This window comes from Pseudomonas sp. C9D1 (genome assembly GCF_056491235.1).
Genome location: NZ_JBSZIE010000002.1, coordinates 2,592,150 through 2,648,456, shown reverse-complemented (window position 1 = coordinate 2,648,456; position 56,307 = coordinate 2,592,150). Strand labels below are relative to the sequence as shown.

The 56,307-nt window shown below is 64.6% G+C and carries 50 protein-coding genes and 1 other RNA gene (1 of these 51 cut by a window edge); 16 read left to right on the top strand and 35 right to left on the bottom strand.

Annotation, left to right across the window (positions count from 1 at the left end):
- From urtB to ACXI0U_RS20345, 17 genes are all read right to left on the bottom strand, one after another.
- A protein-coding gene (urtB, locus tag ACXI0U_RS20425; RefSeq protein ID WP_431482766.1) for an urea ABC transporter permease subunit UrtB crosses the window boundary here: on the bottom strand, positions 1-65 show its 5' end (the start). Its footprint begins 1,504 nt before the window's first position; only the first 65 of its 1,569 coding nucleotides appear in the window; the start codon lies at positions 63-65; the stop codon falls past the left edge of the window.
- 105 nt (positions 66-170) lie between these two features.
- Positions 171-1,436 carry an urea ABC transporter substrate-binding protein gene (gene urtA, locus ACXI0U_RS20420; protein ID WP_431482765.1) on the bottom strand — a complete coding sequence of 422 codons (1,266 nt, stop codon included), beginning with the start codon at positions 1,434-1,436 and terminating at the stop codon, positions 171-173.
- A 234-nt stretch (positions 1,437-1,670) separates the two neighbouring features.
- Positions 1,671-2,267 carry a MarC family protein gene (locus ACXI0U_RS20415; RefSeq protein ID WP_021222388.1) on the bottom strand — a complete coding sequence of 199 codons (597 nt, stop codon included), beginning with the start codon at positions 2,265-2,267 and terminating at the stop codon, positions 1,671-1,673.
- Between the two features lie 414 nt (positions 2,268-2,681).
- Entirely contained in the window at positions 2,682-5,471 is a 2,790-nt protein-coding gene (locus tag ACXI0U_RS20410; protein ID WP_431482764.1) for a response regulator, read from the bottom strand.
- Between the two features lie 114 nt (positions 5,472-5,585).
- Entirely contained in the window at positions 5,586-6,875 is a 1,290-nt protein-coding gene (gene purD / locus ACXI0U_RS20405) for a phosphoribosylamine--glycine ligase (protein ID WP_374979075.1), read from the bottom strand.
- A 90-nt stretch (positions 6,876-6,965) separates the two neighbouring features.
- Complete coding sequence (gene purH, locus ACXI0U_RS20400) at positions 6,966-8,573, bottom strand: bifunctional phosphoribosylaminoimidazolecarboxamide formyltransferase/IMP cyclohydrolase (RefSeq protein WP_431482763.1); 1,608 nt, start codon at positions 8,571-8,573, stop codon at positions 6,966-6,968.
- Between the two features lie 88 nt (positions 8,574-8,661).
- The gene (gene fis / locus ACXI0U_RS20395) at positions 8,662-8,982 is read right to left on the bottom strand and encodes a DNA-binding transcriptional regulator Fis (protein ID WP_031288889.1); all 321 of its coding nucleotides are present in this window, start codon (positions 8,980-8,982) and stop codon (positions 8,662-8,664) included.
- On the bottom strand, positions 8,979-9,974 hold the full coding sequence (gene dusB / locus ACXI0U_RS20390) for a tRNA dihydrouridine synthase DusB (RefSeq protein WP_031288887.1): 996 nt from the start codon (positions 9,972-9,974) through the stop codon (positions 8,979-8,981). Before dusB ends, fis begins: the two co-directional genes overlap by 4 nt.
- Before the next feature lie 168 nt (positions 9,975-10,142).
- Entirely contained in the window at positions 10,143-11,564 is a 1,422-nt protein-coding gene (locus ACXI0U_RS20385) for a DUF3426 domain-containing protein (protein ID WP_374979072.1), read from the bottom strand.
- Positions 11,565-11,642: 78 nt separating this feature from the next.
- Positions 11,643-12,521, bottom strand: a complete 879-nt coding sequence (gene prmA, locus ACXI0U_RS20380) for a 50S ribosomal protein L11 methyltransferase (protein WP_316924588.1) — start codon at positions 12,519-12,521, stop codon at positions 11,643-11,645.
- A 90-nt stretch (positions 12,522-12,611) separates the two neighbouring features.
- The gene (locus tag ACXI0U_RS20375; protein ID WP_021222380.1) at positions 12,612-13,469 is read right to left on the bottom strand and encodes an EI24 domain-containing protein; all 858 of its coding nucleotides are present in this window, start codon (positions 13,467-13,469) and stop codon (positions 12,612-12,614) included.
- A 62-nt stretch (positions 13,470-13,531) separates the two neighbouring features.
- Positions 13,532-14,875 carry an acetyl-CoA carboxylase biotin carboxylase subunit gene (gene accC, locus ACXI0U_RS20370; RefSeq protein ID WP_021222379.1) on the bottom strand — a complete coding sequence of 448 codons (1,344 nt, stop codon included), beginning with the start codon at positions 14,873-14,875 and terminating at the stop codon, positions 13,532-13,534.
- A gap of 17 nt (positions 14,876-14,892) precedes the next feature.
- On the bottom strand, positions 14,893-15,357 hold the full coding sequence (gene accB, locus ACXI0U_RS20365) for an acetyl-CoA carboxylase biotin carboxyl carrier protein (protein WP_021222378.1): 465 nt from the start codon (positions 15,355-15,357) through the stop codon (positions 14,893-14,895).
- 25 nt (positions 15,358-15,382) lie between these two features.
- Positions 15,383-15,826, bottom strand: a complete 444-nt coding sequence (gene aroQ, locus ACXI0U_RS20360; RefSeq protein ID WP_021222377.1) for a type II 3-dehydroquinate dehydratase — start codon at positions 15,824-15,826, stop codon at positions 15,383-15,385.
- Positions 15,827-15,945: 119 nt separating this feature from the next.
- Positions 15,946-17,709 carry a protein-disulfide reductase DsbD gene (locus ACXI0U_RS20355; RefSeq protein WP_431482762.1) on the bottom strand — a complete coding sequence of 588 codons (1,764 nt, stop codon included), beginning with the start codon at positions 17,707-17,709 and terminating at the stop codon, positions 15,946-15,948.
- A 173-nt stretch (positions 17,710-17,882) separates the two neighbouring features.
- Complete coding sequence (locus ACXI0U_RS20350; RefSeq protein WP_371877111.1) at positions 17,883-18,470, bottom strand: methyl-accepting chemotaxis protein; 588 nt, start codon at positions 18,468-18,470, stop codon at positions 17,883-17,885.
- 1,487 nt (positions 18,471-19,957) lie between these two features.
- Positions 19,958-21,571 carry a response regulator gene (locus ACXI0U_RS20345; RefSeq protein ID WP_265169851.1) on the bottom strand — a complete coding sequence of 538 codons (1,614 nt, stop codon included), beginning with the start codon at positions 21,569-21,571 and terminating at the stop codon, positions 19,958-19,960.
- A 300-nt stretch (positions 21,572-21,871) separates the two neighbouring features.
- On the opposite strand from ACXI0U_RS20345, the gene ACXI0U_RS20340 reads away from it, so the two are divergent.
- From ACXI0U_RS20340 to speA, 4 genes are all read left to right on the top strand, one after another.
- Positions 21,872-22,939 (top strand): DUF2333 family protein, encoded by a 1,068-nt coding sequence (locus ACXI0U_RS20340; protein ID WP_374979069.1) that lies wholly within the window; start codon positions 21,872-21,874, stop codon positions 22,937-22,939.
- Positions 22,939-23,460 (top strand): NUDIX domain-containing protein, encoded by a 522-nt coding sequence (locus tag ACXI0U_RS20335; RefSeq protein WP_271659134.1) that lies wholly within the window; start codon positions 22,939-22,941, stop codon positions 23,458-23,460. The genes ACXI0U_RS20340 and ACXI0U_RS20335 overlap by 1 nt, the downstream gene beginning before the upstream one ends.
- Before the next feature lie 413 nt (positions 23,461-23,873).
- Positions 23,874-24,245 (top strand): translation initiation factor Sui1, encoded by a 372-nt coding sequence (locus ACXI0U_RS20330; protein ID WP_021222371.1) that lies wholly within the window; start codon positions 23,874-23,876, stop codon positions 24,243-24,245.
- A gap of 131 nt (positions 24,246-24,376) precedes the next feature.
- Positions 24,377-26,290, top strand: coding sequence for an arginine decarboxylase (gene speA, locus ACXI0U_RS20325; protein ID WP_021222370.1), 1,914 nt, complete (start codon positions 24,377-24,379; stop codon positions 26,288-26,290).
- 124 nt (positions 26,291-26,414) lie between these two features.
- On the opposite strand, the gene ACXI0U_RS20320 is transcribed toward speA, so the two are convergent.
- Entirely contained in the window at positions 26,415-26,909 is a 495-nt protein-coding gene (locus ACXI0U_RS20320) for an LEA/WHy family protein (protein WP_043245959.1), read from the bottom strand.
- 269 nt (positions 26,910-27,178) lie between these two features.
- On the opposite strand from ACXI0U_RS20320, the gene ACXI0U_RS20315 reads away from it, so the two are divergent.
- Positions 27,179-28,081, top strand: a complete 903-nt coding sequence (locus ACXI0U_RS20315; RefSeq protein WP_043245960.1) for a YihY/virulence factor BrkB family protein — start codon at positions 27,179-27,181, stop codon at positions 28,079-28,081.
- 12 nt (positions 28,082-28,093) lie between these two features.
- On the opposite strand, the gene ACXI0U_RS20310 is transcribed toward ACXI0U_RS20315, so the two are convergent.
- On the bottom strand, positions 28,094-28,930 hold the full coding sequence (locus ACXI0U_RS20310; RefSeq protein WP_479550753.1) for an arylamine N-acetyltransferase family protein: 837 nt from the start codon (positions 28,928-28,930) through the stop codon (positions 28,094-28,096).
- Positions 28,931-29,329: 399 nt separating this feature from the next.
- Here ACXI0U_RS20310 and ACXI0U_RS20305 point away from each other — a divergent pair, with 399 nt between their 5' ends.
- Together ACXI0U_RS20305 and ACXI0U_RS20300 are read left to right on the top strand one after the other, a co-directional pair.
- Positions 29,330-30,781: a high affinity choline transporter 1 gene (locus tag ACXI0U_RS20305; RefSeq protein ID WP_431482760.1), complete on the top strand. Its 1,452-nt coding sequence runs from the start codon at positions 29,330-29,332 to the stop codon at positions 30,779-30,781.
- Between the two features lie 574 nt (positions 30,782-31,355).
- Complete coding sequence (locus ACXI0U_RS20300; protein ID WP_479550752.1) at positions 31,356-32,093, top strand: DNA/RNA non-specific endonuclease; 738 nt, start codon at positions 31,356-31,358, stop codon at positions 32,091-32,093.
- A 240-nt stretch (positions 32,094-32,333) separates the two neighbouring features.
- Here the strand turns inward: ACXI0U_RS20300 and ACXI0U_RS20295 are convergent, their stop codons facing one another.
- The 5 genes from ACXI0U_RS20295 to ACXI0U_RS20275 all read right to left on the bottom strand — a co-directional run bounded on the left by ACXI0U_RS20295 (position 32,334) and on the right by ACXI0U_RS20275 (position 40,030).
- Entirely contained in the window at positions 32,334-32,957 is a 624-nt protein-coding gene (locus ACXI0U_RS20295) for a TetR/AcrR family transcriptional regulator (protein WP_043247406.1), read from the bottom strand.
- Positions 32,958-33,073: 116 nt separating this feature from the next.
- Positions 33,074-33,889 carry an outer membrane protein OmpK gene (locus ACXI0U_RS20290; RefSeq protein ID WP_271659890.1) on the bottom strand — a complete coding sequence of 272 codons (816 nt, stop codon included), beginning with the start codon at positions 33,887-33,889 and terminating at the stop codon, positions 33,074-33,076.
- A gap of 394 nt (positions 33,890-34,283) precedes the next feature.
- Positions 34,284-35,741, bottom strand: a complete 1,458-nt coding sequence (locus ACXI0U_RS20285; RefSeq protein WP_374979067.1) for an AdeC/AdeK/OprM family multidrug efflux complex outer membrane factor — start codon at positions 35,739-35,741, stop codon at positions 34,284-34,286.
- Positions 35,738-38,875, bottom strand: coding sequence for an efflux RND transporter permease subunit (locus ACXI0U_RS20280; protein WP_265170405.1), 3,138 nt, complete (start codon positions 38,873-38,875; stop codon positions 35,738-35,740). Before ACXI0U_RS20280 ends, ACXI0U_RS20285 begins: the two co-directional genes overlap by 4 nt.
- 12 nt (positions 38,876-38,887) lie before the next feature.
- Entirely contained in the window at positions 38,888-40,030 is a 1,143-nt protein-coding gene (locus tag ACXI0U_RS20275) for an efflux RND transporter periplasmic adaptor subunit (RefSeq protein ID WP_031288879.1), read from the bottom strand.
- 196 nt (positions 40,031-40,226) lie between these two features.
- Between ACXI0U_RS20275 and ACXI0U_RS20270 the strand changes: the two genes are divergently transcribed.
- On the top strand, positions 40,227-40,859 hold the full coding sequence (locus ACXI0U_RS20270) for a TetR family transcriptional regulator (protein ID WP_021222359.1): 633 nt from the start codon (positions 40,227-40,229) through the stop codon (positions 40,857-40,859).
- A gap of 74 nt (positions 40,860-40,933) precedes the next feature.
- Here ACXI0U_RS20270 and ACXI0U_RS20265 read toward each other — a convergent pair whose 3' ends face one another.
- The 3 genes from ACXI0U_RS20265 to ACXI0U_RS20255 all read right to left on the bottom strand — a co-directional run bounded on the left by ACXI0U_RS20265 (position 40,934) and on the right by ACXI0U_RS20255 (position 43,367).
- Complete coding sequence (locus ACXI0U_RS20265) at positions 40,934-41,830, bottom strand: LysR family transcriptional regulator (RefSeq protein ID WP_479550751.1); 897 nt, start codon at positions 41,828-41,830, stop codon at positions 40,934-40,936.
- A 236-nt stretch (positions 41,831-42,066) separates the two neighbouring features.
- The gene (locus tag ACXI0U_RS20260; RefSeq protein ID WP_479550750.1) at positions 42,067-42,567 is read right to left on the bottom strand and encodes a hypothetical protein; all 501 of its coding nucleotides are present in this window, start codon (positions 42,565-42,567) and stop codon (positions 42,067-42,069) included.
- A complete protein-coding gene (locus ACXI0U_RS20255) occupies positions 42,564-43,367 on the bottom strand; it encodes a winged helix-turn-helix domain-containing protein (RefSeq protein WP_479550749.1) in 804 nt (267 codons plus the stop codon). Before ACXI0U_RS20255 ends, ACXI0U_RS20260 begins: the two co-directional genes overlap by 4 nt.
- Positions 43,368-43,662: 295 nt before the next feature.
- On the opposite strand from ACXI0U_RS20255, the gene ACXI0U_RS20250 reads away from it, so the two are divergent.
- Together ACXI0U_RS20250 and ycaC are read left to right on the top strand one after the other, a co-directional pair.
- Positions 43,663-44,622, top strand: a complete 960-nt coding sequence (locus ACXI0U_RS20250; protein ID WP_479550748.1) for a quinone oxidoreductase family protein — start codon at positions 43,663-43,665, stop codon at positions 44,620-44,622.
- 223 nt (positions 44,623-44,845) lie between these two features.
- Complete coding sequence (gene ycaC, locus ACXI0U_RS20245) at positions 44,846-45,475, top strand: isochorismate family cysteine hydrolase YcaC (RefSeq protein ID WP_265168064.1); 630 nt, start codon at positions 44,846-44,848, stop codon at positions 45,473-45,475.
- 121 nt (positions 45,476-45,596) lie between these two features.
- Here the strand turns inward: ycaC and ACXI0U_RS20240 are convergent, their stop codons facing one another.
- Entirely contained in the window at positions 45,597-47,027 is a 1,431-nt protein-coding gene (locus ACXI0U_RS20240; protein ID WP_431482756.1) for a hypothetical protein, read from the bottom strand.
- Positions 47,028-47,215: 188 nt separating this feature from the next.
- On the opposite strand from ACXI0U_RS20240, the gene ACXI0U_RS20235 reads away from it, so the two are divergent.
- A complete protein-coding gene (locus tag ACXI0U_RS20235) occupies positions 47,216-47,638 on the top strand; it encodes a hypothetical protein (RefSeq protein ID WP_431482755.1) in 423 nt (140 codons plus the stop codon).
- Here ACXI0U_RS20235 and ACXI0U_RS20230 read toward each other — a convergent pair.
- The 4 genes from ACXI0U_RS20230 to ACXI0U_RS20215 form a co-directional block, all read right to left on the bottom strand.
- Positions 47,621-48,031 (bottom strand): ankyrin repeat domain-containing protein, encoded by a 411-nt coding sequence (locus ACXI0U_RS20230; RefSeq protein ID WP_431482754.1) that lies wholly within the window; start codon positions 48,029-48,031, stop codon positions 47,621-47,623. The two genes, ACXI0U_RS20235 and ACXI0U_RS20230, sit on opposite strands and share 18 nt — an antisense overlap.
- Positions 48,028-48,309: a helix-turn-helix domain-containing protein gene (locus tag ACXI0U_RS20225; protein ID WP_431482753.1), complete on the bottom strand. Its 282-nt coding sequence runs from the start codon at positions 48,307-48,309 to the stop codon at positions 48,028-48,030. The genes ACXI0U_RS20230 and ACXI0U_RS20225 overlap by 4 nt, the downstream gene beginning before the upstream one ends.
- A 155-nt stretch (positions 48,310-48,464) precedes the next feature.
- Complete coding sequence (locus ACXI0U_RS20220; protein ID WP_431482752.1) at positions 48,465-49,163, bottom strand: hypothetical protein; 699 nt, start codon at positions 49,161-49,163, stop codon at positions 48,465-48,467.
- A 47-nt stretch (positions 49,164-49,210) separates the two neighbouring features.
- Entirely contained in the window at positions 49,211-49,480 is a 270-nt protein-coding gene (locus ACXI0U_RS20215; RefSeq protein ID WP_431482751.1) for an XRE family transcriptional regulator, read from the bottom strand.
- Positions 49,481-49,965: 485 nt separating this feature from the next.
- On the opposite strand from ACXI0U_RS20215, the gene ACXI0U_RS20210 reads away from it, so the two are divergent.
- The 4 genes from ACXI0U_RS20210 to ACXI0U_RS20195 all read left to right on the top strand — a co-directional run bounded on the left by ACXI0U_RS20210 (position 49,966) and on the right by ACXI0U_RS20195 (position 51,740).
- Entirely contained in the window at positions 49,966-50,184 is a 219-nt protein-coding gene (locus ACXI0U_RS20210; protein WP_431483524.1) for a DNA-binding protein, read from the top strand.
- Between the two features lie 197 nt (positions 50,185-50,381).
- Complete coding sequence (locus tag ACXI0U_RS20205; RefSeq protein WP_021222349.1) at positions 50,382-50,645, top strand: hypothetical protein; 264 nt, start codon at positions 50,382-50,384, stop codon at positions 50,643-50,645.
- A gap of 192 nt (positions 50,646-50,837) precedes the next feature.
- On the top strand, positions 50,838-51,044 hold the full coding sequence (locus tag ACXI0U_RS20200; protein WP_021222348.1) for a carbon storage regulator: 207 nt from the start codon (positions 50,838-50,840) through the stop codon (positions 51,042-51,044).
- Positions 51,045-51,464: 420 nt separating this feature from the next.
- Positions 51,465-51,740 carry a helix-turn-helix domain-containing protein gene (locus ACXI0U_RS20195; protein WP_431482750.1) on the top strand — a complete coding sequence of 92 codons (276 nt, stop codon included), beginning with the start codon at positions 51,465-51,467 and terminating at the stop codon, positions 51,738-51,740.
- Between the two features lie 77 nt (positions 51,741-51,817).
- On the opposite strand, the gene ssrA is transcribed toward ACXI0U_RS20195, so the two are convergent.
- Positions 51,818-52,192, bottom strand: a transfer-messenger RNA (tmRNA) gene (gene ssrA, locus ACXI0U_RS20190).
- A 144-nt stretch (positions 52,193-52,336) separates the two neighbouring features.
- Between ssrA and ACXI0U_RS20185 the strand changes: the two genes are divergently transcribed.
- The gene (locus ACXI0U_RS20185; protein WP_431482749.1) at positions 52,337-55,255 is read left to right on the top strand and encodes an ATP-binding protein; all 2,919 of its coding nucleotides are present in this window, start codon (positions 52,337-52,339) and stop codon (positions 55,253-55,255) included.
- A gap of 190 nt (positions 55,256-55,445) precedes the next feature.
- On the opposite strand, the gene ACXI0U_RS20180 is transcribed toward ACXI0U_RS20185, so the two are convergent.
- Together ACXI0U_RS20180 and ACXI0U_RS20175 are read right to left on the bottom strand one after the other, a co-directional pair.
- Positions 55,446-55,691 carry a hypothetical protein gene (locus tag ACXI0U_RS20180; RefSeq protein ID WP_021222345.1) on the bottom strand — a complete coding sequence of 82 codons (246 nt, stop codon included), beginning with the start codon at positions 55,689-55,691 and terminating at the stop codon, positions 55,446-55,448.
- Between the two features lie 103 nt (positions 55,692-55,794).
- Positions 55,795-56,073: a hypothetical protein gene (locus ACXI0U_RS20175; RefSeq protein WP_021222344.1), complete on the bottom strand. Its 279-nt coding sequence runs from the start codon at positions 56,071-56,073 to the stop codon at positions 55,795-55,797.
- Between the last annotated feature and the right edge of the window lie 234 nt (positions 56,074-56,307).

Genomic DNA, 56,307 nt, shown 5'->3' with positions numbered 1-56,307 from the left:
GCCTGGGCCGCCAGGGGCAGCAACAGGGCCAGGGACAGGAAAATTCGGAAAAGGCAGGTGGGCATGGAGGGGAGGCTCCGTTATCGGCGGGGACCGGAAGCTGGAAGCTAGAAGCTGGAAGTGAGGTACTTCCGGCTTCCGGCTTCCGGCTCTCGGCTAAGACTTCCGGCTTAGTTCTTCACCGCATAGTCCGGCTTCTTGTCGTTGCCGGGGATGAAGGGGCTCCACGGCTGGGCGCGCAGCGGGCCTTCGGTCTGCCAGACCACGGAGAACTGACCGTCCTCCTGGACCTCGCCGATCATCACCGGCTTGTGCAGGTGGTGGTTGGTCTTGTCCATGGTCAGGGTGTAGCCGGAGGGCGCGGCGAAGGTCTGGCCGCCCATGGCTTCACGGACCTTGTCGACGTCGGTGGTGCCGGCCTTCTCGACCGCCTGGGCCCACATGTGGATGCCGACGTAGGTGGCTTCCATGGGGTCGTTGGTGACGGCGGTCTGGTAGTTGGGCAGGTTCTTGGCCTTGGCGTAGGCCTTCCAGTCGGTGACGAACTTGCTGTTCACCGGGTTATCCACGGACTCGAAGTAGTTCCAGGCGGCCAGCTGGCCCACCAGCGGCTTGGTGTCGATGCCGCGCAGTTCTTCCTCGCCCACGGAGAAGGCCACCACCGGGATGTCGGTCGCCTCGATGCCCTGGTTGGCCAGCTCCTTGTAGAAGGGCACGTTGGAGTCGCCGTTGACGGTGGAGATCACCGCGGTCTTGCCGCCGGCGGAGAACTTCTTGATGTTGGCGACGATGGTCTGGTAATCGCTGTGGCCGAAGGGGGTGTAGACCTCTTCGATGTCCTTGTCCGCCACGCCCTTGCTGTGCAGGAAGCTGCGCAGGATCTTGTTGGTGGTGCGTGGGTAGACGTAGTCGGTGCCCAGCAGGAAGTAGCGCTTGGCGGCGCCGCCGTCTTCGCTCATCAGGTATTCCACCGCCGGGATGGCCTGCTGGTTCGGCGCCGCGCCGGTGTAGAAGACGTTGGGCGAGAGCTCTTCACCCTCGTACTGCACGGGGTAGAACAGCAGGCCGTTGAGCTCCTCGAATACCGGCAGCACGGACTTGCGCGACACCGAGGTCCAGCAGCCGAAGACCACGTCCACCTTGTCCTTGGTCAGCAGTTGGCGGGCCTTCTCGGCGAACAGCGGCCAGTTGGAGGCGGGGTCGACCACCACGGGTTCCAGCTTCTTGCCGTTGATGCCGCCCTTGGCGTTGATCTCGTCGATGGTCATGAGCGCCATGTCCTTGAGCGAGGTCTCGGAGATGGCCATGGTGCCGGACAGCGAATGCAGGATGCCGACCTTGATGGTCTCGGCGGCCTGCAGGGTGAAGGGGAACAGGCCGGTCAGTACCAGGGCGCTGGCGGCGAGGGTCGATTTCAGGAAGGGACGGCGTTTCATGTAAAGCCTCCTTGGCTGTCCATGCAATGACAGTGGGATGGGACCGAAATGGGGTCATCAGTACGGTCATCTGTACTGCTGTCAGTGCATTGGCAGCATCCGTGCCAACGGCGCTAAAGGCTTGATTCAGAGGGCTTTGCGGGATTTTTAGCAGGATTTCGGGAAAATCGCCGCGCTCCATTGCGGTGCGCGGCGACAAGCTGAACGGTCGGTCAGGTCACGGGTTGCACGCTTTCAGGGCGCCAGGTAGTTCTTCACCCCGGTGAAGATGATCTGGGCCGCGAGGGCGCAGACGAACAGGCCCATCAGGCGGCTGACGATCTGCAGTCCCTGCTCGCCGAGGATGCGTTCGATGCGGTTGGAGAGGTAGAGCACCACGCCGACGGTGACACTGGCGAGGGCGATGGCGGCCAGGGCGGTGAGCTTGTCGTTCCAGTGGTGGTGCCCGGCGCCCATCACCAGCATGGCGCCGATGGTGCCGGGGCCGACGGTGAGGGGGATGGTCAGCGGCACGATGGTGACGTCCTGCTGCACGTTGTCCGACTGCACCGCCGGCTTGCCCTGGGCCATGCCGAGGGCGGAGATGAACAGCACGCTGCCGGCGCCGATGCGGAAGGCGTCGATGGTGATGCCGAAGACGTTGAAGATGCTCTGGCCGAACAGGTACAGCAGCACGCTGGCCACCAGGGTGCCGAGGGCGACCTTCCAGGCCAGGCGCTTGCGCTCCTTGACCGTGTAGCCGCGGGTCAGGCCGATGAAGCAGGAAAGGACGAAGAAGGGGCTGTAGAGCACCAGCATCTTCAGGTACAGGCTGAACATCGTGGAGAGCATCGGACGGGCTCGTGATGGAGTGTTGTGAGTGTAGGAGCAGCCGAGGGTTGCGCCCGTTGATCCGGGTCGCCCTGGCGAGGGGCAATCATACGCCGGCACGCCGCCGGATGTGGGGGCGCGTCGTATCAGTGCGGAGCGGGCACAGGGCACAGTCCATGGCGTGGCAGACGCAGGGTGGGCGTGGGCTTCAGCCCACCGCTCTCCCGGAGCCAGGTACATTGGCATGCCAGGCCCGACCCCGCTTGGTGGATGAAAAGAGCGTCATCCACCCTACATTGCGGTCATGTCCGCGCGCGGGCGTGAGGCCTTCGTAGGGGCGACTTCAGTCGCCAAGCGGTGCGCAGCGCCGCCGCTCTAGTAGGAGCGAATTCATTCGCGATGGGAATCCCGGGCTGAAGCCCGGGCTACGTGGGATCAGGAATGCAGGGCGTCGTCGGGTTCGTGCTGGCGGCGCATTTCCTTTTCGGCGACCCAGTGCTCGATCAGCTCGCGCAGCTGGGAGAGCTCGACGGGCTTGGCCATGTGGCCGTCCATGCCGGCCTGGCGGGCGCGTTCCTTGTGCTCGGTGAGGATGTGCGCGGTGAGGGCCACCACCGGGGTGCGCGGGCGCTGCTCTTCGCTTTCCCAGTTGCGCAGCATCTCGGTGGCGGAGAAGCCGTCGAGCACCGGCATTTCGCAGTCCATCAGCACCAGGTCGTACTGCTGGTTCTTCATCGCACTGAGGGCTTCCTCGCCGTTGCTGGCGGTGTCCGGCTGCAGGTTGAGCTTGCTGAGCATGCCGCGGATGACCTTGGTGGAGATGCTGTTGTCCTCGGCCACCAGGATGCGGAAGTCGTTGGGCACGTTGAGCGGGGTGCTGACCTGGGAGCCGGGCAGGGCCGCCGCGCCGCCGGCGGCGCGCTGGTTGAGCTCGTCGGCGAGGGTGGTCTTGAGGGTGTAGCCGGCCACCGGCTTGGCGAGGATGCGCTTGATGCCGGCGTTGCGGGCGATGATCTTGCTCGGCGCGTTGCTGATGCCGGTGAGCATGATGATCAGGATGTCGTGGTTGAGGCTCGGGTCTTCCTTGATCTTGGCGGCCAGCTGCATGCCGGTCATGCCGGGCATGTCCTGGTCCAGCAGCACCACGTCGAAGTATTCGCGCAGGTGCGCCTTGGTGCGCAGCAGGGCCAGGGCCTCCTTGCCGGAGGGCACGGCGCTGACCTGCAGGCCCCAGGCGCTGCACTGCTGCATCAGCACCTTGCGGCAGGTGTCGTTGTCGTCCACCACCAGCAGGCGCGCGCCCTGCAGGGGGCCGTCGAAGTCGGAGGCGGGTTGCTCCAGGCGTTCGCTTTCCAGGGGCAGGGTCAGCCACAGGGTGCTGCCCTGGTTGCCGCCGGTCTGCACGCCGAACTCGCCGTCCATCAGGCGCACCAGCTGGCGGGCGATGATCAGGCCCAGGCGGCCACCGAGCTTGGTGGCGGAGAGGAAGTCCTTGCTGTGCAGCTCGGCGTTGAGCAGGGCGTCCCGCTCGGCGGCTTCCAGGGGGCGGCCGCTGTCTTGCACGGCGATGCGCAGGCGCGGTTCGTTGCCGCTGGTGTCCAGGGCCACCACCAGCAGGATCTCGCCTTCGTCGGTCTGCTTGAAGGCGTTGTCCAGCAGGCTCAGCAGGGCCTGGCGCAGGCGCGTCGGGTCGCCGCTGATGACGCGCGGCACCTGGGGCTGCATGAAGCTGATGAGCTCGACCTTCTGCTGCTCGGCCTTGGCGCGGAAGATGTCCAGGCAGTCGTCGATCAGGGCGTTGAGGTCGAACTGCACGTCATCCAGCTCGATCTGCCCGGATTCCAGCTTGGAGATGTCGAGGATTTCGTTGATCAGGGTGAGCAGCTCGTTGCCGGAGCTGTGGATGGTCTGCACGTAGTCGCGCTGCTTGGCCGACAGCGGGGTGCCGAGCAGCAACTCGGTCATGCCCAGCACGCCGTTCATTGGGGTGCGGATCTCGTGGCTGATCTTGGCCAGGAACTCGCCCTTGGCCTTGAGCTCGGCGGAGCTGGCCGCCGCTTCACGGCTGACGCTGAAGTCGTCGAGGAGGATGCGCCGCTGGCGTTCGCTCATGGCGATGCTCATCAGCACGCCGCTGATGGCGGTCACCGCCAGCAGGCCGAAGGCCAGCCAGTCGGACTGCACCGACCAGTAGCCGAACAGCGCCGGCAGGGCGCTGATGAAGGCGACGCTGTAGACCAGCAGTGCCAGGGTGAACATGCGCGCCGGGCGGTAGCCGCGCCGCCAGTGGTGCAGCGAGACGAAGAGGATGCTCACGCCGGTGAGCGCCGCCATGGCGTAGACCAGCTGGTTGAACATCAGGTCGGTGGCGATCATCAGCAGCATGCCGATGACGCCGATGAGCACGATCTCGCCGACGAGCACGCCATTGAGCGGGGTGCTGGGGCAGACCTTGCGGAAGAAGCTGGCGGTGAAGAACAGCGCGCAGAGCATGGCCAGCAGCATCGACAGGTTGGCGATCTGCGGTTGCGCGCTCTGCCAGCTGTGCAGCCAGGGCGCGCTGATGCCCAGCAGGCTGAGGGCGGTGCCCACCAGGCACAGCTGGGTGGCGGCCAGCCACAGGCCGCTGGTGGCGCGGGCGTAGCCGAAACGCAGGAGGTTGTGCACCACCAGCATCAGCAGGCTGCCGATGAGCACGCCGAAGAGCAGCGGGCGGCTGTCGTCGGCGGCCATGCTCACGGCCGATTGCAGGGATACGGTGGGGCGCAGGGCGTGTTCGGAGGAGAGCCGCAGGTAGAGGTCCAGCGGCTCGCTGCGCATCGGCAGCGGCAGGAGGAAGTCCCGGCTGGGCAGCGGGCGGTCGCTGAAGGGCAGGCGGCTGCCGGTGCGGGTGTGGTCGATGAGCTCATCGCCACGGATCACATAGAGGTCGAGGAACGACAGGTAGGGCGCGAAGACCCGCAGCAGCTGTTCGTGATCGCCGGGGGGCAGCTCGTAGTGCAGCCAGAGGGCGCTGTTGCCACCGGGGGTGTAGAGGCGTTGGAGGTCGACGGGGGTGAATTGCGAGGCGGACTGCTGGGCGCGGATGTCTTCGAGCTGCAGGCTGGCGGTGGGATCGAGCAGCATGCTCCAGTGCGCGCTATCCCTGGCTTGCGCCGATGGCAGGCAGAGCAGGGTCAGCAGCAGGCTGACGCTAAGACCGATGGCAATCCTGAGCCGGCGCACGGGCGAAGTCCCTTCGTGAGTGAGTGGCCGGATTATAGCCAAGCACCGGCCGGTGGAATATGACAAAGGCGGCCATATGGCCGCCTCTTCTGCAGGTTTACCGGTTTTTTACCTTCAACCTTCGCCGCGTTCGCGGGCGATGGCGCGGTAACCGATATCGGTGCGGTAGAAGCAGCCGTTCCAGCTGATCTTCTTCGCCAGGCGGTAGGCCTGCTGCTGGGCTTCGTGGACGCTCGGGCCGATGGCCGTGGCGCAGAGCACGCGGCCGCCGGCGGTGACCACCTGGCCATCCTTCAGCGCGGTGCCGGCGTGGAACACCTTGCCGTCCAGTTCGGCGGCGTCGGCCAGGCCGGAGATCACGTCCCCCTTGGCGTAGTCGCCCGGGTAGCCGCCTGCGGCCAGTACCACGCCCACGGTGGGACGCGGGTCCCAGGTGGCTTCGACCTTGTCCAGGGCCTTGGCCAGGGCGGCCTCCACCAGCAGGACCAGGGACGACTCCAGGCGCACCATGATGGGCTGGGTTTCCGGGTCGCCGAAGCGGCAGTTGAACTCGATGACCTTGGGCTTGCCGGCCTTGTCGATCATCAGGCCGGCATAGAGGAAGCCGGTGTAGACGTTGCCTTCCTCGGCCATGCCGCGGACGGTGGGGTAGATCACCTCGTCCATCACGCGCTGGTGCACGTCGGCGGTGACCACCGGCGCCGGGGAGTAGGCGCCCATGCCGCCGGTGTTGGGGCCGCTGTCGGCATCACCAACGCGCTTGTGGTCCTGGCTGGTGGCCATGGGCAGTACGTTCTTGCCGTCGACCATGACGATGAAGCTGGCTTCCTCTCCGTCGAGGAACTCCTCGATCACCACGCGGGCACCGGCGTCGCCGAAGGCGTTGCCGGAGAGCATGTCGCGCACGGCGTCCTCGGCTTCGGCCAGGGTCATGGCGACGATCACGCCCTTGCCGGCGGCCAGGCCGTCGGCCTTGACCACGATCGGTGCGCCTTTCTCGCGCAGGTAGGCCAGGGCCGGCTCGACTTCGGTGAAGTTCTGGTAGTCGGCGGTGGGGATCTTGTGGCGCGCCAGGAAGTCCTTGGTGAAGGCCTTGGAGCCTTCCAGCTGCGCGGCGCCGGCGGTGGGGCCGAAGATGTCCAGGCCGCGGGAGCGGAACAGGTCCACCACGCCCTTCACCAAGGGGGCCTCGGGGCCGACGATGGTCAGCTGCACATTCTGGGCGGCGAAGTCGGCCAGTTGTTCGATGGCCAGTACGTCGATGGCGACGTTCTCGCACTTGGCTTCGGTGGCGGTGCCGGCGTTGCCCGGGGCCACGAAGACCTTGGCGACGCGGGAATCCTGGGCCACTTTCCAGGCCAGGGCGTGTTCACGACCGCCGCTGCCGATGATCAATACGTTCATATTCGATGCTCTCATCTGAAGAGCTGGAAGCTGGAAGCTGGAAGCTGGAAGCGCGCGGGCTTCAGGCTTCCAGCTTCGGGCTTCGAGCTATTAGTGCCTGAAATGACGCATGCCGGTGAAGACCATCGCAATACCCGCCTCGTCGGCGGCGGCGATGACTTCGTTGTCACGCATGGAACCACCCGGCTGGATCACCGCGGTGATGCCGGCCTTGGCGGCGTTGTCGATGCCGTCGCGGAAGGGGAAGAAGGCGTCCGAGGCCATGACCGCGCCTTTGACTTCCAGGCCCGCGTGCTCGGCCTTGATGGCGGCGATGCGGGCGGAGTTGACGCGGCTCATCTGGCCGGCGCCGACGCCGACGGTCTGGCGGTTCTTGGCGTAGACGATGGCGTTGGACTTGACGAACTTGGCCACTTTCCAGGCGAAGATCAGGTCGTGCACTTCCTGCTCGGTGGGTGCGCGCTGGGTGACGATCTTCAGGTCGTCGGCGGAGATCATGCCGATGTCACGGCTCTGCACCAGCAGACCGCCGTTGACGCGCTTGAAGTCCCAGCCCGGGGCGCGGTCCTTCGGCCACTCGCCGCATTCCAGCAGGCGCACGTTGGCTTTGGCGGCGACCACGGCGCGGGCTTCGGCGGAGACCTTGGGCGCGATGATCACTTCGACGAACTGGCGCTCGACGATGGCCTTGGCGGTTTCGGCATCCAGCTCGCGGTTGAAGGCGATGATGCCGCCGAAGGCGGATTCGGTGTCGGTGGCGTAGGCCAGGTCGTAGGCCTTGCGGATGCCGCCTTCGGCGTCCGGTACCACGGCTACGCCGCAGGGGTTGGCGTGCTTGACGATGACGCAGGCCGGCTTGACGAAGCTCTTCACGCATTCCAGCGCGGCGTCGGTGTCGGCCACGTTGTTGAACGACAGTTCCTTGCCCTGCAGCTGCACGGCGGTGGAGATGCTCGCCTCGCCCTTCTTCGCTTCGACGTAGAAGGCCGCGCTCTGGTGCGGGTTCTCGCCGTAGCGCATTTCCTGCGCCTTGACGAACTGGCTGTTGAAGGTACGCGGGAAGGCGCTGCGCGCTTCGGTGGACAGGCTGTCGCGGGCCTGGTCGATGGTGCCCAGGTAGTTGGCGATCATGCCGTCGTAGGCACTGGTGTGCTCGAAGGCCTTGAGGGCCAGGTCAAAGCGCTGGGCGTAGGTCAGGCCGCCGGCCTTGAGGCCTTCGAGGACGCTGGCGTAGTCGCCGGCGTTGACCACGATGGCGACGTCCTTGTGGTTCTTGGCGGCGCTGCGGACCATGGTCGGGCCGCCGATGTCGATGTTCTCGATGGCGTCGGCCAGGTCGCAATCAGGCTTGGCGACGGTGGCTTCGAAGGGGTACAGGTTGACCGCGACCAGATCGATCGGCTGGATCCCGTGCTGCTCCATGACCGCGCCGTCGAGCGCGCGACGGCCGAGGATGCCGCCGTGGATCTTCGGATGCAGGGTCTTCACCCGGCCGTCCATCATTTCCGGGAAGCCGGTGTAGTCGGCGACTTCCACCGCGGCGATGCCGTTGTCCCGCAGCAGCTTGTAGGTGCCGCCGGTGGAGAGGATCTCGACGTTGAGGGCGACGAGTTCGCGGGCGAATTCGAGGATGCCGGTCTTGTCGGAGACGCTGATCAGTGCACGGCGAACGGGGAGGCGGGTGGTCTGGTCGGTCATTTCGATGTCCATCGGAGCAGGGAAATCAGTAAAAAAGGGCGGCCTTTGATGTTCTCGGGGGCCGCCCTTTCTTTATCGAATACGTGCTTTACAGGAGGTCGTACTGCTTGAGCTTCTTGCGCAAGGTGCCGCGGTTCAGGCCGAGCATCTCGGAAGCCTTGGTCTGGTTGCCCTTGACGTAGTTCATCACGGACTCCAGCAGCGGTGCCTCGACTTCGGAGAGCACCAGGTTGTAGACGTCCGTGACCGCGGCGCCCTCGAGATGGGCGAAGTAATTGTGCAAGGCCTTCTCGACACTGCCGCGCAAGGTCTGGCCTTCCGCGGTCGGTGTGGTCAGGTGCTGTTTAAGGTTGGCGTTGTCGCTCACGGGTGTTGCCCCATCAAAAAAATTCTCGGTCATCGTCGTCATGCGGCCTGTTCTCCGTCGTTGTGACGTTCGATGAAAAACTCTCGAACGTTGGCGCACTGCGCGTCCGTGGACTCCAAACGATTGAACTGGGCGCGAAACTCCCTGGCGCCCGGCAGGGTTGCGAGATACCAGCCGACATGCTTGCGGGCGATGCGTACGCCCATCAGGTCGCCGTAGAAGGCGTGCAATGCGGCCAGGTGCTCCAGCAGGATCTGTTCAATTTCCTTCAAACCCGGGGCCGGCAGGAGTTCGCCGGTTTCCAGGTAGTGCGCGATCTCGCGGAATATCCAGGGTCTCCCCTGGGCCGCTCGACCGATCAGCAGGGCATCGGCGCCGGTGGCGTCGAGGACCTCTCTGGCCTTCTGTGGCGAGGTGATGTCGCCATTGGCGAAGACCGGGATCGACACCGACTGCTTGATCGCAGCGATGGTGTCGTACTCGGCTTCACCGGTGTACAGGTCGGCACGGGTGCGGCCATGCACGGCCAGCGCCTGTATTCCCGACTGTTCGGCGATCCTTGCCACGGCGATGCCGTTCTTGTTGTCCCGGTCCCAGCCGGTGCGGATCTTCAGGGTCACCGGCACGTCCACGGCGCCGACCACCGCTTCGAGGATCGCAGCCACCAGGGCCTCGTCCTTCATCAGCGCGGAGCCGGCGGCCTTGTTGCAGACCTTCTTCGCCGGGCAACCCATGTTGATGTCGATGATCTGCGCGCCGAGCGCCACATTGGCGACGGCGGCCTCGGCCAGCATCTGCGGATCGCCCCCGGCGATCTGCACCGAGCGCGGCTCCGGGTCGCCCTCGTGGAGCAGGCGCAGTTTCGACTTGCGGCTGTTCCACAGGCGCACGTCGCTGGTGACCATTTCGGAGACTACCAAGCCGGCGCCGAGGCGACGGCAAAGCAGACGAAACGGACGATCGGTCACTCCCGCCATGGGGGCGAGTATCACTTGATTGGGTAGTGCGTATGGGCCGATGCGTACCGCCGACATGGGTCTTCCCTGCCTGTGGGGCCGGATCTTGGTCTTCGAAAAAGGGTGGGCATGATACCCGCTCTCGATGACCGGATAAAGGTTGTTTTGAACAAATTCTGAACAGCGATGAGCTTATCGCCGAAGGTTCTGGCGAGGCCCTCCAGCGGCGAAAAGCCGCCGCTGGCGCTACTCGGGGGAGTGGAAGCTGAGACTGTAGTTCACAGCCTTGGTGCCTGGGTCGAGGATATCCAGGGAGATGTGGATGGGCGTCTGCGGCGGCATTTCCGACTGCCCGGCAAGCTCGCCGGCGAGGTATTCGCCCGGCTTGAACCGACGACTGGCCAGAAGCTGGCCGTTGATGTCGGCGAAGCGCAGCTCCAGCAGCGGGAAGGGCTGGGAGAAGGATGCGCGGTTGTAGAGGATGGCGTCCACCACCAGTGCGCCGGTGAAGTCCGGGTGGCTGCGCACCACCAGGTTGCTGCTCTTGATCAGGGCGATCTCGACCTTGGACGGCAGCTGGCAGCCGAGTTCCGGGCACAGCTGTTCGAACCAGGGGCGGTACTGGTCGGTGCGTGCCAGCTCGTCGAAGTGGTACCAGACGTATTGCCCGGCCAGGGCGATGGCGCCCAGCAGGTTCAGCGCCCCCCAGCCGATCCAGCGGCCCCAGGGTTTTTTCGGCTGTTGCCAGTCGAGTTGCAACGGCTCGTCGTCGATATCCAGCAGGTTGCCGCCACGCAGGCCCGGTTCGTTGCGCGGTGGCGTACGTGCCGGGGCGACCGGGGGCTCGTCGATCTCGTCGTCTTCTTCTTCGTCCGACGCGCCGATTCGAGCGCGCGCGGGCTCGTCCGTCGGCTCGTCATCGCGATCGGCGGCGGGGCCGAAGGCCGGGGCCGGGTCATCGTCCAGGTCGTCGTCGAGGGACAGCGCCGGCTCCTTGCGTTGTGGCGCATGGGGCTCAATGGCGGTGGGGCGCTCGGCCACGGCGGGCGGTGTCGGGCGTGGTGCGCTCGGCGTGACGCGCGGCGCGTCCTCGCGCAACAGGGCCTCGGCCCAGCGCTCGTCATGCTTGTCGGTGGATTCCACGTGCTGGCCGTATGACTGCTCGCCCGGTTTGGGCGCGGCCTGCAGGGCGAGGAATTCCTGGGAGAGCTTGAGTTCTTCCTGTTCCAGCTTGGCCAGTTCCTCGTCCAGGTCGAGGCTGTCGAGGTCCAGGTCGTCGTGGATCCACAGGGTGTTCTTGTCGGCCGTCTTGCCTGGCGGCACGGCGGGCGGCACCGGCGCGGGTGGCGGCACGGGGGCCGAGGCCAGGGGCGACTTGAGCAGGGTGGCGACGCTGGGGGCCGGGCTGGCCGGCTGTGCCGGGGCCGCTGGCGCGACCGGGGCAGCGGGTTTCGGCGCTGCCGGCGCAGCAGGGCGCGGCGCCTGGGGCGCGGGCGTGGACGGCTTCGGCTCGCCGGCCGACATGGCTCCCAGCAACTGCTTGGCTGCGTTGAACACGTGCAGGCAGGCCCCACAGCGCACGGCGCCTTGGGCAGCGCCCAACTGCGCGCGGCTTACGCGGAAGCTGGTCTGGCAATGGGGGCACTGGGTGACGAAGCTTTCGGTCATGCGGCGGTCCGTGTGAAACAAGGCGCCAGTCTACCAACTCGGTAGCACGCTGGCGCGGGTCTGCTCATGGGGCGTGGCTCAGCGACGTACACCGCTGATGCGCACCCAGCCGTCCTTGTCGGCGGTGGGGTCGAGCACGAAGGCGTCGGCATAGGCGGCGCGGACTTCCTCGGCCTGCTCGGCGAGGATGCCGGACAGCGCCAGGCGGCCGCCGGCCTTGACCAGTGCAGTGATCTGCGGTGCCAGGGACACCAGCGGTCCGGCGAGGATGTTGGCCACCACCACGTCCGCCTGCTGTTGCGGCATGTCGGCGGGCAGGTAGACGGGGAACAGGGCCGGGTCGATGCCATTGCGCGAGGCGTTGTCGCGGGAGGCTTCCAGGGCTTGCGGGTCGATGTCGGTGCCCACCGCCTGGCGCGCGCCGAGCAGCAGGCCGGCGATGGCGAGGATGCCCGAGCCGCAGCCGAAGTCGATCAGCTCGCAGCCGTCCAGTTCCTGGCCGTCCAGCCATTCCAGGCACAGCGCGGTGGTCGGGTGGGTGCCGGTGCCGAAGGCCAGGCCCGGGTCCAGCAGCAGGTTCACCGCGTCCGGCTCCGGGGCTTGGTGCCAGCTGGGCACGATCCACAGGCGGCGGCCGAAGCGCATGGGCTGGAAGTTGTCCATCCAGCTGCGTTCCCAGTCCTGGTCCTCGATGCGCTCGATCTGGTGCTCGGGCAGCGCGCCGCCGGTGAGCAGTTCCAGGTGGGCGACCAGGTTGGTTTCGTCGGTGTCGGCTTCGAACAGCGCCAGCAGATGGGTGTGGGACCAGAGCGGGGTGGTGCCGAGGTCGGGCTCGAAGATCGGCTGGTCTTCGGCGTCCATGAAGGTCACGGAGACGGCACCGACTTCCAGCAGTGCATCTTCATAGGTTTCCGCCTGATCCGGGGTGATGGCGAGACGGACTTGTAACCAGGGCATGGCGGAACCTCGATGCGACGTGAAAATGTGGCCCTTATGGGCACCTTGAAAACCTGTGCGATGGCAACGCAGGTAGTTTTTGGGATGCCTTCATGGGGCGGGCAAGCTTACTTGAGGCTCTGATGCCACGCCAGCCGGGCGTTCCGGGCGGTCCAGGCCGCGATAGGCGAGGTGGCAGGCGCCGCCGCCGAGCAGGGCGGGCAGCAGCAGGTTGAGCACCGGCACCAGCGCCAGCAGCAGGATCAGCAGGCCGAAGGCGATCATGGCGCCGCGCTGGCGGCGCACCGCTTGCATCTGCTCGGCGCCGCTGGCCAGACCAGACAGGGCGGCGGGCACCAGGAAGCGCACGTTGAGGTAGCCCAGCAGGATGATCAGCAGCACGCCGTTTATCAACGGTATCGCCAGGCACAACAGTGGGCCCAGGCCGATGCCCAGCCAGGGCCCCAGGTGGTAGCGCCCGGCGCGCAGCAGGTCGCTGGCCGCCGGGCTGCGCGAGGCCAGGCCCGGATAGGGCTTGAGGGCGCGCTCGCGCAGGCTGCCCATCAACACCCAGCGCAGGGCCAGGCGGATGCTGATGACGATGGCCGCGACGAACAGCACGCCGACCATGGCCAGTGCCAGGAGGGCGGAATACACCAGCATCAGCCCCACTGCCGGGGCGATGCCGGCCATGCCGCTGACGGTGGCCGGGCCGCCAGTGAGGCTGGGAATCAGACCGAACATGGCGGCGCCGGAGACGACGAAGAACGACAGCAGTCCGGCGGCCTTGAGGATGATTTCGGCATGGGCGTAGAAGACCCAGCTCCAGAACACCAGCGTCAGCAGGCAGAGCCCGGAGGAGCGCAGCAGGATGCCGGGGCGCAGGCTGGAGCGCAGGGCCAGGCCGAGGCAGATGAAGGCTTCGCCAAAGGCCGGGCCGATGGCAAGGATGCGGGACTTCAGGGACATGGCGATCCTTCGCGTGAAATGCAGAAGGGCCGCATTATGCGGCCCTTCCAGGGTTGCCGGGCTTACTTCTTGCCCAGTTTGTGCTCGAGGTAGTGAATGTTCACGCCCCCCTTGCGGAAACCCTTGTCGCGGGTCAGGTCACGGTGCAGCGGGATGTTGGTCTTGATGCCGTCCACCACCAGCTCATCGAGGGCGTTGCGCATGCGCGCCATGGCCTCGTCGCGGTCCTTGCCGTAGGTGATCAGCTTGCCGATCAGCGAGTCGTAGTTCGGCGGAACCGAATAGCCGCTGTACAGGTGCGAATCGACCCGCACGCCGTTGCCGCCGGGCGCATGGTAGTACTGCACCTTGCCGGGGCTGGGCATGAAGTTGTCCGGGTCTTCGGCGTTGATCCGGCATTCCAGGGCGTGACCACGGATGACCACGTCCTCCTGCTTGATCGACAGCTTGTTACCCGCGGCGATGCTGAGCATCTCCTTGACGATGTCGATGCCGGTGACCATCTCGGTGACCGGGTGCTCGACCTGGACGCGGGTGTTCATCTCGATGAAGTAGAAGTGGCCGTTCTCGTAGAGGAACTCGAAGGTACCGGCACCGCGGTAGCCGATCTCGACGCAGGCCTGGACGCAGCGGGCCAGCACTTCGGCGCGGGCCTTCTCGTCGATGCCGGGGGCTGGGGCTTCTTCCAGCACCTTCTGGTGGCGGCGCTGCAGGGAGCAGTCGCGGTCGCCGAGGTGGATGGCATTGCCCTGGCCGTCGGAGAGCACCTGCACTTCCACGTGACGCGGGTTGGTGAGGAACTTCTCCAGGTAGACCATGGAGTTGCCGAACGCAGCACCGGCTTCGGTACGGGTCAGCTTGGCCGACTTGATCAGCTCGTCGGCGCTGTGCACCACGCGCATGCCGCGACCACCACCGCCACCGGCGGCCTTGATGATCACTGGGTAACCCACTTCCTCGGCGATGGCCAGGGCGGTGGCTTCGTCTTCCGGCAGCGGGCCGTCGGAGCCCGGAACGGTCGGTACGCCGGATTTCTTCATGGCGTCCTTGGCGGACACCTTGTCACCCATCAGGCGGATGGTGTCGGCCTTGGGGCCGATGAAGGCGAAACCGGAGTTCTCCACCTGTTCGGCGAAGTCGGCGTTCTCGGCGAGGAAGCCGTAACCCGGGTGGATCGCCGTGGCGCCGGTGACTTCGGCGGCACTGATGATCGCCGGGATGTTCAGGTAGGACAGGGCAGCCGGGGCCGGACCGATGCATACGGTCTCGTCGGCCAGGGACAGGTGCATCAGCTCGCGGTCAGCCGTCGAGTGCACCGCCACCGTCTTGATGCCCAGCTCCTTGCAGGCGCGCAGGATGCGCAGGGCGATCTCGCCACGGTTGGCGATCAGGACTTTTTCCAGCATCACAGGCTCTCCGCGGTTCAGACGATGGTGAACAGCGGTTGGTCGTACTCAACCGGCTGGCCGTTCTCCACGAGGATGGATTCGATCACGCCGCTGGCTTCGGCCTCGATGTGGTTCATCATCTTCATCGCTTCGACGATGCACAGGATGTCGCCCTTCTTAACGGTCTGGCCGACTTCGGCGAAGTTTGCCGAGGTGGGCGAGGCGGCGCGGTAGAAGGTGCCGACCATCGGCGAGCGCACCACGGTGCCGTTGAGTTTCTTGGCGGCCGGGGCGGCGTCTGCTGCCGGGGCGACCGGGGCTGCTGCGACCGGAGCCGGTGCCGGGGCGGCCATCGGTGCGGCGTAGATCGGCTGGGCCATGGCGGCCTGCTTGCTGTGGCGGCTGATGCGCACGGACTCTTCGCCCTCGCGGATCTCCAGCTCGTCGATACCGGATTCTTCCAGCAGCTCGATCAGTTTTTTGACTTTACGGATATCCATTAATTATCAACTCCCAAGGGTGAGGTCAGGGGCGTTCAAGGTGTTCTAGCGCCGCGTCCAGGGCCAGGCGGTAGCCGGTGGCACCCAGACCGCAAATCACTCCCACCGCAACGTCGGAGAAGTAGGAGTGATGGCGGAAAGGTTCTCGCTTGTGCACGTTGGAGAGGTGCACTTCGATGAATGGGATGCTCACTGCGAGCAACGCGTCACGTAGGGCGACACTTGTATGCGTGAAAGCGGCGGGATTGATCAGGATGAAGTCCACGCCTTCGTTGCGTGCGGCATGGATGCGATCGATCAGTTCGTACTCGGCATTGCTCTGCAGATAAAGCAGGTGATGCCCCGCCTCGCGGGCTCTGCGCTCCAGGTCCTGGTTGATTTCGGCCAGGGTGGTGGCGCCGTACTTGTCGGGTTCGCGGGTGCCCAGCAGGTTGAGGTTGGGGCCGTGCAGGACGAGCAGGGTGGCCATGCGATGTCTTCCTTATTGGGGGCCAGGCGGGACTATGCAGGAAAGCCCGAGAGGCTGTCCATATGCCGGTAGTAGTCGACACGATGCCCGTAGTTTGCGGCAGATTTGTGAAAATCGGCTCAAAGCCGCTGGGCAGCGCCTTGCAGCTTGGCGGCGAAGTCCGTCGCGGTGATCTCACCTACGACACGCGATTCCGACCATTCGTCACCATTGGGGGCGAAGAACAGGATGGCGGGCGGGCCGAACAGCTTGTAGCGGTCCAGCAGCGCGCGCTGTTCGGGCGTGCTCGCGGTCATGTCGAAGCGCACCAGGTGGTAGGCGTTCAGTTGGCTGGCCACCTCGGGGGCGGTCAGCACTTCGCGCTCGATCACCTTGCAGCTGATGCACCAGTCGGCGTACCAGTCCAGCAGCAGCGGCTTGCCGGCGGCCTTGGCTTCGGCCTGGGCAGCGGCCAGCTCGGTCGGGGTGGTGATGGTCTGCCAGGCACCGGCCGTGCTGGCGGTGACGGCTGCAGCACCCGGGCGGCCCAGGGGGCGCAGCGGGTCCGACTCGCCCTTGAGGCCGCCGGTCCAGGCGGCCACCGCGTAGACCAGCAGCACCAGCCCGGCCAGTTGCGCCAGGCGCTGGCGGGCGGTTTTCGGGGTGAACTCCAGGGCGCCGAGGAACAGCGCCACGCCGCCGGCCAGCAGGCCCCACAGGGCCAGGGACAGCGGGCCGGGCAGCACGCGCTCCAGCAGCCACACCGAGACGGCCAGCAGTAGCACGCCGAAGGCATTGCGCACCGCGACCATCCAGTTGCCGGACTTCGGCAGCAGCGTGCCGCCGCCCACGGCGAACAGCACCAGGGGTGCGCCCATGCCGAGGCCGAGGACGAACAGCTTGAGCCCGCCGCCCAGGGCGTCGCCGCTGGCGCTTATATAGAGGAGGGCGCCGGCCAGGGGCGCCGACACGCAGGGTGAGACCAGCAGGCTGGAGAACACCCCCAGCGCCGCCGCGCCCCAGATCGAGCCGCCCCGGGTGTTGCCGGCCAGGCGATCCAGCGGGCCGCTGATGAACTGCGGCAGGCGCAGTTCGTAGAGGCCGAACATGGCCAGGGCGAAGACCGCGAAGAAGGCGGCGAAGGGCACCAGCACCCAGGCCGATTGCAGGCGTGCCTGCAGGTTGAGTTCGGCGCCGAACACGCCCATCAGCGCGCCGAGCACCGCGAAGCAGGCGGCCATGGGCAGCACATAGGCCAGCGACAGCACCAGGCCGCGGCTGCCGCCCACCTGGCCGCGCAGCACCACGCCGGACAGGATCGGCAGCATGGGCAGCACACAGGGGGTGAAGGTCAGGCCGAGCCCGGCGAGGAAGAACAGCGCCAGCTCGTGCCAGCTCCAGCCCTTGCCCTCGGACGGGATCGCACCGTCCAGCGCCGCCGGGGCGTCGCCGATCTGCAGGGTTTCGGTCTCCGGCGGGTAGCACAGGCCCTTGTCGGCGCAGCCCTGGTAGGTCACCAGCAGCTTGAAGGGACGATTGGACGGGTTGTTCAGCGGCAGGTCGACGTCGAGGACTTCGTAGTACACCTCCACGTCGCCGAAATATTCGTCGGTCTTGTGCTTGCCGGCCGGCAGCTGCGCGTCGCCCAGGGCTATGTCCGCCGGCTCGGTGCGGAACTGGAAACGGTGCTTGTAGAGGTAGTAGCCCTCGGCGTTGGCGAAACGCAGCTTGATCGAGGTCGGCGAGCTGTCCACCAGGCTGAGGCGGAAGGCCTCGCGCACGGGGAGGAAGTCCTTGCTGTTGTTCAGCGCGGCTCCGAGGGTGGAGCTGGGGCGGTTATCCAGCAGCCCGGCGCTGGCGGGCAGGGCGACCAGCAGCAGGATCAGGGTCAGCAGACGGCGCATGGAAGTCTCGGCAGGCGAAGGTGCCGGGCATGATAGCGGAGCCGGCCGCCGCCATGCAGCGCTGATCCTGTAAGCGGTTTTCTCGGCTGCCCGGGTGGTCGTGGCGCAGCGACCGTGCCCGCCCTGCGGCGACGCGCTTCGCTGTTGCGGGGCGCGACACGTCGCCGCAGGGGTCAGACGCGGAAGGCTTGCACCGCGCGGGTCAGGTCGCCGCCCAGCTGCAGCAGCTGTTCGGCCTGGTCGCGGCTGCGGCCGATGCGCTGCAGGTTGTCGTCGCCGAGCTGGTGGATCTCCTCGCTGTAGCCACGGATCTCGGTCACCGCACCGCTCTGATTGGCGGTGGCTTCGGCGATCTGCCCGGCGGTGTCGGCGATGGTGCGGATGGCCGCGACTATCTCGTCCAGTGCGCCATCGGCGGCGGCGGCGCGGGCGGCGGTCGCCTCGGCGTGCTCCACCTGGGCGCGCATGCCCTGTACCGACTGATGGGCGGCGGTCTGCAGGCGGCCGATCAGCTCCTGGATTTCGCCGGTGGCGCCGGCGGTGCGTTGCGCCAGGGTGCGCACTTCGTCGGCGACCACGGCGAAGCCCCGGCCCTGCTCGCCGGCACGGGCGGCCTCGATGGCGGCGTTGAGCGCCAGCAGATTGGTCTGTTCGGCGATGCCGCGGATCACCACCAGCACGCTTTCGATGGTGGCGGACTCCTGGGCCAGGCGCTCGATGGCGATGGCGTTGCCCTGCACCTCGCCGACCAGGCTGTGCATGCCCTCCAGGCTCTGGCCAATGATGCGCTGGCCTTGCTCAACGGCGCGCCCGGCGTCGTGGCTGGCAGAGGCGGCCTGGCTGGCATCGCCCGCCACCTGCTGGATGGTCGCCTCCAGTTCGCCCAGGGCGTCGCGGATCTGCGCGGTGCCGCCGGCCTGGCGTTCGGCCCCGGCGTGCAGGCCACCGTTGAGGTCGGCCAGGGTGTGGCTGCTGCCGGCCACCTGCTCGGCATGGTGGCGGATGGTGCCCACCAGCTCGCCGAGGTAGGCGCGCAGGCGGCCCAGGGACTGTTCGATGCCGCGCAGGTCGTCGATCTTCGAATCCAGGGCGATGGGCTTGCTGAAGTCGCCGGAGGCCCAGGCGGAGAGGGACTGCACCAGGCGCCCGAGCACGCGGGTGAGGTTGCGCTGGATGCGGTCCACGGCCAGGGCGATGAGCAGGATCAGGCCTATCATCAGCCCTTGGATCACCCGTACCTCGCCCTGGATGCGGCCATGCTCGGAGCGCACCAGCGGCTCCAGCGCGGCCAGGGCCTGGCGCAGGGCGTCGAGGCGGGCGCGGGTGGTGCCGGCCAGTTCGGCGCGGCTGGTGATCAGTTGGCGGGTGCGCTGCAGTTCGGCCGGGTAGCGCTTGAGCAGGCTGGCCAGGTCGCGCTTGAGGGCTATGCCGCGATCCTCGGCCTGTTTCGTCTCGGTCGCGGCTTCGGTGGCGGCCAGGCCCATCATCGCGGCGAAATCATCGGAGGCGGAGCTGGAGGCGTCGGCCAGGCCCAGCAGCGGCAGGGCGTCGAGGCGCGCGGATTCCATGCTCAGGGCGGCCAGCTCGCGCTCGACGTCGGCGGCCAGTTCGTCGCGGCCGCTCTCCACCAGCTTGACCCGGGCGTGGGCCAGGCGGGTCAGGTGCTGGGCGGCAGCCAGCAGGGGCTTGCGGTATTCGGCGGCCTGGCTGGGGTCGCCTTCGTCGGCGTAGCGGGCCAGCTGTTCCAGGGCGCCGTCGATCTCGCGTTCGGCCTGTAGCAGCAGGCCCTGCGGGTCGCCGGCCAGTTTGCCGGCGGCCAGCAGTTGGTCGCGGCTGAAGGCGCGCAGGTCATCGATGCTGGCGCGCAGGGTGGTGGCCAGTTGCGGCGGCAGCTGCGTCATGCGCTGGTCGAGTTCGTCCAGGCTCTGGGTGGCGGCGCTGTGGCGCAGGGCGTCGCCGCTGCCGAGGTAGGCTTCGATGTTGGCGCTGACGTCGCGCTGGAAGCGCTGGGCCAGGTCCATGTACTGCTCCATCACCTGGTAGGGGCGTTCCAGGGCGCGCTGCGACCACCAGAGGGTGACGCCCAGGGCCAGGCAGACGGTTACAAGAAGCAGGGTGTTGAGATTGGTGAGCTGTTTCAGGCGCATCGGGGCCTCGACCGACTACAGAACGGACAGGCCCTGAAAGATATTGCGGTTCGGTTTCAACCTGATGACAGCGTGAACTGCGTCACGCCCGCCGGTCGGCCTCAGGTGAACAGTTCGACGCGGTTGCGACCGCCGTGCTTGGCGCGATAGAGCGCTTCGTCGGCCTGCTTGGAGAGGGCGTTGCTGTCGAGGTCGTCGCGCAGCTCGGCGATGCCGGCGCTGAAGGTGCAGGACAGGTCATGGGGCTGCGCCGGGTAGTGGATCTCGGCGAAGCGCCGGCGGATTTCGTCCAGTACGCGGTGCGCCGCCTCCAGGTCGGTATCGGGCAGGACGATGGCGAACTCCTCGCCGCCGTAGCGCCCGATATGGTCGGTCTTGCGCAGGCGTTGCTTGAGGAACAGCGCCAGGCTCTTGATCACCCGGTCGCCCATGGGGTGGCCGTAGGTGTCGTTGACCTTCTTGAAGTGGTCGATGTCGATCATGGCGAAGGTCAGCGGGCGACCGTCGCGACGCGCTCGGGAGCGGGCATCTTCCAGCAGTTGCAGGGTGTGGGTGTGGTTGAACAGCCCGGTGAGGCTGTCACGCACCATCCGCGCCTTGAGGCTGCGGGCGCGCTTGGCGCGGTTGCGTACCGTGGCGATCAGGTGGCGCGGCTTGATCGGCTTGGTGAGGAAGTCGTCGCCGCCCTCGCTCATCGCATCCAGCTGCTTGTCCAGGTCGTCCTCGGCGGAGAGGTAGATGATCGGCACGCTGACGTAGCGCTCGTGCTGGCGGATCACCTTGGCCAGTTCGGTGCCCAGGCACTCGGGCATGTACATGTCGAGGATGATCAGGTCCGGCTGGAACTCGGCCAGCGCACCCATGGCCAGGGCCGGCTCGGTGATGGCCTGGGTGACGATGCCGGCGCTGTTGAGCACCATTTCGGTGTGCATCGCCTGGGCCTTGGAGTCGTCGACGATCAGCACCCGGTACGGCTCGTAGTGGGCGGTGCGGGTCAGGGTCTCGATCTTCTCCAGCAGGCTGGAGGCATCCAGGGCACCGGTGAAGTACTCCTGGCCCCCGGCGCGCACGGCGGCCAGGCGGGTCGGCGTATCGGTTTCCTCATGGCTGAAGAACAGCACCGGCAGCTTGTGCTCCAGGCCTTTCTGCGCCTCCAGGGCCAGCTCCAGTCCCGTGCCGCGACCGGCGAAATCCACTTCCATGACGATGGCGGCCGGATGGCGCTCGGCCATGGCGGCGCGGAAGGCATTGGCGCTGTCGCAGGTCTGTACGTAGAGGCCGAAGAAGTCCATCTGCTGGGCCAGGCGCTGGGCCCGCTCCTGATCCTGCAGGGCCAGGTATACCGGCTTGCGCAGGGGCGGCAGGAAGGTCTGTTCCAGTTGGTCGCCATGGCGCAGGCCGGTGCGCGACAGGCGCTGCATCAGTTGGCTGAGCTCGGTGATCAGGTCGCTGGAAAGACGGCCGCGGTTGGCCTTGACGGCTTCCAGGCTGTGCTTGATGCCCTGGGCCAGCTGGGTGTGTTCGGGTTGTTCGAAGCGTTCCGCATAGCGCAGCAGGTAGCCGTTGGCTTCGGTCAGCTCGGCCAGGTCGGCGCTGGTCCACTCGGCGCGCTGCAGGCGTTGCCAGACCTCCAGAAGATGGCGCGCCTGGTGGATCACTCGTTGTGCAAAGTGATTCTTGAGGCGATCGCGGCTCGGATCTTCATGCTCGGTCATGGCGTTGCTTCTAATGCTCGACCGCAGGATTTTGAGTGGGCGGTCAGAATGGTGGCTCTATGCTAGCACTTGATAATGCGTACGCTAGTACCGCCGATCTAATGACGCCAGTATTTTTTCACGGAGAACCATTAGGTCACAGTTGTGCTGTGCGGCCCGTCTCAGGTTGCGGCCCACTCTTGGTTTGGCCATTTGTCGCTGGCAAGGCCCGGCGCTTCACTTATAGTGCAGAGCCGGATGGCACCCTCCTCGCAGGTTGCTGTCGAAACTGCCGAGCTGAACGAGTTTAAGGACATAGCCATGCTGGACTGGAAGAAGCGTGCGGGTCAGGCACGAGATCGCGTCGATGATTCGGTGGATGACGTGCGCAGCTACCTGGGCGGAATCTGGCTGAGCCGCGCCCTCGGTGCGCTGCTGGGCCTCTACCTGGTGGGTGCGATCATCGTGGGTTGGTACTGGAGCCAGGAACCCGGGCTGTTCCCGGTGCAGCAGAATGCCCAGGCTGCCGCCGAGCGTGCCCAGCGCAAGCTGGTGACCGGCTACACCACGGTCGAGACCCTCAAGCAGGTCGGCCAGACCCTGCTCGACAAGCCCGGTGGCTACCTCTCCAACGACCTGGCTCCGCCCGGCCTCTGGCTGGACAACATGCCCAGCTGGGAATACGGCGTGCTGGTTCAGGTCCGCGACCTGTCCCGCGCCCTGCGCAAGGACTTCGCCCGTTCGCAGTCGCAGTCCACCGAAGACGTCGACCTCGCCCGTGCCGAGCCGCGCTTCAACTTCGACAACAAGAGCTGGGCCCTGCCGGCATCGGAAACCGAGTACCAGGAAGGCATCCGCGCCCTGGACCGCTACCTGGTCCGTCTCTCCGACCCGAACCAGTCCTCCGCGCAGTTCTATACCCGCGCCGACAACCTCAACAACTGGCTGGGCGACGTCGCCACGCGCCTCGGCTCGCTGTCTCAGCGCCTCTCCGCCAGCGTCGGCCGGGTGCGCCTGAACACCGACGTGAAGGCCCTGGAAGCCCAGGAAGGCGTGGTGCCCAAGGTCAGCGAGGAGATCGTCGAGACGCCCTGGCTACAGATCGACAATGTCTTCTACGAAGCCCGTGGCCAGGCCTGGGCGCTGTCGCACATCCTGCGGGCCATCGAAGTGGACTTCGCCGACGTGCTGGCGAAGAAGAACGCCACCATCAGCGTGCGGCAGATCATCCGCGAGCTGGAAGCCGCCCAGGAACCGCTGTGGAGCCCCATGGTGCTCAACGGCAGCGGCTTCGGCGTGCTGGCCAACCACTCGCTGGTGATGGCCAACTACATCTCCCGCGCCAACGCCGCCATCATCGACCTGCGTCAGCTGCTCGAGCAGGGTTGATGGCCATCAGCGAACGCGAGGCGGCGCACCGTGCCGCCTCCGATGCCGAGCGCATCGCCTGGGTCGACGAGGCCGATGGCCTGCTCGGCGAACTGCCCCGGGCCGAATTGCGCGAGCGCGGCCTGATCGGCCGTGGCACCTTCATCCTCCTCTTCGATTCCGCCGGGCGCCTCTGCGTGCACCGGCGCGCCCTGAGCAAGGCCGTGTATCCCGGCTACTGGGACCTGGCCGCCGGCGGCATGGTCGCCGCCGGGGAGGGCTACGCCGAATCCGCCGAGCGCGAGCTGGAAGAGGAGCTGGGCATCGCCGGCGTGCCGCTGGTGGATCACGGGCGCTTCTTCTTCGACGAGCCGGGCAATCGCCTGTGGTGCGCGGTGTTTTCCGCCGTTTCCGATGCACCGCTGCGGCTGCAGCCGGAAGAGGTGCTCGAAGCCCGTTTCGTCGACCTGGCAGAAGCCGCTGCCCTGCAGCCCTGCTGCCCCGACTCCCAGCGCGCCCTGCAGCTCTACCTCGACACCTGACCCAGGCGCGACGGTATGCCCTGAGTAGGGTGGATGACGCTTTTCTCATCCACCGATCGGCGCCCCGGGTTACGAAGTGCCATCGCTGGCCGTAGGCTGGGCTTCAGCCCACCGCTCTCGCTCGATGCCAACCTGTGGGCACCCCATTTTCCCCTGCCGAACCCGCGCCAGGCGCGGGTTTGTGCGATATTCCGGACCCTTTCGTGCGGGATGCTGCACAGCGAGGCGGGTAGGTCGCTATTCTGTCGATCAATGGCGCAATTTCGTACTTAGCATTCGCGCCGAATGCTGCTAAATTTCGCCGCCTTTCAAGCCCGGCTTCCCCGCCGGGTCTGCGCTGCCCCTGCCAGAGTGGGGCTTCGCGGTCGGCTCCCGCCGACCAGTCGCTATCCTGACCCCTACGAGGAAAGCCGGTGGTCAAGAAAGCTTCGTCCTTCGCCGCATTGAGCGGCCTGGTGTACTCCACCGACAGCGGCCGGCATTGCCCGGACTGCGCCCAGCCCATTGACGCCTGCGTTTGCAAGCGAGCCTCCGTGCCCGCTGGCGACGGCATTGCCCGTGTTCGCCGGGAAACCAAGGGCCGCGGTGGCAAGACGGTGACCAGTATCAGCGGCGTGCCGCTCGACGAGGACGCCCTCAAGGAGCTGGCCAGCGCGCTCAAGCGTCGCTGCGGCACCGGTGGCGCCCTGAAGGATGGTGTGATCGAGATCCAGGGCGATCACGTGGACCTGCTGCTCGAAGAGCTCGCCAAGCGCGGCTTCAAGGCCAAGAAATCCGGCGGTTGATCACCGGCTTTCTAAACTGACTGCAGCTGATGCGGTCAACACCCCAACGTCACACGACCGAATTAATCTGCCCAAGCCCGCCCCAAATGACCGGCGGGCCTGGCTCTTTTCTATCCCACAGGGGGAATCCGATGTCTGCACGACGCACGCGCAAGGACGATGGCAGCAGCTGGACCGTGGCCGACAGCCGCAGTGTCTATGGCATCCGCCATTGGGGCGCCGGTTATTTCGCGATCAATGACGCCGGCCGCGTCGAAGTCCGCCCGAGTGGCGCCGCCAGCGAGCCGATCGATCTGTTCGAACAGGTCGATGCCCTGCGTGAGGCCGGCCTGTCCCTGCCGCTGCTGGTGCGTTTCCCCGGCATCCTGCAGGACCGCGTACGCCAGCTGACCGGGGCCTTCGACGCCAATATCGCGCGCCTGGAATACCAGAACCGCTACACCGCGCTGTACCCGATCAAGGTCAACCAGCAGGAAGCGGTGGTGGAAAACATCATCGCCACCCAGGACGTCTCCATCGGCCTGGAAGCCGGCTCCAAGCCCGAGCTGCTCGCCGTGCTGGCCCTGGCGCCCAAGGGCGGCACCATCGTCTGCAACGGCTACAAGGACCGCGAGTTCATCAAGCTGGCGCTGATGGGGCAGAAGCTCGGCCACAACGTCTTCATCGTCATCGAGAAGGAATCCGAGGTTCAGTTCGTGATCGAGGAGGCTGCCGAACTCAAGGTCGCGCCCCAGGTCGGCCTGCGCGTGCGCCTGTCGTCCCTGGCCTCGTCCAAGTGGGCTGACACCGGTGGCGAGAAATCCAAGTTCGGCCTCTCCGCCGCGCAACTGCTGTCCGTCGTCGAGCGCTTCCGCAAGGCCGGCATCGAGCAGGGCGTGCGCCTGCTGCACTTCCACATGGGCTCGCAGATCGCCAACCTGGCCGACTACCAGCACGGCTTCAAGGAAGCCATCCGCTTCTACGCCGAGCTGCGCAGCCTCGGCCTGCCGGTCGACCACATCGACGTCGGCGGCGGCCTGGGTGTCGACTACGACGGCACCCACTCGCGCAACGCCAGCTCCATCAACTACGACATGGACGACTACGCCGGCGTGGTGGTGGGCATGCTCAAGGAGTTCTGCGACGCGCAGGGCCTGCCGCACCCGCACATCTTCTCCGAAAGCGGCCGCGCCATGACCGCGCACCACGCCGTGCTGGTGATGCAGGTGACCGACGTCGAGCGCCACAACGACGAAGTGCCGAAGATCGCCAACCTCGAGGAGCAGCCGGAGATCGTCCGCTGGCTCGCCGACCTGCTGGGCCCGACCGACGCCGAGATGGTCACCGAGACCTACTGGCGCGCCACACACTACATCAGCGACGCCGCCACCCAGTACGCCGAAGGCAAGCTGACCCTGGCGCAGAAAGCCCTGGCCGAGCAGACCTACTTCGCCATCTGCCGCCGCCTGCACAACCAGCTCAAGGCCCGCCAGCGTTCCCACCGCCAGGTGCTGGACGAGCTCAACGACAAGCTGGCCGAGAAGTACATCTGCAACTTCTCCGTGTTCCAGAGCCTGCCGGACACCTGGGCCATCGGCCAGGTGCTGCCGATCCTGCCGCTGCACCGCCTCGATGAAGAGCCGGTGCGCCGCGCGGTGCTGCAGGACCTGACCTGCGACTCCGACGGCAAGATCAAGCAATACGTCGACGAGCAGAGCATCGAGACCAGCCTGCCGGTGCACGAAGTGCGCGAGGGCGAGGACTACCTGCTGGGCGTATTCCTGGTCGGCGCCTACCAGGAAATCCTCGGTGACATGCACAACCTGTTCGGCGACACCGACTCGGTGAACGTCTACCAGCGCGAGGATGGCAGCGTGTACCACGGCGGCATCGAGACCCACGACACCATCGAGGACATGCTGCGCTACGTGCACCTGTCCCCCGAGGAACTGATGGCGCTTTACCGCGACAAGGTCTCCGGCGCCAAGCTCAGCGCCCGCGAGCGCACCCAGTACGTCGACGCCCTGCGTCTCGGCCTGACCCGCTCGTCCTACCTGTCGTCCTGATCCATCGCACCATGAAAAAGCCCGGCCCAGCGCCGGGCTTTTTCATTTTGGAGCGGGGATAGGGGGGTAGAGGGCAACGGGGTGCCCGCCTGGTAGGCGCGAATTCATCCGCGATCGGCGCTGATCAATACACCGTTGCCGGTTCCGGCAGGCTGAGCAGGCCGGCTTCGTTGAAGCGCACGGTGTTCCAGAAGCCGCCGCCGAGCTTGCCGCGCACGGTGTAGGGCACGCCGGGCTGGCGGCCGGTGTCGTGGCTGTTGGCCAGGCCCCAGGCCTGGCGCATGGCGGAGAAGGCAGAGATGGTCACGGGGACGCTGACCAGGGCTTCGCTGAAGCGCGGGATTTCGCCGGCCTGGTCGCTGACGCCGCTGGCCAGGGGCTGGTTGTTGATATCGAGATCGAGGGCGATGCCGTTGTAGCGGATGGCGGTGTCGTTGGGGTTCTGCACCCGCAGCTTGACCATGAAGCGCATTTCCAAGCCTTGGCCGGGCACCGGCTCCATGCCCACCAGGTCGATGCGCACCGGGTCCCGCGGGGCCAGGGTGCTGCAGGCGGAGAGGCCCAGCATCAGCAGCAGGCAACTGGCGAGGCGCAAGGTGGAGCGGATGATTGGGGTCATGGCGTACGTCCGATTTGTGCAGGTGGTGCACCGCTAGAGACCGGCGAAGACGCCGTTCATTCCGCGTTCTCCGACGAAAGTAGCCCACGGGACGGCGTCGCGAAGGGGCGTTCGGCCAGGTAATTCCGGCCCTTAAGCGGAGCGGCAGCGTCTATCCCAGGGGCTGCTGCCGTCCGTCGGAAGGCACGCGCCAGGCGCGTTGCCTGAACTCAAAGGCCGCTATGGCCGTCCATTGCCCTTGTATGGGGATGAAAATAGCGAGCAGGCAGATGATCCGTTCTCTGGGGTTGAGGAATGTCGGGTGGCGCACCATCGTGGTCCGCACCGTGACCGAGTTCATCGATGACGAGCTGCCGACCTATGCCTCGGCGCTGGCCTTCCAGATGTTCTTCTCGCTGTTCCCCTTCCTGTTGCTGCTGATCGCGGTGATCGGCTTCCTCGAGTTGCCCGAGTTCTTCGACTGGCTGCAGGCCCAGGCGACGCTGGTGCTGCCGGGCGCGGCGATGGACCTGGTGCTGCCGGCCATCGAGCAGTTGCAGACGCAGAAGCCGGGGCTGTTCTCCATCGGTGCGGTGGTGGCGCTGTGGTCGTCGTCATCGGCCATCCGTTCGAGCATGGATGCGATGAACCGCGCCTACGACGTGGAGGAGGGACGCCCGACCTGGAAGCGCATCCCGCTGTCGGTGCTCTACACCGTGGGCGTGGCGGCCTTCCTGCTGGCGGCGGCAGGGCTGATGGTCACCGGGCCGCAGGTGATGAATTGGCTGGCCGGGCAACTGGGCATCGAGGACGTGGTGGTGCTGCTGTGGAACTGGCTGCGCATCCCGGTGGCGGTGCTGCTGCTGATGATGGTGGTGGCGTCGGTCTACTACCTGCTGCCGGATGTGAAGCAGGAGTTCCGCTTCATCACGCCCGGCTCGGTGCTGGCGGTGCTGGTGTGGCTGGTGGCGTCCATGGGCTTCAGCTACTACGCGAAGAACTTCGCCACCTACAACGCCATGTACGGCAGCATCGGCGCGATCATCATCCTGCTTCTCTACCTGTACATCTCGGCGGCGGTGCTGCTGTTTGGCGCCGAGCTCAACGCGGTGATCGAGCACCACTCACGCGAGGGCAAGAAGCCCGGCGAGAAAAAGGCCGACGAGGGTGCCGTTGTGCAGTTGCCCGAGTAGCGGTGCGCCGGTTCAGCCGCGCAGCAGGCCTTCCAGGCGCTCGCGCAGCCGGGGCTCTTCCTCTTCGCTGATGCCCAGCAGGAAGTAGTGGCGCAGCACGGCGATGGCTTCGTCCGCGCTTTTCAGCAGGTGCTGGTTCACCTGGCCGTCGGCACTGCGGCGGTTGAAGGTGCCGTTGCGCAGGGTGAAGCGCTCCGTGCCCTGGGTGCGGGCGGCCACCAGCATCTGGCGGAAGATGCTGTCCGGGTGGGTCGAGGTGTACCAGTTGCGGGGCACGTAATCGACCCAGTGCTGGGGCTGCAGGTCGAAGCGGTAGACCGGCACCCAGGCATCGCCCAGGAAGGTTTCCAACTGATGGTCATCGTGCCCGGCGTCCGGCGCCAGGAGGCGGAAGGGCAGCTCGCCGAGGTCCTCGTGGCCCTGCAGGGGCAGGGAGCGGGTGGGGTTGGCGGAGCCGAAGCCGACATCGGCGATGACCGGGCCGTCGTCCAGGTCCACCCGCAGCAGCAGGTGCGAGGTGATGGTCAGCGGCGCATCGTCCGGCAAGCCCCAGCGCACCCGCGCTGCCAGCGGGGTGACGCGAAAGCCCAGGGCCAGCAACAGGCGCCCGAACAGGCCGTTGATCTCGAAGCAGTAACCGCCACGGCTGCGCTCCACCACCTTGGCGAACACCGCCTCGGCGTCGATGGAGATGGGGCGGTCGAGCAGGACGTCGACGTTTTCGAAAGCGACCCGGTCCAGGTGGGCCTTGATCAGGCGGTCGAGGGTGGCGCGGTCGGTGAGGGTGGGGGCCGGCTGGTCGATGTGGGCCAGGTAGGCGCGGGTCTGCTCAGGGCTCAGGGCGTGCATGAAGCGGCTCCATGGATGACGGGAGGAGGCTAGCAGAGCTTTGGCGGGCTGGCTGCTGTTCTGCTTTTGCAACGTCTTCTGTAAAAAATAAGGAACTGATGGGCTGGCGCTGGCGAAGAAATGATCGGTGCATCAACGGGTTGTCTGACAATCCGAAGGCGCGCCTGTCGTTTTTTGTAGTCATTTGGCTTGTAACTGTTTGACATATTTGACGGCTTTGGCAGACTGCTCGCCCGTTGCGGCAGGAGGTCGCGGTTGCCGTGCAGGGCTCCTGAAGCCATGACGGATGATCCCGCCCGGTTGTGACGCGCCTAAAACAAAAATTCTGTCAGTCGCGGCGACCCTGGGTGGACACAGGTCCGACAGGCCAGACGACGGGCGAGCCACTGGAACTCACACATGCTGATCTGGTTTGTTGCGGTCTACCTGCTGATCACCGTCGGTGTTGGCTTCTACGCCTCCACTCGCGTCAAGAACTCCAAGGATTTCGCGGCAGGCGGCCGCAGCATGTCCTTCCCGCTGGTGGCGGCCATGGTGTTCGCCACCTGGTTCGGCTCCGAAGCGGTGCTGGGCATCCCCGCCACCTTCATCGAGGAAGGCTTCGCCGGGATCATCGAAGACCCGTTCGGCTCCTTCGGCTGCCTGATGCTGGTGGGCCTGGTGTTCGCCCGCCCGCTGTACCGCATGAACCTGCTGACCATCGGCGACTTCTTCAAGAAGCGCTTCGGGCCCAATGTCGAGCTGATCACCAGCCTGGTGATCATCGGCTCCTACCTGGGCTGGGTGGCGGCGCAGCTCACCGCGCTGGGCGTGGTGTTCAACGTGCTCTCCGACGGCTCCATCACCACCACCCAGGGCATGCTCATCGGCACCGGCATCGTGCTGCTGTACACCCTGTTCGGCGGCATGTGGTCGGTGGCGCTGACCGACTTCATGCAGATGATCATCATCGTCGCCGGTCTGCTGTACCTGACCTGGCTGATCGGCGACATGGCCGGTGGCGCCGAGGTGGTGATCAGCCACGCTGCCAGCGAGGGCAAGTTCGCCTTCATGCACGGCTTTGAACCCCGTGACATCGTCGCCTTCCTCGGCGCGGCGGTGACCATGATGTTCGGCTCCATCCCGCAGCAGGACGTGTACGCCCGGGTGATGTCGGCCAAGACCGAAAACATCGCCGCGCGTGCCTCCATGGCCGGCGCCTGCTTCTACCTGGGCTTCTGCATGCTGCCGATCTTCCTCACCTATGCGGCCTCGATGATCGACCCGGCGATGGTGCAGAAGTGGCTGGCAGAGGATGCGCAGATGATCCTCCCGCACCTGATCATGGAACGCACCCCGCTGTTCGCCCAGGTGATGTTCTTCGGCGCGCTGCTCTCGGCCATCATGTCCACCGCCTCGGGCACCCTGCTGGCGCCTTCGGTGACCTTCACCGAGAACGTGCTCAAGCGCTTCCTGCCGGACATGAACGACCGCCAGTTCCTGCTCGCCATGCGCCTGAGCGTGCTGGGCATGACGGTGGCCACCTCGCTGTTCGCCCTGTATTCGGACGCGAGCATCTACGAGATGGTCGGCAATGCCTACAAGGTGACCCTGGTCGCCGCCGTGGTGCCGCTGTTCGCCGGGCTGTTCTGGAAGCGCGCCACCACCCAGGGCGCGCTGACCGCCATCGGCTTCGGCCTGGCCTCCTGGGTGTTCCTGGAGATGAATTATCAGGAAACCGACTTCTGGCCGCCGCAACTGGCGGGCCTGCTGTTCAGCGTGCTGGGCATGCTGCTGGGCTCCCTGCTGCCGCAGCTGAGCCGCCCGCGCGGTGAAAGCGTCGACGCCATGATGGCGCCCGCCGGCAACTGACCCCTCCCGGGCCCTCCTGTTCTGGAGGGCTCGCTCTTCTTCCCCGTGCCGGTCCCGGCACACCCCGTACGGAAGCTGTGATGCAGTCGTGGTTTCTGACTGCTCGAACAGGTTCCGAACTGGTGCATCCCTTCCTGGCTGTCCTCCCGCATGACCGGCCCCGGGCGCTGGCAGCTGCCCGAGGGGCGAGGCCTGGAGGGGGATTCCTTCCTTTAGTTGACCTGTGCGTCAATTTGGATGTGCGCTCACCATAATGGTGAGAAAAATATTATTTCGATTAAAATCAGTGGGCTGTGATTAATTCAGAGCCGCTTGCCAGCGTCGCACTCCTTGCTCTAGGTTTCACGAACCTGTCATTAGAGACAGGTTATCGTCTCCCCCGGTGACTGACCGGCTCGGTAGTGCTCCCCTGTGCTGCCGGGCCGCCAGTGCACCACCGTGCAGCCCACCGCACGGTGCGCCCGCCCTGGGCGCCTCGCCGTAGATCAATCGCAACAGACATCGCCTGGTTTCGTTTTTTCCACCCGAGCGCTTCCCGCCGTGGGAGGCCCGCACCTGCAAGGAAGAAAAAGCAATGAAACGTCTCGCCCTCCTGCTGTCGCTTTGCTGCGTCCCTTTCACCTCGGCCTTCGCCGCCACCGTCACCCTGAGCAAGGGCGGCTACAACCTCACCTACGATTGCGACAACCACACCGCCCTGCGCTACGAGTACGTGCTGACCACCGACACCGGTTCGGCGGCACGGCCTTCCTCCTTCTACCTGGACCCGGACCTGCCCAGCGGTTGCGCCGGCCAGACCAGCACCTCGTCCTACGCCAGCGTGGTATCGGGCTGGGACCGTGGCCACCTGGTGACCTCCAACCACATGGACTACAACGCCACCTACATCAAGCGCGCCAACTACATGAGCAACATCGTGCCGCAGGTGGCCAGCTTCAATCAGGGCATCTGGGTGGCGGCCGAGAATGTCGCCGAGTGCTACCGCGACCTGGCCACCGTCTATGTGTATGGCGGGGTGGTCTACAACGACACCTCCAACGACTACTTCCTGTCGTCCCACGGCATCCGCACACCGGATTACTTCTGGAAGACCATCGTCACCACCGATACCGCCACCGGGCAGACCAAGGCCATCAGCTGGTACATCCCCAACCAGGCCGGCCTGGGCAGCCTGAACAGCTACATCAAGAGCATCTCCGAGCTGGAAAGCCTGATCGGTACCAGCGCCGTGGGCATCAGCGTGCCGGCCAGCGTCAAGGCGCAGAAACCCACCAGCACCTGGGCGACGCCGAGTGGCTGTGATTTGAGCTGATTATCGATTGGGTGGGGCAGGGGGCTGGGCTTTAGCCCATCGGTAACATCGTTGGTGGGTTAAAGCGGAGCGCCGCCCGGCCCACCCTACGAATGCCACGCCTAGGCTTTTCTTCCAGCTTCCAGCTTCCAGCTTCCAGCTTCCAGCTATCCAGGCCCCTCACATGCATAGGCTGGGCACCCACTCCCAGCCACTCAGGACCCTTTCTTGCCGCTTGCAACGTGAAGCTTGCCGCTGCTTCTAAGTCGCCAGACCGATGCCACGGAGTATGACGGCGGTGACGGTCTGCACGGCGCGTTCGAACTGCTGGTCGTTCAGCGGCTGGTGATTGTTGAGCACCATCACCTGGTGGTCGAAGTCGGCGTAGTGCTGGGTCGAGGCCCAGATCATGTACAGCAGGCTGGAGGGTTCGACCGGAAGGATGCGCTTGCTCTCGACCCACTGGCGGATCTTTTCTTCCTTGAGCTTGGCCCAGTCGTAGAGGGGGCCGTCGAGGGCTTCCTTGAGCTGCGGGGCGCCGTGGATGACTTCGGCGGCCCAGACCTTGGAGCCGTGGGGGCGGGTGCGCGAGCGGTTCATCTTGGCGCGGATGTAGCTGGTCAGCGCGACGCTGGGGTCGTCGAACATCTCGAAGCAGGTGCCGTCTTGCTCCCACTCTTCCAGCAGGCTTTGCAGCACGGCGCGGTAGAGGTCTTCCTTGGTCGCGAAGTAGTAATGCAGGTTGGACTTGGGCAGGCCGACTTCCTGGGCGATGTCCTGCATGGAGGTGGCGGCGAAGCCTCGCTCGGCGAAGACCTTTTCGGCGGCCAGGAGGATCTTCTCGGTGTTCTTGATGCGGATGCCGATCTTGCGGTTACTGCTCATCGATCCCTCGGGCTGCACGGACTGAAGCCGGGCAAACATATCACCGAACCCGGCGCGGGCACGAGCCCGACGCGCGAGGTGCCCCGCCGCCGTGGAGGCGGCGGGGCGGGGCTGGATCAGAAGTGCACTTTGACCAGCAGGCTGGCGGTGTTCTGGTCGGTGCCGCCGAGGATGTCGTCGCCGAGGAAGCTGTCATCGTCGATGCCGTACTTGTTGCTCCAGTAGTCGTACTCGACGCCCACGTAGAGCTGCTTGGCGCCCAGGTTCATGGCCTTGCCCAGGTCGTACTTGATCTGCGGGTTGAAGTGCAGGTTGGCGTGCAGGTCGTTCGGGCGGCTGCTGGTGGCGTCCTTGTTGTTCCAGACCCAGTCCATGAAGCCGTCGATGAGGATGTCGGAGTCGCCCACCGGCAGGGTGTACGACCACACCGGGGTGACCTGCCACTGGCCGGACGGGTTGTTGGTGATGCCGTCGGGCTTGCGGTAGTAGAAGTTCAGCTGGAAGTAGTCGAAGCCGGGGATGGCCAGGTCGAAGCCCGGGCCGACCAGGTAGTTCTGGTTGCGGTTCTCGCCGCGCTCGTAGGTGGCGGCCAGCAGCACGTCGGTCACCGGGCCGAAGGCGATCTTCTGGTCGAACAGCTTGCCGAAGGACAGGCGCGGGGAGATTTCACCGTAGTAGGTGTTGTTGCCCGCGTTGGCGTCGGCCTTGCCGTTGTAGTTGATCTGGTCGGCGAAGATGAACAGGTCGCCCCAGGTCCAGCCACTGGCGTGCTCGAAGGTGAAGGTCTGTTGGATTTCCGGGTTGACCTTGAAATCCTTGCCATAGAGGTAGGTGACGCTGTTGTTCTGCCACAGCAGGGGGCCGTCGGCCAGGGCTTGGCCGCAGGCCAGCAGGCCACCGGCGAGCGCGAGAGCGGAGAGGGTACGGTTCATTCGGGTTGGGCTCCTGGTGCTTGGTTATCTTTCTATCTGCGTAGAAGTTGTCTGATTGGTCAGGCTTGGCTGCCAGAGCAAGAAAGGAGCCAGTTTTCTCCGACACCTTCCCCGGGCGCGGGATTATCTGGATAAACCCCGATGTTTCAAGCGGTTGTTTCGTGACCAACGGGTTTTTCCGACTTGCGGGAGGCTTGCCCGTGCACGGTTATGGGCGCGCATACCTGACCGATCGAACAGTCCTGCATCAACTTGGGGCGGCTGCGGGCGACGGGGGGACGGAGCGTTCGGCGCCTGCTGCGGTTTTTCCCCGGCCCATAAAAAAGCCCCCATCAAGCTTGATGGGGGCCTCGCGCAGCAAGGGTGGCCCAATCCATGGGCCTGGACACGCGAATCAGGATTGCGGGTTGGCCGGTGCCGCCTGGGCGGTGCCGGTGCGCTCGTTCCAGCCACCGCCGAGGGCCTTGTACAGGTTGACCTCGCTGGTGAGCTGGTTGAGACGGTCACTGATCAGTTGCTGGCGCGCGCTGAACAGCTGGCGCTGGGCGTCGAGCAGGGTCAGGTAACTGTCCACGCCGGTGCGGTAGCGGCGCTCGGCCAGGCGGTAGTAATCCTCGGAGGTGCGCACCAGGTTGCGCTGGGCAGTGAGCTGCTCCTCGAAGGTGGTACGGGCGGCGAGGCCGTCGGCGACTTCCTGGAAGGCGGTCTGGATGGCTTTCTCGTACTGCGCCACCTGGATGTCCTTCTGCACCTCGGCGTAGTCGAGGTTCGCCTTGAGGCGGCCGGCGGTGAAGATCGGCAGGTTGATCTGCGGCTGGAACAGCCAGCTGCCGGAGCCACCGTCGAACAGGCCGGAGAGCTCGGCGCTCTTGGTCCCGGCATTGGCGGTGAGGCTGATGCTGGGGAAGAACGCAGCGCGCGCGGCACCGATGCTGGCGTTGGCGGCCTTGAGCTGGTGCTCGGCCTGGAGCACGTCCGGGCGGCGTTGCAGCAGCTCGGAGGGCAGGCCGGCGGGCACTTCGGCCAGTTGGTCGTCGCCCAGCACCTCGCCTTGAGGCAGGTCACCGGGTACGCCCCTGCCCAGCAGCAGCGCCAGGGCGTTGCGGTCCTGGGCCACCAGGCGGCTGTACTGCGCCAGGGTGACCTGGGCGCTTTCCACGGCGGTGCGCGCCTGGCTCAGGGCCAGGGCATCGGCGACGCCGACGTCGAAGCTGCGCTGGGTGAGGGCGAAGCTTTCCTGGTAGGTCTTCAGGGTGTCGCGGGTCAGCTTGAGCAGCGACTGGTCGGCCTGCAGGGTCAGGTAGGCGTTGGCGACGCTGGCCACCAGGCTGATCTGCGTGCTGCGACGGGCTTCCTCGCTGGCGAAGTACTGCTCCAGGGTCTGCTCGTTGAGGCTGCGCAGGCGGCCGAAGAAGTCGATTTCCCAGGCGCTGACGCCCACCGTGGCCGAGTACTGGCCGCTGGTGGTGGCGCGGCCGCTGCTGGACAGGTCCGCCGGCAGGCGCTGGCGGGTGCCGCTGCCGTCGGCCGAGATGCTGGGGAACAGCTCGGAGCGCTGGATACGGTACTGCGCGCGGTAGGCGTCGATGTTCAACGCGGCGACGCGCAGGTCGCGGTTGTTGGCCAGGGCGGTTTCCACCAGGCGTTGCAGCGCCGGGTCCTTGAAGAACTCGCGCCAGCCCAGGTCCACCGCAGCGGTGGTGGTCTGCGCGCCGCTGGCGTTGGCGGTGTAGGCCTCGCCCAGGGGCCAGGCGCCGTCCACCGGCGCCTCGGGGCGCTGGTAGTCGGGGATCAGCGAGCAGCCGCCGAGCAGGACGCTGGCGACCGCGAGGGACAGCAGGGACTGCCTCATTCGGCGGCCTCCTTGGTCAGTTCGTCTTTGCTGCGCTTGTCCTTGAACAGCGAGCAGACCAGTACGTAGAACAGCGGGACCCAGAAGATCGCCAGCACCGTTGCCGTAAGCATGCCGCCGATCACGCCGGTACCGATGGCGTGCTGGCTGCCCGAACCGGCGCCGCTGGAGATGGCCATGGGCACCACGCCGAGGATGAACGCCAGCGAGGTCATGATGATCGGGCGCAGGCGCATGCGGCACGCCTCGATGGCGGCGTCGAACAGGCTCATGCCCTGCTCATGCAGCTCCTTGGCGAACTCGACGATGAGGATCGCGTTCTTCGCCGAGAGGCCGATGGTCGTGAGCAGCCCTACCTGGAAGAACACGTCGTTGGAGAGCCCGCGCATGCTGGTGAACAGCAGCGCACCGAGGATGCCCAGGGGCACCACCAGCATCACCGAGAAGGGGATCGACCAGCTCTCGTACAGGGCCGCCAGGCAGAGGAACACCACCAGCAGCGACAGCGCGTAGAGCGCAGGTGCCTGGGCACCGGAGAGGCGCTCCTCGTAGGACAGGCCGGTCCAGGAGTAACCGACGCCGGCTGGCAGTTGCTTGATGATTTCCTCGACCGCTGCCATGGCTTCGCCCGAGCTGTGGCCAGGCGCCGCTTCACCGAGGATCTCGATGGCCGGCACGCCGTTGTAGCGGGCCAGTTTCGGCGCGCCGTAGACCCATTCGCCGGAGGCGAAGGCACTGAACGGCACCATCTCGTTCTGGTCGTTGCGCACGTACCACTTGCCGAGGTCGTCGGGGTTCATCCGCGCCTCCGGTACGCCTTGCAGGTAGACCTTCTTCACCCGGCCACGGTCGATGAAGTCGTTGACGTAGCTGGCGCCCCAGGCGATGGACACGGTGTTGTTGATGTCCGCCAGGGAGACGCCGTGGGCGCGGGCCTTCTCGTCGTCGATCTGCAACTGGTACTGCGGCTCGTCGTACAGGCCGTTGGCGCGCACGCGGGTCAGCACCGGATTGTTGTTGGCCAGTTCGAGGAACTTGTCACGGGCGGCGTTGAGCTGCTCGTGGCCGACGCCGGCGCGGTCCTGGAGGAAGAAGTTGAAGCCGGTGGCGTTACCCAGTTCCAGCACCGCCGGCGGGGCGAAGGCGAAGACCATCGCGTCACGGAAGCTGAAGAAGTGCTGCTGGGCGCGCTGGGCCAGGGAGAACACGCTGTGCTCGGCGCCGGGGCGCTCTTCCCAGGGCTTGAGCATGATGAAGGCCATGCCCGAGCTCTGGCCGCGACCGGCGAAGTTGAAGCCGGTGACGGTGAACACGGATTTGACGGTGTCCTTCTCCTTGTCCAGCAGGTACTCGCGCATCTGGTCGACCACCACCTGGGTGCGCTCGGCGCTGGCGCCGGCCGGGGTCTGCACCTGGGCGAAGAGCACGCCCTGGTCTTCCTCGGGGAGGAAGGCGGTGGGGATGCGGGTGAACAGCCAGGCCATGATCGCGACGATCACCAGGTACATCAGGATGTACGGCGTCTTGCGCTTGAGGATGGCGCGCACGCCCCGCTCGTAGCCGTTCACGCTGCGGTCGAAGGTGCGGTTGAACCAGCCGAAGAAGCCGCGCTTGGGGGCGTGGTGACCCTTGGCGATGGGCTTGAGCATGGTGGCGCAGAGGGCCGGGGTGAAGACCAGGGCCACCAGCACCGACAGCGCCATGGCGGAGACGATGGTGATGGAGAACTGGCGGTAGATCACGCCCGTGGAGCCGCCGAAGAAGGCCATCGGCAGGAACACCGCCGAGAGCACCAGGGCGATGCCCACCAGTGCGCCCTGGATCTGGCCCATGGACTTGCGCGTGGCTTCCAGCGGCGACAGGCCTTCCTCGGCCATCACCCGCTCGACGTTCTCCACCACGACGATGGCGTCGTCCACCAGCAAGCCGATGGCCAGCACCATGGCGAACATGGTCAGGGTGTTGATGGTGAAGCCGAACATCGCCAGCACGCCGAAGGTGCCGAGCAGCACCACCGGCACCGCGAGGGTGGGGATGATGGTGGCGCGGAAGTTCTGCAGGAACAGGAACATCACCAGGAACACCAGCACGATGGCTTCGCCCAGGGTGTGCACCACGCCTTCGATGGAGGCCGAGACCACCGGGGTGGTGTCGTAGGGGAACACCACTTCCATGCCGGCGGGGAAGAAGGGCTTCAGCTGGTCGATGGTGGCGCGGATCGCCTTGGCGGTATCCAGCGCGTTGGCGCCGGTAGCCAGCTTGATCGCCATGCCCGAGGCCGCCTTGCCGTTGAACTGCGCGCTGATGGCGTAGTTCTCGCCGCCCAACTCGACGCGGGCGACGTCGCGCAGGCGCACCTGGGAGCCGTCACGGTTGACCTTGAGCAGGATGGCGCCGAACTGCTCGGGCGTCTGCAGGCGGGTCTTGCCGATGATGGTGGCGTTGAGCTGGGTGCCGGGGGAGGCGGGCAGGCCGCCGAGCTGGCCGGAGGACACCTGCACGTTCTGCGCCTGGATGGCGCTCTTCACGTCCACCGGGGTCAGCTGGTAGTTGTTCAGCCGCGAGGGATCGAGCCAGATGCGCATGGCGTACTGCGAGCCGAACACCTGGAAGTCGCCCACGCCCTTGGTGCGCGAGATCGGGTCCTGCATGTTGGAGACGATGTAGTTGGACAGGTCGTTCTTGTCCATGGAACCGTCCACCGACACCACGCCGATCACCAGCAGGAAGTTCTTCACTGCCTTGGTCACGCGGATGCCTTGCTGCTGCACTTCCTGCGGCAGCAGCGGGGTCGCCAGCTGCAGCTTGTTCTGCACCTGCACCTGGGCGATGTCAGGGTTGGTGCCCTGCTCGAAGGTGGCGGTGATGGTCATGCTGCCGTCGGAGTTGCTCTCCGAGGAGATGTAGCGCAGGCCGTCGATGCCGTTGAGCTGCTGCTCGATCACCTGCACCACGGTGTCCTGCACCGTTTGCGCCGAGGCGCCGGGGTAGGACACCTGGATGCCGACGGCGGGCGCGGCGATGCTCGGGTACTGGTTGATCGGGAGCTTGAGGATGGCCAGGCCGCCCGCGAGCATGATCACCAGCGCGATCACCCAGGCGAAGATCGGCCGGTCGATGAAGAACTTCGACATGGAAGACGCTCCTTATTGGCTTTTCGCCAGGTCGGGATCCACCGACTTCGATTCGGCGACGTTGGTCGCGGGGGCGGTCTTCACTTCGGCGCCGGGGCGGACGAACTGCAGCCCTTCGGTGATCAGCTTGTCACCCGGGTTGAGGCCCTTGGTCACCAGCCAGCGATCGCCGACGGTACGGTCCGCTTCCAGCTGGCGCAGCTCCACCTTGTTCTCGGCGTTGACCACCAGCGCGGTGGCCTGGCCCTTGAGGTCACGGGTCACGCCTTGCTGCGGCGCGAGGATGGCCTGCTGGTTCACGCCCGAGCTCAGCTGCGCGTGCACGAACATGCCGGGCAGCAGGTCGTGGTCGGGGTTGGGGAACACGGCGCGCAGGGTTACCGAGCCGGTGCCTTCGTCCACCGACACCTCGGAGAACTCCAGGGTGCCTTCGTGGCCGTACTCGCTGCCATCTTCCAGCATCAGCTTGACCTTGGCGGCGTTGTCGCCGGCCTTCTGCAGCTGGCCGCTCTCCAGGTCGCGGCGCAGGCGCAGCAGGTCCTTGGTCGGCTGGGTGACGTCGACGTAGATCGGGTCGAGCTGCTGGATGGTCGCCATGGCGGAGGCCTGGCCGTTGTTCACCAGGGCGCCCTCGGTGACGCTGGAGCGACCGATGCGGCCGGAGATCGGTGCCAGCACCTTGGTGTAGCGCAGGTCGATGCGGGCTTTCTCCAGGGCGGCTTCGGCTTGCAGGCGCGCGGCCTGGGCTTCGTCATAGGCCTGGCGGCTGACGGCCTGGTCGGTCACCAGATCCTTGTAGCGGTCGGCCAGGGAGCGGCTGGAGGCGAGGGTCGCCTCGGCGCTCTTGAAGGTCGCCTGGTACACGGATTGGTCGATCTGGTAGAGCTGCTGGCCGGCCTTCACTTCCGAGCCTTCCTTGAACAGGCGCTTCTGGATGATGCCGTCCACTTGCGGGCGAACTTCGGCAATGCGGAACGCGGTGGTGCGGCCCGGCAGCTCGGCGGTGAGCGTGAAGGGCTCGGATTTCAGGGTGACGATGCCCACTTGAGGTGTCTGCGCGGGCGGCGGCGCGGAGGCCTCCTTGCAGCCGGCGAGTGTGAGCGTAGCCAGAGCGACGGCGGAAACCATAGCTGCGAAGGCTGGCTTCTTCTGCATCTGAAAAGACCTCGTTCGATACGTTTGCCCGGGCGGGCGATACCCACGCAGGGAGCGTGGGTGGATTGTTTAGTCAGCTAACGAATATACTTACGTACGTGAACGTTTGTAAACGAATCTTCTCATCTCTCTGTCAGATAATGTGTCGAGGGTGAGGCGTTCTTTCGCTGCTGTCCCCACTCTCAGAGTCACCTGCATGGCCAGACGAACCAAAGAAGAAGCCGAAGCGACCCGTGTCCAGATCCTGGATGCCGCCGAACAGGTGTTCTACGACAAGGGCGTCTCACGTACCTCCCTGGCGGATATCGCCGCCCGGGCGGGTGTCTCCCGCGGGGCCATCTACTGGCACTTCCAGAACAAGGTCGACGTCTTCCAGGCCATGCACGAACGCCTGCGCACCCCGCTCGAGGAGCTGGCCCGCGCCAGCGAGAGCGAGGACGAGCCCGACCCCTTGGGCCGCATGCGCCAACTGCTGGTGCGCCTGCTCAAGCGGGTGGAGCTGGACCCGCGCAGCCGGCGCATCAGCGAGATACTCCAGCACAAATGCGAGTTCACCGACGAACTGGGCGACCTGCGGCAGAAGATGCAGAGTTTCAGCCTGGAATGTGACCAACGCATTGCCCGCGCCCTCGCCAACGCGGTGGCCAGGGGGCAGCTCCCCGAGGGGCTCGACTGCACCCGCGCCGCAGTCACGCTGCATGCCTATATCGACGGCCTCCAGGCCCACTGGCTGTTGGCGCCCGGGCGCTTCCCCCTGGCCGAACAGGCCGAGCAACTGGTGGACGCACTGCTGGACATGCTGCGCGGCAGCGTCGCGCTGCGCGGCTGAGAAGGGTCTGACAGACCCGGGGTTCATGGCTTTCGCGCCCCGGGAGCCGCGTCCCAAAGGCGGGTGGATCTGTGCTAGGCCCGGGCGCCGGTCAGGCGCGCCTGGATGAAGTCGAGAAAACACTGGATGCGCAGGGCCAGCTGCGAGTTGCGGTAGTACACCGCATGGATCGGCTGGCGGTAGTCGCTCATGTGCTCGGCCAGCACCGCCACCAGGCGGCCCTCGGCCAGGTCCTGGTCGGTCATGAAGCTCGCCAGGCAGGTGATGCCCTGGCCGGCCAGGGCCAGCTGGCGCAGGGTCTCACCGCTGGAGGCACGCAGGTTCGGCTGCACCGAAAGCTGGTTGCCGCAGACATGGCGCACCGGCCACTGGTTGAGGCTTTCCGGTTGGGTGAAGCCCAGCAGGCGATGGGCCTTGAGGGCCTCCACACTGTCGGGCATGCCGTGGCGCTCCAGGTAATCCGGGCTCGCTACCAAGTGCAGGCGGCTGGCGCCCAGGGGCCGCGCGTGCAGTGTGGAGTCGCTCAGCGGGCCGATGCGGATGGCCAGGTCGGTGCGGTGCTCCAGCAGGTCGATGATCTGGTCGTTGGTGTTCAGCTCCAGCTGGATATCCGGGTACAGCTCGCGGAAGTCGCCGATATGCGGCACCACCGCATGCAACATGAACGGCGAGGCGGCGTTGATGCGCAGGCGCCCGGCGGGCTTCTGCTGGCGCAGGGCCAGGCGCTCTTCCAGGGCCTCCATCTGCTGGAGGATCTCCTTGGCGCTGTTGAAACAGAAGCGCCCTTCCTCGGTCAGCTCCATGCGCCGCGTGGTGCGGTTCAGCAGGGTGGTGGCCAGCTTCTCTTCCAGGCGCGACAGGGTGCGGCTCACCGCTGACGGCGTCAGCCCCAGGTGCTCGGCGGCGGCGCTGATGGAGCCGCACTCGACGACGCTGACGAAATGCTGGAGCTCATCGGAGGTGGCTTTCATGGCGGCCTCATTCGTGATCGGCAAGCAAGGCCGAAGGGCGGATAGCGCTTTTTTCTGCGGGGAATTGTAGGCCGATAGAGCCTGCGCATGACACCCGCAGGCATGATCGCGAACTGCTGCTTGGCCCCTGCGGTGCTTGCCTGCAGATCGTGCTTTTTGAGGAGACAGCCCAGTTGGCCGAGGCTGAGAGAACTAGGTATTCGTATCCCGATTAGCCGGTAGTTGGGCCTTCGTTTCTACAGGGCTTCGTTGGCGCGCCTGAAGGGCCCCCGGCTCTTCTGCGGGCAGAAGATGTGCCGTGTTTCCACGGCCCAGAAGCAATCACCCAGGGGCTCCATGCGGATTCGTGAACCGCGTTGGTTGCTGTAGAGCAGGTTGAGCATCACCTCGTCATCGTTGCCGCTGGTCTGCAGGGCATCGGTGGGGCCGCCACTCTCGACCAGCAGGCTGAGGCGGCCGATGAGGTCGCGCTCCACCCGCCCGGATGTTTCCAGCAGGCTGCGTCCGTAGCGGGTCATCGTATAGAAGCGGCCGTCGCGGAAGAGGGTCCAGTGGACGATGTCCAGCACCTGGCCATTTTCGAGCACCACCTGGCCGTTGGCGGCGTACTGGCCGTCGATCATCTGGGTCGAGTGCGTGCCATACCACAGCGAAGCTGGCGCCAGGCCCGAGGCCAGCACCGAGAGCAGCACCAGCAAATGGCGGCGGGGCCGCTGGCGAAGACGCTGAAGCGTCATTGCAGGCACCTCGCCAATTGGGCCTCGGGGACCGAGTCCACGATGTTGCGTTGCACCATCAACCAACTGGCGCTGCGCCCGTCGTGCAGACAGACGATCTCGTAGAAGTCGGCGCTGCGAAACACCAGCAAGTGAGTGGAAGCGCTGACCAACGATTGCAGGCGCGGGTTGAGCACGGCCGTGTCGCGGACCAGTTCGCGGAGCGCCTCTTCGCGCTCATCGAGGTAGGTGATGGTCAGCGTTCCCAGTTGCATGTCCTGGGTATGAAGCCGCTGCTCGGAGAGCTGGAAGCACAACAGCCCGGTGATACAGAGCCCTATGGCGATGGGGGAGCACAGGGCTATCAGCCAGGGTCGGGTCCAGTCTGGCGTCGGCTTGCCCCCGGTGGCACAGGGTGGCGTGGCAGCTATCGGCAGGAGTCGTTCTTCCTGCGTGTCACTGGTCGCAATGCTGCTCGCGGTGCTGATCAGGAATAGTGGATTGAACCTGTAACCGCGCCGTGGCAGCGTCTGGATGATTTCGTGCTGCGTCTCGTCCGCGAGCACCTGGCGCAGTGTGTCGATCTGCTGGGTGAGGCTGCCCTGGCTGGCGATGCGATCCGACCAGGCATGGTTGAGCAGCGCTTCGCGCGGCACCACCTTGCCGGGCGCGTTGAGCAGCAGTTCGAGCACGCGGCTGCCGGAAACCCCGAGGTCGATGCGCTCCTCCGCGCCATTCCCGTACAGGTCCAACTGGAATCGCGAGGGGTAGAACCGGGCGTAGCGATTCGTTCGACCGGTTCTGATGGTCATGTACGGCATAGGGGGGCTCCTGTCGCCTGGTGGCGGGGCGGGCTCGCGCTCTATACGTGCAGGCTGACCCCGGGGAGAAAAGCAGGGAGAGGATAGGGGTAGCCAAGCGGGGCGGATCTGCCTGGACTGCTGTTTTGGCGTAGGAGGAATTTGCGCCAAACCTGTTGAAAGTTCTTGGCCCGGTAGGTTGCACACGAGGCCTTTCTCAGGGGCACCGCTGCTTATATTCGGCGTACGACCTGCGTGCCATCGATGGCGGGTGAGGGGTAGCATTCCGGTTTTCCAACCCGCTCCGGAGCCCGCCATGAAGGCCGCCGTCGTCCATGACTTCAACCAAGCACCGCGCTACGCCGATTTCGCCACCCCCGAGGCGGGCGAGGGGGAAGTTCGGGTGCGGGTCCGTGCAGCAGCGTTGAGCCAACTGGTGAAGGCGCAGGCCTCCGGCCGGCACTACAGCAGCGGCAAGGTGCTGCCGCTGGTGCCGGGCGTGGACGGGGTCGGGGAGCTGGAGGATGGGCGGCGGGTGTACTTCGCCTTCCCGCGCCCGCTTTACGGCGCGATGGGCGAGTACAGCGTGGTGCCTGCAGCGAACCTGGTTGAAGTGCCCGATGGGGTGGAGGACGTCACCGCAGCGGCCATCGCCAACCCCGGCATGTCGTCCTGGGCGGCGCTGATCGACCGGGCGCATTTCCAGCCCGGCGAGAGCGTGCTGATCAACGGCGCCACCGGTGCCTCCGGGCGCCTGGCGATCCAGGTGGCCCGTCACCTCGGCGCTGGTCGCATCACCGTCACCGGGCGCAACGCCGACAGCCTGCGCACCCTGGACGGCCTCGGCGCCGATGCGGCCATCCCGCTGGACCTGCCGGCGGACGAGCTGAAGGCGCGCTTCCGCGAGGTAATCCAGGGCAATGGCGCCAACGTGGTGCTCGACTACCTCTGGGGCGCCTCGGCCGCCACCTTCCTCGCCGCTGCATCCGGCCACGGCAGCCGCGAGGCCGAGCCGCGCGTGCGCTTCGTGCAGATCGGCTCGATCTCCGGCAACAGCATCGACTTCCCCGGCGCCGTATTGCGCAGCTCGGGCCTGGAACTGATGGGCAGCGGCCTGGGCAGCCTCTCCAACGCCGGGCTGGTGCGGGTGGTCGGTCAATTGCTCGCCGCAGTACCTGCTGCGGGCCTGACCATCGACGCCGAGGCGGAGCCGCTGGCCGAGGTGGAGTCTGCCTGGAACCGGGCCACGGCGTCGCGGTTGGTGTTCACCCTCTGATCCGGGCCTAGAGCCCTCCCGGGCCAGCAACCACTGCCGGCCCGTTCTCCCCCATGCGTGTGTCTTTATCGTTCCTTGAATAGAACGCTAGAGCTAATTTTTGCAGTCTGGCGGTGAAAGGGTGCCGAATTTAATCTTTCCCGCATGCAGTCAGCCACTGCAGCGAAGCGAAAGAAACCAGCGCCGAACCGGCACCCAAACATCGAAAAGCGAGGAACGCACCATGACCAATTTCACTTACAACCGTCTCGACAAAGACAACGCCGCCGTCCTGCTGGTGGACCACCAGGCCGGCCTGCTCTCCCTGGTTCGCGACATCGAGCCGGACAAGTTCAAGAACAACGTCCTGGCCCTGGCTGACCTCGCCAAGTTCTTCAAGCTGCCGACCATCCTCACCACCAGCTTCGAAACCGGCCCCAACGGCCCGCTGGTCCCCGAGCTGAAAGAGCTGTTCCCGGATGCGCCCTACATCGCCCGCCCCGGCCAGATCAACGCCTGGGATAACGAAGACTTCGTCAAGGCGATCAAGGCCACCGGCAAGAAGCAGCTGATCATCGCCGGCGTGGTGACCGAGGTCTGCGTGGCCTTCCCGGCCCTCTCCGCCCTGGAGGAAGGCTTCGAGGTGTTCGTGGTGACCGACGCCTCCGGCACCTTCAACGAGATGACCCGCAACGCGGCGTGGAATCGCATGAGCCAGGCCGGCGCGCAGCTTATGAACTGGTTCGGCGTGGCCTGCGAACTGCACCGCGACTGGCGCAACGACGTGGAAGGCCTGGCCGCCCTGTGCTCCAACCACATCCCGGACTACCGCAACCTGATGACCAGCTATGCGGCGTTGACTGGCAATAAGTGATGGGGTGAAAGAGGGATTGAAATGAAGAGCGGGAGCCCGACGGCTCCCGCCTTTGTTTCCTCGGTTATTGTATTCTGCGATTGCTATTTTCAAGGTGCCTGTATTGTCACCTTAGAAAGCATCAGTTGACCCGCTTGTCATTTGCCCAAGCGCTGCAGCGATCAAACAATCCTTCTTTACCCCAGACCTCTCTCATGGGTTCAGGTTTTATTTGTGATATCAAATAGCGCGTCTTGTCGACGTCGCCGGAGAGGCAGGAGAAATAAGCGAAGTTGTTGATGTTCCACTGATCTGGGTACTGGCTGAGCACATCGTCAATGGCGCTGCTCATCCGACTCCATACGACCTTTGATTTCGTAAACAGCTTGCTGCCGTAATAACGCTGGGAGGCATACCAGTACACGCGTGCATACATGCCTCGGCCGTCGTTCTGTGCAGTATAGGTGACAGCTTTTTGGGCAAATTTCTCTATTTGTTCATGGCTCCCACCCCACGTTGGAGAGTAGTAGTCGAACGCGACAAAGTACATCTGATAGTAGTAAGGGAATTTGCGATAACCCTCATCTTCCAGTTGGCTGAATTTTTTCTGATCCCACCTCTCAGCTGTGGCAATGAGAAACATCGCTTCGTACCAGCGCGGGTCAGCAGACGCGATTGCCTTATTATCGCTCAGCAGCGACTCTGCTTTGTTCAAATAGTACTCGAAAAGTATTTTCTTCAGAAACTCAGGGCCGCTTTTAGTGTTTCTATATGCCCAAGCTCTGTAGATCAGAATTTTGGCGTAAGTGACGTAAGCAGCTGCAGAGTCTGGGTTGGTATCAATCCAGCGTTTACCAATATCTTCATATCTCGACCAGCTCTCATCTGTTTGGCGGTAGTTGATAACGCTTTCTATCAGCCCTGCGTCGTAAGCGGTCAGGTGCCAGATACCGCTTGTAGTCCGCTGCCCTGTAGTGAGAAGAGTACGAGTGTATTCACTCATGCGCTCGAACTGCTCGTTGTTGAACTCATGAACTGCCTGCATCCCGAGAATTTCTCTCATCTGCAATTCATTCGGTATAACCTGCGTAGCCTCGACTTCCTCGCCGAATACATTCTTTGGTGCATGCGCATAAATAGTTGCGCCGTCATTAGTACCAAGGGTGATCACGACCCAGTACCGCTTGAGGCTATCAAGTGAGCCTGAGTAGGATACCGTTGCGTCTCCCTTGAATATGAAACGCTCACCAGGCTCCAGTATTTTATTGACCATTATCGGAGTGCCATTTTGAGCAATCTCCCAACTGCCGTCGGGTTTTCGGCTGGCCAAGCCTACCTTTATATAGTCAATCCATTTGCGGCTTTTGTGCTTTTTATTGTTTGTGATATTCAGCTCAGTGAGTGTGGCTTTTGCCGAACCATTCTCCACTGAAACCTGGCCATGGCCTCGCAGCAGGAAGGCCCAGCTCTGCTGTCCTTGCTCAATGTCAAATGCAATGACTTCAGCTTGCGTGGCGCTACAGATGAGAGACGAACCCAACAGGGCTAGAAGGGTAAGTAGAATTCCTTTCAATGTTGCATCCTTAGGTGTTTTCCATGTTCGGTGGTGATGGCCCAGGTGCGGGACCTAAGCTACGTGGATAATAATTGGAAGAAGGTCAGCAGCGATATGCTGGCATTTTACTCTATAGGATTGAGTTCGATATCTACTTACGGAAGCGTGGCTACCTTTCCACTTGTGAGTGCTCGAGTTGATTTTCTATGAAACCTAAGCTCCATGAAGCGGTTCACGAGATTGTACTGGATATCGTCAATGCATCGCATGCTGGCGACAGACGAACTGAGTGGGATGCCCATCGAAGGCTCGAAAGCCTCTGTGAGCTCAGTGAGCAAGAGGGAGATGAACATCCCTTCCAGTGGGAAACCTTGGGGGACTTCACCGCTGATCGAGCGATAGCCATCCGGTTCTATGAACGTGCGTTGCGCAAGGCACGTATTGCTAGGCTTGATGAGTACGTATCGTCAATCTGCCTGGCGATGGCCGAGGCCCATCTGGAGCTGGGCGATACCTCCCAGGCCATGACGTTCGCGATTCAGGCAGACGATGCAGCACAGAACTCTTCTGATCTGGAACTCCGAAGAAGTATCAGCGAACTGCTGTTGATGCTATCGAGTGCCGGATGACTTGGGAGCCTCGTGCAGGCTGGTCTGGTTCGTCGGGTTTTTGAAGAGCTTGATTAACTCGTTGTGCCCCAGCAGTTCAGCCAGCTGCACGGGCGTATAGCCATCTGAGTCGGGGATGATTTCGGCACCAAGAGCCAGAAGCAACACGATAGCCTCGGGCCTCTCTTGCTCGACGGCGCAATGCAGCGGCGTCAAACCGGCTTCTCCCTTGGCGTTGATATCGGCGCCGGCTTCGATGAGCGTCTTTATCGCCTCGCAGTCGCCCCAGTTGGCGACGATGTGCAGAGGTGTATCGCGGTAGCCATTTCTGTCGTGGACGGAGGAAATGGAGCGCTCGAACCAGTCAGGTACGGTTTTCACTTCATCGAATATCTGCTCAACGCTTCTCGTCATTGATCACCTCCGATATTTATTTCCGGGCTCCTGCCGAGCTGCTTGAGCAGAGGCTGAATTTCCCGTAAAAGCGCAAAGGGCTCCGCATCGAGGCTCTGCACGACCAGCAGGAACTCGACCACATCGAGCCGTCTTTCACCGCGCTCGTATTTGGATACGTAGGACTGAGGACGCAGCAGCTTCTCTGACAGTTGCTGTTGGGTCATACCCGACTCATTACGCGCTGCGATGAGCAATTCGAGCAGGCGTTGGTAGGGCGGAGAGTTGATGGTTTTCATGGGGTCACCGGAACGAGGGCCGGTGGTTTGAATAAACCCATTTCAGGCTTATCCCGGAATGGGTTACTCATGATGGGCTGGAGGTGATGCAGCAGAGACATGGGCACATCAGGGGCACGCCAGAGGCAGAGAGTCAGGTTTGCTTTTCATGGCCCTCATCCCATTGGACTAAAGCTGCTTGCCGCCGAACAGTACCGCTGTTTCAGCCAATCACTCCTGGCCTCTCGGTCGCTCTGATAGCGGCTCTCCCACTTTCTGCACGCCTGCTTGAAATACTGCTTGGCACCTTTTCGGCATTCCCGATAGTCAATCGAACCACGCTTGTGGTTACCGCAGACGCTGCTGCCATCGATGTAGTTATTCACGACGTTCCAGTGGGCGAGGTACTGGCCGCCGCCGCTCCATTTGTCGACCCAGTGGCTATCGCTTTCCACACTTCGGCGGCGTGTCGTTGAGGGTTGCGCGTTCTGTTCGTAGGCGATTGATTGCCTGACCCCTTCCATGCTCACCACATTGTCGGGCTGGCGTGGCGTGTAGTTGTGGTCGTTGAAGTCGGTCTGCCGAGCGTGGGTTTGCTGCTCCTGTTTTTTGACGTTGGCCCAGAACATGTCTTCGGCCTTTGGTTGCGTTGGATCGGTGTCTACGAAGGGCGGCAGCGAGGACTGTTCATAGTGCTGTTGCTGAGCCTGTGCGGCGGGCTTCGGGTCTTGCAGGAGGGGGAGATTGACGCCCGCCAGGTAGAGCAGGCTCAACGCGACGCTGGTTCCGATGACTCCTGCAGCAAGCCATTTGCCGGCTTCTGCTGTTCGTTTGCGATGGAGATAGCGCGGGGCGTCGTTTCTATCGGCTTTCATTGACCACTCCCTGTCAATGTCGGGTGCCTGCGGGCACTCGCTGTTTGCTATTCAGTCTCGTTGCTTTGCTCGCTCGAGACAGGGTCGTCTGGGCTGATCTGCCCTACCTCAGGCATCACCTCGCCTGTCAGGAGCCACCAGCGGAACTGGGGGTAGACCTTGGCGATTGCCAGGATCTCCTCCTCCTTGATCTCTCTGTTCTTGGAGGGATTCTTGAGGTTGCTCCAGGTGTAGCGGCTGATGCCGGTCAATTCCTCAAGCTTCGGGAGCCTGATTTCCGACCACGACAGGATGGTGAGAACGCGCTCTTTGATCATCCTTTTTGTTCATTGACTGGGGCTAAATGACTCACGTCGTTTAACTCTAACCAGGCCTGAGTCAAATGGACTTTATCCAGGTTTGAAGTGGGATTAAGTTCAATTTGAGCTCTTCTCATCGAAGTCCGGACTGGTTTGCCCTCCTTCCGGAAGAATTTTCCCACTCGCAATCCAAAGCGCGTACTGAGGGAAAGCGCTCACAAGCACATCGATCTCCTCTGTACTAACACGCACAGCCCCTTTGCTCACATTGAGCCAGCGACTGTGTTCGGTATCGCTCAATTGGCTAAGTTTTTTTGGGCCGATCTTCTTGATTAGCAGCCTTGCCCTATCTGCAGAGCTTTCCATGTAGTCAGACAAACCGCATTTTTCGAGGTAACTATTGACTTTTAATCGGTCGAGTCAATAATTGACCTGGGTAATTATTGACTTGAGTGTCGCTCAAGCCGCTTGAAAGCCAACATAGTGCAGCAAAGGCCAAGGATGTGGAAGGAACCGACCTAACGCTCAAACACCTGCTCTGCGCACCTCCGATCATGCCGTGGCGCGAATTCGCCGACTGGATACGCATGGGGGATGAACACAACATCGTCTGGGGATGGATTCGCAACGGCTACATCCCCTCACACAAGCTGGGCAAGCATGTGATGGTCAACGTCGCGTTGCTGACCCGTGAGCTCGTGGAAAAGGAGCGGGAGTCCTGAGGGAGAGGGGAGGGCGTCTCGGCAGCTTGCTACTTAGGGGGCACTCTGAAGTGTCCGTCTTGCTCAGGGAGGGGATCGTTAGCGGGTTGGACTTCCGCTGCGGCTCTACCGAGAGCCTGGCTGACTCCATGTGTCGCCCCATGACTTCTGCAGTTTTGCAACTCTGGTCTTAATGGTCGAGCCAAGGAGGTTTCGTCATGAACGATCCCGATCCGCTTTCACTGACCCATCAACAACGTCGCCTTCGCGAACTGCGCGAGCGGTTGGAGTCGAGGCTGCATACGGTTCAGGTGATCGCCGAGATCATTCTGGATAACGCTGCGTTTCGGGAAGGCTTCCCCGGGCCCTGGTTCGGCGAGTACCGGGAAGGGGCATTGATGGATGCGGTGGTGCAGCTGTCGCGTAGCAATCTCGAAGATTTTTCTCGGTTGCTGGAGATGCAGAGGGCGCAGGAGGAGTGAAGGGAGGTCGGGTTCGAGAAATACTCGTTGAAATACCATTGCACGAGCTTCGCCAGGTGTATGCGTCTATGCACCCGGGCATAGAAATGCCGTCCTTGGTGACAGGGAATTCTCCGAAGCCATCCACTTGCCCTCGCCCTGGTCCTTTCCCTGTGCTGTCCTCTACCTCAGGAGAAATCGGAGGTACGTCACGTGCAATTACATGAAGGCGTCTGCCGGCTGGGCGATGTGGTGTCGATCAACCTCCTCGATGGGAAGCTGGGGACACAGGTGATGCGACTGTTGCTGACCCAGGGGATCGAGGTCGAGGTGCTGGAGGTGCGGGGCGATTCGGTGAAGCTGGCGGTGAGAGCGCCAAGCGGGATGCTGATTGTGGAGGAGCTGGGGTTTTCCCCGTAGTCGCGTCTTCTTGCTGTGGCTGTGGCTGTGAGCAAGCTTGTCGGCGCCCAAAGAAAAAGCCCCTGGAGATCTCGCGATCTTCAGGGGCTTTGCGTTTGATGGGCAATGGTTATTTGAATCTGATCAGTAACTCAGTGATATCTCCCAGGGAAGGACGTTCGTGATTCAGATTGGCTCTGCAGCACAGGGCTCTTTCGATCTAGAGCTCCGAAGAGGTATCAGCGAATTGCTGTTGATGGTGTCGAGTACGAGATGGAGGCGAGGGTACAGTTTTCCCCCAGCAGCATGATGAGCGAGAAGACTCGAACCAGAGACTCGCGCGAAGTTTCTATTTCCGTTTGAAAGGGGTAGTAAAATGCCGATTTCTACCGTCAAAGCCTATTTTTAGGCACTAAATTGCCTTTCTATGAGGTTTGTCTAGTGGATATCCTGGAGCGTTCCCGCATCCTGAATGAGCTGCAGCAGCAACTGGCTTCCGGTGAGATCACCATTGGGGAAGCTGTCCGGCGCCTGCGAAAGGAGGTGACCGGGCTACAGCAGGCTCGGTTTGCGCAGATGTGCAAGTTGTCGTTGCGAGCCCTGCGGCAACTGGAGCACGACGAAAGTAATCCCACGTTGCAGACGCTCAACAGTGTGTTCAACCCATTCGGCATGCAGGTCGGAATAGTGCCGAAGGCTTCCCGGGCCGGCGTCTAGGCTTCGGAGGGATTGGGTTGATCTGCGCCCAAAGAAAAAGCCCCTGGAGATCTCGCGATCTTCAGGGGCTTTGCGTTTGGTGGAGCCGGGGGGATTTGAACCCCCGTCCGCCAGTGCGCCGCTTTCGGGACTACATGCTTAGCCAAGTCTACTGAGTTAGCTCTTTGCGGCCCGACTGGCAGGGTGCTCAGAGCGAGCTGTATAAGTTTTAGCCGTTACGTCTACAGCGAACTTGGCGGCGATCCTGTTCTATCTGACAGTCATTTCGGGTTTACAGGCATCCCCTTATGACTGCTGGCGGCCGAAGCCACCAGAAGGGTTAGGCCGCGAGGGCCGCCCCGTAGTTGTCGTCGTTGGCAACTATAAGTTTGCAGCAGCTGATTTACGAGGTCTGCTACCAGCTCGGCATGCCCCTAGAGTTTTGTTACCGGCGTCGAATCCTAATCGGCCCCAAAAGCTTCTAGTGGTAAAGCTAGACGGGCGATGGTACGCCAAAGGCGTTGCCGCGTCGACCTTCAGTGCACAATTGGGCTGTCCGCCGGCTTCGCTTATGATTGCCAGCTATTGTCAGGATGTCCCTCAAACGAGTCCTCCGAATGCCGCGCTCCCCCCGTTATCCGTTGCGCCAGTGGATTTGGCGTGCGTTCGTGCAAAGCGCGCTGATCCCACTGATTCTGGTGGAGTCGGTGCTGATCGCCGTCTATCTGCTGACCAACAGTGCGATCCGTGATGCGCAGGTCGATTACCTGCAGCAGAGCGCGCTGGAGGACCTGGGCAGCGCCGTGCGCCGCGAGGGCAAGATCATCGATGGGCGGCTGCAGAGCATCGAGGTGCTGGTGCGGTTGTTCCGTGACAGCGCCAGCCGCGCGCTGCTCGATCGCAGCTACCAGCCGGATGCCCTGGAGCATTCGCGCCATCGCCTGAGCGAGGATGGGGTGTTCTACACCCAGAGCGACGATGGCCGCTCGGCCTCCTTCTATGCCAACAGCACGCCGGTGGAGCGCCAGGATCACGAGAAGGCCCTGCGCCTGTCGCAGTTGGACCCCTTGATGCGCTCGATCCGCGAGAGCGACCCCTTGATGGCGGCGGTGTATTTCAACAGCTGGGACAGCTACAACCGCATCTACCCCTTCTTCATGACGCCCGAGCAGTATCCCCATGACATGGTGATACCCGATTACAACTTCTATTACCTCGCCGACGCCGGGCATAACCCGGGGCGCAAGGTGGTCTGGACCGACGTCTACCTCGACCCGGCCGGTCAGGGCTGGATGATGTCGGCGATCTCGCCGGTGTACCGCGACGACTTCCTCGAAGGCGTGGTCGGCCTGGACATCACCGTGGGGCAGATGCTCGGCGCCATCAGCAACCTCAAGGTGCCGTGGCAGGGCTACGCGATGCTGGTGAGCCGCGACAACAGCATCATGGCGCTGCCGGCGGCGGGGGAGCGTGATTTCGGCCTGCGCGAGCTGACCCGCTATTCCTACGAGGAGGCGGTGCGCCGCGAGGTGCTCAAGCCCGAGGACTTCAACCTGGCCAAGCACGCCGAGATGCAGCCCATCCTGCAGGCGATGAAGTCCGGCGAGGGCAACATGAAGGAAGTGCTGCTGGGCGGGCGCAAGCAGCTGGTGGCCTGGACCGAGATCCCGCAGACCGGCTGGCGCCTGATGATGGTGGTGGACGAGGCCAACATCTTCCGCGAGACCAACCGCCTCGCCGAGCGCTACCTGCAGATCGGCTACCTGCTGATCGCCGGCCTGGCCTTCTTCTATGCCCTGTTCTTCGCCTGGATGTGGGCCCGTTCGCGGCGCCTGAGCGATGAGCTCTCGGTGCCGCTGGCCGGCATCTCCGGGATGATGCAGCGCATCGGCCAGGGCGACTTCGGTCCCGAGGCGCCGAGCAGCCGGATCATGGAATTGGAGTCCATGGCCCTGGCGGTACAGCAGACCGGCGACCAGTTGCGCGCCAGCGAGGAAGAGCGCGTCGAGGCCCAGCGCAACCTGGAGCTGGTGCTGGAGAGCACCACCGAAAGCCTCTGGGAAGTGGACGCCCGCACGCTGTCGATCAAGATGAGCGGACGCTTCGTGAAACGCTTCGGCCTGCCTTCCGACGAGCTCAGCTTCAACGACTTCAACGACCGCGTGCACCCCGACGATGTGGAGCGCGTGCGCCGGCTGCGGCTGTTCTTCGCCGACAGCGACCAGGACAACTTCGATGCCGAATACCGCTTCGCCGATGCCGATGGCCAGTACGCCTGGCTGCTGAGCCGCGGCAAGGTACTGGAGCGTGACAGCGAAGGCCGCGCCCAGTTGGTGGCGGGCACCCATGTGGACATCACCCGCCTCAAGCAGGTGGAGGATGAGCTGCGCCGTGCCAGCCGCGAGGCCATGGCTGCGAGCCAGGCGAAGAGCCGTTTCCTGTCCAGCATGAGCCACGAGCTGCGCACACCGCTCAATGCCATCCATGGCTTCGCCCAGCTCATCGGGCTGGAGACCGAGGGCAAGGAAGAACGTCGCGAGGAGGCCGAGTACGCCCAGGAGATCGTCAACGCCAGCCGCCACCTGACCTCCCTGGTCGACGACATCCTCGACCTGTCGAGCATCGAGAACCGCCGCCAGCAGCTGCAGCTCAAACCGGTGGAGATCGGCCCCTTGCTGGCCGGCTGCGCCGAGCTGATCCAGCCCGAGCTGCAGACCCGCCAGCTGCACCTGCAGATGATGGCGCCGCCGGAGCCGCCGCTCTTCGTGCTGGCCGATGCCCGACGCTTGCGCCAGGTGCTGCTCAACCTGCTATCCAACGCGGTGAAGTACAACAGCCCGCAAGGCATGGTCAGCCTCGGTTACGAGCTGCGCTCGGCCGGCGTGCGCCTGTGGGTGGCGGACAGCGGCTCGGGGCTCAGCGAGGAGCAGCAGGCCATGCTGTTCCAGCCCTTCCAGCGCCTGGGCCGGGAGAACTCCACCATCCCCGGTACCGGCATCGGCCTGGTGCTGTGCCGCGAGCTGGCGGAGCTGATGGGCGGGGAGATCGGCTTCAGCAGCACCCGCGACATCGGCAGCCGCTTCTGGATCGACCTGCCCAGCGCTGCGCCGCCGAACCAAGCGGATGCCGGCATCCAGGAAAGCCCACCGGCGCCGGTGCTGGCCCAGGTGCTCTGCGTCGAGGACCACCCGGCCTGCCTCAAGGTGCTCAAGGAAGGCCTGCGCGACATGGCCGAGGTCCGCGGTGCGGGGTCGGTCGGTCGTGCCTTGTCGACTCTGGAAGCACAGACGCCTGCACTCCTGCTGCTGGACCTGGACCTGCCGGATGGCGATGGCCTGGAAGTGCTCGATTACGTGCGACGCACGCCGCGCCTGCGCAGCATGCCGGTGATGGTGGTGAGCGCCGCAGTGGATGAGGCGAGCCTTTCGGAAGCGCGCCGTCGCGGTGCCGATGCCTGCCTGACCAAGCCCGTGGACTTGCAGCAGGTGCGCCGCCTGGCGCTGTCGTTGCTGGAGCGGGAGCCACCGGCCTTCTGAGGCGGGTGAGCTGCTCCCCGGGGCATGCCGCAGCACGGTGCCTCCGGTGAGCCCCAGGTGCGCGCAGCACACCCAACGTCCGGACTGAGCGGCGGCTGCATGCTCCGAGGTCTGGTTGCGCCCCTTTCCCAGTGGTCAAAAGCAAAGCCACGTTCCAAGCGCGTGGATGTATACGGGTGGCGGGCCAGGCTCATTCGCTGGCTTGCAGCATGTCGATGGCTTCCTTGAGCACCTTGGCTGATTCCTCGTGGTTGCCGGCCTTGTGCAGCTCTTCGCCTTCCGCGCGCAGGCGCTGGACTTCCGCTAGCAGGGCGGCATCGGAGGGCGGGTCGGTCTTGAGCATTTCGTCGATCCTGGCCATGTCCTGGGGGCAGTGCATGGCCCAGAGCGGGGTGCTGATCAGGGCGGCGGCGATAAAGGCGGCGAGGCGGCGCATGGCGAGGCTCCTGGCGGGGGTGTCCAGGAGTATAGGCAGGGGCGAGGCGTTGCGCGGGGCATGAAAAAGCCAGCACGAGGCTGGCTTGTTCACGCGGGGCGGGTCACTGGCTGGCGCCGTCGCTACCGCCTTCCTTGTTCGGCCCTTGCAGGCGCTGCAGCGCCATGTTGGACGAGTTGATGCAGGCTTCGGTGTCACCGGCGGTCTTGGCCTGTTCGGCCTTCATGCGCAGGTCTTCGACGTCTTTCTTCAGCGGGTCGCCCAGGGTGGTGTTGGTGGCCATGGCGTCACTGATCTTCTGCAGGTTGATGGTGCAGAGGTCATCGGCGAATACCGGGGAGGCCATCAGGGCGGCTGTAATCAACAGGGCAGTACGTTTCATGAGGGGTTCTCCTCTCTCGTGCTTTGGCACTCGGATAGGCCCTTTGTGGAGGCCGAGTGGAACAATGACGTCCGAGACGGATAAGCCCGGGCTTGCCGACGGGCTTGTAAGGATGGACTGCCCGGTGAAACGCGCGGTTCAGTGTTTTTCTGGAGCAGGCCGCCTCAGGCCCCGGGCTGAAGCCCGGGTTACGGCAGAGAGGATCGAAGGGGCCGCCCCGGCGCTAAAGCCCTG

Coding starts and splice junctions, on each gene's coding strand:
- urtA (WP_431482765.1), bottom strand. CDS start 1,436: ATGAAACGCCGTCCCTTCCTGAAATCGACCCTCGCCGCCAGCGCCCTG.
- ACXI0U_RS20415 (WP_021222388.1), bottom strand. CDS start 2,267: ATGCTCTCCACGATGTTCAGCCTGTACCTGAAGATGCTGGTGCTCTAC.
- purD (WP_374979075.1), bottom strand. CDS start 6,875: ATGAACGTATTGATCATCGGCAGCGGCGGTCGTGAACACGCCCTGGCC.
- purH (WP_431482763.1), bottom strand. CDS start 8,573: ATGACCGACCAGACCACCCGCCTCCCCGTTCGCCGTGCACTGATCAGC.
- fis (WP_031288889.1), bottom strand. CDS start 8,982: ATGACGACGATGACCGAGAATTTTTTTGATGGGGCAACACCCGTGAGC.
- dusB (WP_031288887.1), bottom strand. CDS start 9,974: ATGTCGGCGGTACGCATCGGCCCATACGCACTACCCAATCAAGTGATA.
- ACXI0U_RS20385 (WP_374979072.1), bottom strand. CDS start 11,564: ATGACCGAAAGCTTCGTCACCCAGTGCCCCCATTGCCAGACCAGCTTC.
- prmA (WP_316924588.1), bottom strand. CDS start 12,521: ATGCCCTGGTTACAAGTCCGTCTCGCCATCACCCCGGATCAGGCGGAA.
- ACXI0U_RS20375 (WP_021222380.1), bottom strand. CDS start 13,469: ATGTCCCTGAAGTCCCGCATCCTTGCCATCGGCCCGGCCTTTGGCGAA.
- accC (WP_021222379.1), bottom strand. CDS start 14,875: ATGCTGGAAAAAGTCCTGATCGCCAACCGTGGCGAGATCGCCCTGCGC.
- accB (WP_021222378.1), bottom strand. CDS start 15,357: ATGGATATCCGTAAAGTCAAAAAACTGATCGAGCTGCTGGAAGAATCC.
- aroQ (WP_021222377.1), bottom strand. CDS start 15,826: ATGGCCACCCTGCTCGTCCTGCACGGCCCCAACCTCAACCTGCTGGGC.
- ACXI0U_RS20355 (WP_431482762.1), bottom strand. CDS start 17,709: ATGCGCCGTCTGCTGACCCTGATCCTGCTGCTGGTCGCCCTGCCCGCC.
- ACXI0U_RS20350 (WP_371877111.1), bottom strand. CDS start 18,470: ATGCACAGCCTGGTCGGCGAGGTGCAGGGCAACGCCATCGCCATCGAG.
- ACXI0U_RS20345 (WP_265169851.1), bottom strand. CDS start 21,571: ATGACCGAGCATGAAGATCCGAGCCGCGATCGCCTCAAGAATCACTTT.
- ACXI0U_RS20340 (WP_374979069.1), top strand. CDS start 21,872: ATGCTGGACTGGAAGAAGCGTGCGGGTCAGGCACGAGATCGCGTCGAT.
- ACXI0U_RS20335 (WP_271659134.1), top strand. CDS start 22,939: ATGGCCATCAGCGAACGCGAGGCGGCGCACCGTGCCGCCTCCGATGCC.
- speA (WP_021222370.1), top strand. CDS start 24,377: ATGTCTGCACGACGCACGCGCAAGGACGATGGCAGCAGCTGGACCGTG.
- ACXI0U_RS20320 (WP_043245959.1), bottom strand. CDS start 26,909: ATGACCCCAATCATCCGCTCCACCTTGCGCCTCGCCAGTTGCCTGCTG.
- ACXI0U_RS20315 (WP_043245960.1), top strand. CDS start 27,179: ATGATCCGTTCTCTGGGGTTGAGGAATGTCGGGTGGCGCACCATCGTG.
- ACXI0U_RS20310 (WP_479550753.1), bottom strand. CDS start 28,930: ATGCACGCCCTGAGCCCTGAGCAGACCCGCGCCTACCTGGCCCACATC.
- ACXI0U_RS20305 (WP_431482760.1), top strand. CDS start 29,330: ATGCTGATCTGGTTTGTTGCGGTCTACCTGCTGATCACCGTCGGTGTT.
- ACXI0U_RS20300 (WP_479550752.1), top strand. CDS start 31,356: ATGAAACGTCTCGCCCTCCTGCTGTCGCTTTGCTGCGTCCCTTTCACC.
- ACXI0U_RS20295 (WP_043247406.1), bottom strand. CDS start 32,957: ATGAGCAGTAACCGCAAGATCGGCATCCGCATCAAGAACACCGAGAAG.
- ACXI0U_RS20290 (WP_271659890.1), bottom strand. CDS start 33,889: ATGAACCGTACCCTCTCCGCTCTCGCGCTCGCCGGTGGCCTGCTGGCC.
- ACXI0U_RS20285 (WP_374979067.1), bottom strand. CDS start 35,741: ATGAGGCAGTCCCTGCTGTCCCTCGCGGTCGCCAGCGTCCTGCTCGGC.
- ACXI0U_RS20280 (WP_265170405.1), bottom strand. CDS start 38,875: ATGTCGAAGTTCTTCATCGACCGGCCGATCTTCGCCTGGGTGATCGCG.
- ACXI0U_RS20275 (WP_031288879.1), bottom strand. CDS start 40,030: ATGCAGAAGAAGCCAGCCTTCGCAGCTATGGTTTCCGCCGTCGCTCTG.
- ACXI0U_RS20270 (WP_021222359.1), top strand. CDS start 40,227: ATGGCCAGACGAACCAAAGAAGAAGCCGAAGCGACCCGTGTCCAGATC.
- ACXI0U_RS20265 (WP_479550751.1), bottom strand. CDS start 41,830: ATGAAAGCCACCTCCGATGAGCTCCAGCATTTCGTCAGCGTCGTCGAG.
- ACXI0U_RS20260 (WP_479550750.1), bottom strand. CDS start 42,567: ATGACGCTTCAGCGTCTTCGCCAGCGGCCCCGCCGCCATTTGCTGGTG.
- ACXI0U_RS20255 (WP_479550749.1), bottom strand. CDS start 43,367: ATGCCGTACATGACCATCAGAACCGGTCGAACGAATCGCTACGCCCGG.
- ACXI0U_RS20250 (WP_479550748.1), top strand. CDS start 43,663: ATGAAGGCCGCCGTCGTCCATGACTTCAACCAAGCACCGCGCTACGCC.
- ycaC (WP_265168064.1), top strand. CDS start 44,846: ATGACCAATTTCACTTACAACCGTCTCGACAAAGACAACGCCGCCGTC.
- ACXI0U_RS20235 (WP_431482755.1), top strand. CDS start 47,216: ATGAAACCTAAGCTCCATGAAGCGGTTCACGAGATTGTACTGGATATC.
- ACXI0U_RS20230 (WP_431482754.1), bottom strand. CDS start 48,031: ATGACGAGAAGCGTTGAGCAGATATTCGATGAAGTGAAAACCGTACCT.
- ACXI0U_RS20225 (WP_431482753.1), bottom strand. CDS start 48,309: ATGAAAACCATCAACTCTCCGCCCTACCAACGCCTGCTCGAATTGCTC.
- ACXI0U_RS20220 (WP_431482752.1), bottom strand. CDS start 49,163: ATGAAAGCCGATAGAAACGACGCCCCGCGCTATCTCCATCGCAAACGA.
- ACXI0U_RS20215 (WP_431482751.1), bottom strand. CDS start 49,480: ATGATCAAAGAGCGCGTTCTCACCATCCTGTCGTGGTCGGAAATCAGG.
- ACXI0U_RS20205 (WP_021222349.1), top strand. CDS start 50,382: ATGAACGATCCCGATCCGCTTTCACTGACCCATCAACAACGTCGCCTT.
- ACXI0U_RS20185 (WP_431482749.1), top strand. CDS start 52,337: ATGCCGCGCTCCCCCCGTTATCCGTTGCGCCAGTGGATTTGGCGTGCG.
- ACXI0U_RS20180 (WP_021222345.1), bottom strand. CDS start 55,691: ATGCGCCGCCTCGCCGCCTTTATCGCCGCCGCCCTGATCAGCACCCCG.
- ACXI0U_RS20175 (WP_021222344.1), bottom strand. CDS start 56,073: ATGAAACGTACTGCCCTGTTGATTACAGCCGCCCTGATGGCCTCCCCG.